Annotated in this window: 48 protein-coding genes, 2 tRNA genes and 1 pseudogene; 18 read left to right on the top strand and 33 right to left on the bottom strand. The window is 59.6% G+C overall.

Going from position 1 to position 51,611, the window contains the following annotated elements; all coding sequences use genetic code 11:
* Window positions 1-240: 240 nt before the first annotated feature.
* Window positions 241-315: transfer RNA gene (locus ACE1BR_RS06035), tRNA-Gly, on the bottom strand.
* A 38-nt stretch (window positions 316-353) separates the two neighbouring features.
* Window positions 354-438, bottom strand: a tRNA-Tyr gene (locus tag ACE1BR_RS06030).
* 263 nt (window positions 439-701) lie between these two features.
* Between ACE1BR_RS06030 and coaA the strand changes: the two genes are divergently transcribed.
* Window positions 702-1,640, top strand: a complete 939-nt coding sequence (coaA, locus tag ACE1BR_RS06025; RefSeq protein WP_374868501.1) for a type I pantothenate kinase — start codon at window positions 702-704, stop codon at window positions 1,638-1,640.
* Between the two features lie 81 nt (window positions 1,641-1,721).
* On the opposite strand, the gene birA is transcribed toward coaA, so the two are convergent.
* Together birA and murB are read right to left on the bottom strand one after the other, a co-directional pair.
* On the bottom strand, window positions 1,722-2,687 hold the full coding sequence (birA, locus tag ACE1BR_RS06020) for a bifunctional biotin--[acetyl-CoA-carboxylase] ligase/biotin operon repressor BirA (protein ID WP_374868499.1): 966 nt from the start codon (window positions 2,685-2,687) through the stop codon (window positions 1,722-1,724).
* Window positions 2,684-3,721, bottom strand: coding sequence for a UDP-N-acetylmuramate dehydrogenase (murB, locus tag ACE1BR_RS06015; RefSeq protein ID WP_374868497.1), 1,038 nt, complete (start codon window positions 3,719-3,721; stop codon window positions 2,684-2,686). The genes birA and murB overlap by 4 nt, the downstream gene beginning before the upstream one ends.
* 127 nt (window positions 3,722-3,848) lie before the next feature.
* On the opposite strand from murB, the gene ACE1BR_RS06010 reads away from it, so the two are divergent.
* Both ACE1BR_RS06010 and ACE1BR_RS06005 read left to right on the top strand, forming a co-directional pair.
* Window positions 3,849-4,502 carry a potassium channel family protein gene (locus tag ACE1BR_RS06010; protein ID WP_374868495.1) on the top strand — a complete coding sequence of 218 codons (654 nt, stop codon included), beginning with the start codon at window positions 3,849-3,851 and terminating at the stop codon, window positions 4,500-4,502.
* Window positions 4,499-5,854, top strand: a complete 1,356-nt coding sequence (locus ACE1BR_RS06005) for a TrkH family potassium uptake protein (RefSeq protein ID WP_374868493.1) — start codon at window positions 4,499-4,501, stop codon at window positions 5,852-5,854. Before ACE1BR_RS06010 ends, ACE1BR_RS06005 begins: the two co-directional genes overlap by 4 nt.
* A gap of 114 nt (window positions 5,855-5,968) precedes the next feature.
* Here the strand turns inward: ACE1BR_RS06005 and ACE1BR_RS06000 are convergent, their stop codons facing one another.
* The 3 genes from ACE1BR_RS06000 to ACE1BR_RS05990 form a co-directional block, all read right to left on the bottom strand.
* Window positions 5,969-7,945: a DNA topoisomerase III gene (locus ACE1BR_RS06000; protein ID WP_374868491.1), complete on the bottom strand. Its 1,977-nt coding sequence runs from the start codon at window positions 7,943-7,945 to the stop codon at window positions 5,969-5,971.
* A 67-nt stretch (window positions 7,946-8,012) separates the two neighbouring features.
* On the bottom strand, window positions 8,013-8,507 hold the full coding sequence (locus ACE1BR_RS05995) for a response regulator (protein ID WP_374868489.1): 495 nt from the start codon (window positions 8,505-8,507) through the stop codon (window positions 8,013-8,015).
* A 57-nt stretch (window positions 8,508-8,564) separates the two neighbouring features.
* Window positions 8,565-10,529, bottom strand: coding sequence for an ATP-binding protein (locus ACE1BR_RS05990; RefSeq protein ID WP_374868487.1), 1,965 nt, complete (start codon window positions 10,527-10,529; stop codon window positions 8,565-8,567).
* Between the two features lie 277 nt (window positions 10,530-10,806).
* Between ACE1BR_RS05990 and ACE1BR_RS05985 the strand changes: the two genes are divergently transcribed.
* A complete protein-coding gene (locus tag ACE1BR_RS05985; RefSeq protein ID WP_374868485.1) occupies window positions 10,807-11,937 on the top strand; it encodes a NapC/NirT family cytochrome c in 1,131 nt (376 codons plus the stop codon).
* Between the two features lie 23 nt (window positions 11,938-11,960).
* Entirely contained in the window at window positions 11,961-14,441 is a 2,481-nt protein-coding gene (torA, locus tag ACE1BR_RS05980; RefSeq protein ID WP_374868483.1) for a trimethylamine-N-oxide reductase TorA, read from the top strand.
* Window positions 14,442-14,823: 382 nt separating this feature from the next.
* Here torA and ACE1BR_RS05975 read toward each other — a convergent pair whose 3' ends face one another.
* From ACE1BR_RS05975 to ACE1BR_RS05960, 4 genes are read right to left on the bottom strand one after another with little or no spacing between them, the layout of a single operon-like run.
* The gene (locus tag ACE1BR_RS05975) at window positions 14,824-15,285 is read right to left on the bottom strand and encodes a hypothetical protein (RefSeq protein ID WP_335865258.1); all 462 of its coding nucleotides are present in this window, start codon (window positions 15,283-15,285) and stop codon (window positions 14,824-14,826) included.
* Window positions 15,286-15,326: 41 nt separating this feature from the next.
* Complete coding sequence (locus ACE1BR_RS05970) at window positions 15,327-16,676, bottom strand: sensor histidine kinase (RefSeq protein ID WP_374868481.1); 1,350 nt, start codon at window positions 16,674-16,676, stop codon at window positions 15,327-15,329.
* Window positions 16,673-17,329 carry a response regulator transcription factor gene (locus ACE1BR_RS05965; RefSeq protein WP_159158023.1) on the bottom strand — a complete coding sequence of 219 codons (657 nt, stop codon included), beginning with the start codon at window positions 17,327-17,329 and terminating at the stop codon, window positions 16,673-16,675. Before ACE1BR_RS05965 ends, ACE1BR_RS05970 begins: the two co-directional genes overlap by 4 nt.
* Before the next feature lie 21 nt (window positions 17,330-17,350).
* The gene (locus ACE1BR_RS05960; protein WP_323064007.1) at window positions 17,351-17,689 is read right to left on the bottom strand and encodes a hypothetical protein; all 339 of its coding nucleotides are present in this window, start codon (window positions 17,687-17,689) and stop codon (window positions 17,351-17,353) included.
* A 63-nt stretch (window positions 17,690-17,752) separates the two neighbouring features.
* Between ACE1BR_RS05960 and ACE1BR_RS05955 the strand changes: the two genes are divergently transcribed.
* Window positions 17,753-18,001 (top strand): PepSY domain-containing protein, encoded by a 249-nt coding sequence (locus ACE1BR_RS05955; protein ID WP_139412130.1) that lies wholly within the window; start codon window positions 17,753-17,755, stop codon window positions 17,999-18,001.
* On the opposite strand, the gene msrQ is transcribed toward ACE1BR_RS05955, so the two are convergent.
* Together msrQ and msrP are read right to left on the bottom strand one after the other, a co-directional pair.
* A complete protein-coding gene (msrQ, locus tag ACE1BR_RS05950) occupies window positions 17,998-18,624 on the bottom strand; it encodes a protein-methionine-sulfoxide reductase heme-binding subunit MsrQ (RefSeq protein ID WP_374868477.1) in 627 nt (208 codons plus the stop codon). The two genes, ACE1BR_RS05955 and msrQ, sit on opposite strands and share 4 nt — an antisense overlap.
* Window positions 18,615-19,619: a protein-methionine-sulfoxide reductase catalytic subunit MsrP gene (gene msrP / locus ACE1BR_RS05945; RefSeq protein WP_374868475.1), complete on the bottom strand. Its 1,005-nt coding sequence runs from the start codon at window positions 19,617-19,619 to the stop codon at window positions 18,615-18,617. The genes msrQ and msrP overlap by 10 nt, the downstream gene beginning before the upstream one ends.
* 371 nt (window positions 19,620-19,990) lie before the next feature.
* Here msrP and ACE1BR_RS05940 point away from each other — a divergent pair, with 371 nt between their 5' ends.
* Entirely contained in the window at window positions 19,991-20,473 is a 483-nt protein-coding gene (locus ACE1BR_RS05940) for a DUF1097 domain-containing protein (protein WP_374868473.1), read from the top strand.
* Between the two features lie 51 nt (window positions 20,474-20,524).
* Here ACE1BR_RS05940 and ACE1BR_RS05935 read toward each other — a convergent pair whose 3' ends face one another.
* The 4 genes from ACE1BR_RS05935 to ACE1BR_RS05920 all read right to left on the bottom strand — a co-directional run bounded on the left by ACE1BR_RS05935 (window position 20,525) and on the right by ACE1BR_RS05920 (window position 23,922).
* Window positions 20,525-21,805, bottom strand: a complete 1,281-nt coding sequence (locus ACE1BR_RS05935; protein ID WP_374868471.1) for a sigma 54-interacting transcriptional regulator — start codon at window positions 21,803-21,805, stop codon at window positions 20,525-20,527.
* The gene (locus ACE1BR_RS05930) at window positions 21,802-22,320 is read right to left on the bottom strand and encodes a hypothetical protein (protein WP_374868469.1); all 519 of its coding nucleotides are present in this window, start codon (window positions 22,318-22,320) and stop codon (window positions 21,802-21,804) included. Before ACE1BR_RS05930 ends, ACE1BR_RS05935 begins: the two co-directional genes overlap by 4 nt.
* A gap of 5 nt (window positions 22,321-22,325) precedes the next feature.
* Window positions 22,326-23,726 (bottom strand): sensor histidine kinase, encoded by a 1,401-nt coding sequence (locus ACE1BR_RS05925; RefSeq protein ID WP_374868467.1) that lies wholly within the window; start codon window positions 23,724-23,726, stop codon window positions 22,326-22,328.
* Window positions 23,727-23,829: 103 nt separating this feature from the next.
* Window positions 23,830-23,922 carry a YnhF family membrane protein gene (locus tag ACE1BR_RS05920; protein ID WP_111807323.1) on the bottom strand — a complete coding sequence of 31 codons (93 nt, stop codon included), beginning with the start codon at window positions 23,920-23,922 and terminating at the stop codon, window positions 23,830-23,832.
* Window positions 23,923-24,046: 124 nt separating this feature from the next.
* On the opposite strand from ACE1BR_RS05920, the gene ACE1BR_RS05915 reads away from it, so the two are divergent.
* A complete protein-coding gene (locus tag ACE1BR_RS05915; protein ID WP_374868465.1) occupies window positions 24,047-24,607 on the top strand; it encodes a 2-amino-4-hydroxy-6-hydroxymethyldihydropteridine diphosphokinase in 561 nt (186 codons plus the stop codon).
* Here ACE1BR_RS05915 and ACE1BR_RS05910 read toward each other — a convergent pair.
* The 3 genes from ACE1BR_RS05910 to asnC all read right to left on the bottom strand — a co-directional run bounded on the left by ACE1BR_RS05910 (window position 24,533) and on the right by asnC (window position 26,524).
* Window positions 24,533-25,237: an SDR family oxidoreductase gene (locus ACE1BR_RS05910; RefSeq protein ID WP_374868463.1), complete on the bottom strand. Its 705-nt coding sequence runs from the start codon at window positions 25,235-25,237 to the stop codon at window positions 24,533-24,535. The two genes, ACE1BR_RS05915 and ACE1BR_RS05910, sit on opposite strands and share 75 nt — an antisense overlap.
* A 115-nt stretch (window positions 25,238-25,352) precedes the next feature.
* Window positions 25,353-25,889 (bottom strand): DUF2301 domain-containing membrane protein, encoded by a 537-nt coding sequence (locus tag ACE1BR_RS05905; RefSeq protein ID WP_374868461.1) that lies wholly within the window; start codon window positions 25,887-25,889, stop codon window positions 25,353-25,355.
* Window positions 25,890-26,062: 173 nt separating this feature from the next.
* Window positions 26,063-26,524, bottom strand: a complete 462-nt coding sequence (gene asnC / locus ACE1BR_RS05900) for a transcriptional regulator AsnC (protein WP_005339783.1) — start codon at window positions 26,522-26,524, stop codon at window positions 26,063-26,065.
* A gap of 154 nt (window positions 26,525-26,678) precedes the next feature.
* Between asnC and asnA the strand changes: the two genes are divergently transcribed.
* Complete coding sequence (gene asnA / locus ACE1BR_RS05895) at window positions 26,679-27,671, top strand: aspartate--ammonia ligase (RefSeq protein WP_033135289.1); 993 nt, start codon at window positions 26,679-26,681, stop codon at window positions 27,669-27,671.
* A gap of 393 nt (window positions 27,672-28,064) precedes the next feature.
* On the opposite strand, the gene clpB is transcribed toward asnA, so the two are convergent.
* The 3 genes from clpB to rluD form a co-directional block, all read right to left on the bottom strand.
* Window positions 28,065-30,638 (bottom strand): ATP-dependent chaperone ClpB, encoded by a 2,574-nt coding sequence (clpB, locus tag ACE1BR_RS05890; RefSeq protein WP_374868459.1) that lies wholly within the window; start codon window positions 30,636-30,638, stop codon window positions 28,065-28,067.
* A gap of 202 nt (window positions 30,639-30,840) precedes the next feature.
* Window positions 30,841-31,578 (bottom strand): peptidoglycan editing factor PgeF, encoded by a 738-nt coding sequence (gene pgeF / locus ACE1BR_RS05885; protein WP_374868457.1) that lies wholly within the window; start codon window positions 31,576-31,578, stop codon window positions 30,841-30,843.
* Between the two features lie 119 nt (window positions 31,579-31,697).
* Complete coding sequence (gene rluD, locus ACE1BR_RS05880) at window positions 31,698-32,678, bottom strand: 23S rRNA pseudouridine(1911/1915/1917) synthase RluD (protein ID WP_374868455.1); 981 nt, start codon at window positions 32,676-32,678, stop codon at window positions 31,698-31,700.
* A gap of 117 nt (window positions 32,679-32,795) precedes the next feature.
* Here rluD and ACE1BR_RS05875 point away from each other — a divergent pair, with 117 nt between their 5' ends.
* Window positions 32,796-33,551: an outer membrane protein assembly factor BamD gene (locus tag ACE1BR_RS05875; RefSeq protein ID WP_374868453.1), complete on the top strand. Its 756-nt coding sequence runs from the start codon at window positions 32,796-32,798 to the stop codon at window positions 33,549-33,551.
* A 121-nt stretch (window positions 33,552-33,672) separates the two neighbouring features.
* On the opposite strand, the gene ACE1BR_RS05870 is transcribed toward ACE1BR_RS05875, so the two are convergent.
* The 8 genes from ACE1BR_RS05870 to yqhD form a co-directional block, all read right to left on the bottom strand.
* A complete protein-coding gene (locus tag ACE1BR_RS05870; protein ID WP_374868451.1) occupies window positions 33,673-35,001 on the bottom strand; it encodes a CoA-disulfide reductase in 1,329 nt (442 codons plus the stop codon).
* Between the two features lie 79 nt (window positions 35,002-35,080).
* A complete protein-coding gene (locus ACE1BR_RS05865) occupies window positions 35,081-36,481 on the bottom strand; it encodes an L-cystine transporter (protein WP_374868449.1) in 1,401 nt (466 codons plus the stop codon).
* A gap of 139 nt (window positions 36,482-36,620) precedes the next feature.
* The gene (locus ACE1BR_RS05860) at window positions 36,621-37,922 is read right to left on the bottom strand and encodes a serine dehydratase subunit alpha family protein (RefSeq protein ID WP_374868447.1); all 1,302 of its coding nucleotides are present in this window, start codon (window positions 37,920-37,922) and stop codon (window positions 36,621-36,623) included.
* Window positions 37,923-37,943: 21 nt separating this feature from the next.
* Entirely contained in the window at window positions 37,944-38,612 is a 669-nt protein-coding gene (locus ACE1BR_RS05855) for a transcriptional regulator (RefSeq protein WP_374868445.1), read from the bottom strand.
* Between the two features lie 149 nt (window positions 38,613-38,761).
* Entirely contained in the window at window positions 38,762-39,535 is a 774-nt protein-coding gene (locus ACE1BR_RS05850) for a substrate-binding periplasmic protein (RefSeq protein ID WP_374868443.1), read from the bottom strand.
* A gap of 98 nt (window positions 39,536-39,633) precedes the next feature.
* Window positions 39,634-41,118, bottom strand: a complete 1,485-nt coding sequence (pntB, locus tag ACE1BR_RS05845) for a Re/Si-specific NAD(P)(+) transhydrogenase subunit beta (RefSeq protein WP_374868441.1) — start codon at window positions 41,116-41,118, stop codon at window positions 39,634-39,636.
* Between the two features lie 11 nt (window positions 41,119-41,129).
* Window positions 41,130-42,656, bottom strand: a complete 1,527-nt coding sequence (gene pntA / locus ACE1BR_RS05840; RefSeq protein WP_374868439.1) for a Re/Si-specific NAD(P)(+) transhydrogenase subunit alpha — start codon at window positions 42,654-42,656, stop codon at window positions 41,130-41,132.
* Window positions 42,657-43,163: 507 nt separating this feature from the next.
* Window positions 43,164-44,327 carry an alcohol dehydrogenase gene (yqhD, locus tag ACE1BR_RS05835; RefSeq protein ID WP_374868437.1) on the bottom strand — a complete coding sequence of 388 codons (1,164 nt, stop codon included), beginning with the start codon at window positions 44,325-44,327 and terminating at the stop codon, window positions 43,164-43,166.
* 154 nt (window positions 44,328-44,481) lie between these two features.
* On the opposite strand from yqhD, the gene ACE1BR_RS05830 reads away from it, so the two are divergent.
* The 8 genes and pseudogenes from ACE1BR_RS05830 to ACE1BR_RS05795 form a co-directional block, all read left to right on the top strand.
* Entirely contained in the window at window positions 44,482-45,384 is a 903-nt protein-coding gene (locus ACE1BR_RS05830) for an AraC family transcriptional regulator N-terminal domain-containing protein (protein WP_374868435.1), read from the top strand.
* Between the two features lie 17 nt (window positions 45,385-45,401).
* Window positions 45,402-45,914, top strand: a complete 513-nt coding sequence (locus ACE1BR_RS05825) for a lipocalin family protein (protein ID WP_374868433.1) — start codon at window positions 45,402-45,404, stop codon at window positions 45,912-45,914.
* Between the two features lie 520 nt (window positions 45,915-46,434).
* On the top strand, window positions 46,435-47,115 hold the full coding sequence (locus ACE1BR_RS05820) for a DUF969 domain-containing protein (RefSeq protein ID WP_374868431.1): 681 nt from the start codon (window positions 46,435-46,437) through the stop codon (window positions 47,113-47,115).
* Entirely contained in the window at window positions 47,115-48,038 is a 924-nt protein-coding gene (locus ACE1BR_RS05815) for a DUF979 domain-containing protein (RefSeq protein WP_374868429.1), read from the top strand. The genes ACE1BR_RS05820 and ACE1BR_RS05815 overlap by 1 nt, the downstream gene beginning before the upstream one ends.
* A gap of 17 nt (window positions 48,039-48,055) precedes the next feature.
* On the top strand, window positions 48,056-48,700 hold the full coding sequence (gene pcp, locus ACE1BR_RS05810; protein WP_374868428.1) for a pyroglutamyl-peptidase I: 645 nt from the start codon (window positions 48,056-48,058) through the stop codon (window positions 48,698-48,700).
* A complete protein-coding gene (locus ACE1BR_RS05805) occupies window positions 48,697-49,161 on the top strand; it encodes a gamma-glutamylcyclotransferase (protein WP_374868426.1) in 465 nt (154 codons plus the stop codon). Before pcp ends, ACE1BR_RS05805 begins: the two co-directional genes overlap by 4 nt.
* A gap of 140 nt (window positions 49,162-49,301) precedes the next feature.
* The gene (locus ACE1BR_RS05800; protein WP_374868424.1) at window positions 49,302-49,553 is read left to right on the top strand and encodes a transposase DNA-binding-containing protein; all 252 of its coding nucleotides are present in this window, start codon (window positions 49,302-49,304) and stop codon (window positions 49,551-49,553) included.
* A pseudogene (locus tag ACE1BR_RS05795) lies at window positions 49,554-50,018 on the top strand (IS4 family transposase); the annotation flags it as partial.
* Between the two features lie 67 nt (window positions 50,019-50,085).
* Here ACE1BR_RS05795 and ACE1BR_RS05790 read toward each other — a convergent pair.
* Both ACE1BR_RS05790 and ACE1BR_RS05785 read right to left on the bottom strand, forming a co-directional pair.
* Window positions 50,086-50,232, bottom strand: a complete 147-nt coding sequence (locus tag ACE1BR_RS05790; RefSeq protein ID WP_374868505.1) for a hypothetical protein — start codon at window positions 50,230-50,232, stop codon at window positions 50,086-50,088.
* Between the two features lie 416 nt (window positions 50,233-50,648).
* The gene (locus ACE1BR_RS05785) at window positions 50,649-50,990 is read right to left on the bottom strand and encodes a hypothetical protein (protein ID WP_374868422.1); all 342 of its coding nucleotides are present in this window, start codon (window positions 50,988-50,990) and stop codon (window positions 50,649-50,651) included.
* Window positions 50,991-51,611: the final 621 nt, after the last annotated feature.

Raw genomic sequence — 51,611 nt, 5'->3', positions numbered from 1 at the left:
TGGTCAACGTGGCCGATGGTACCCACGTTAACGTGCGGTTTATTACGCTCAAATTTTTCTTTAGACATGATCGTCCCTCTAAACTAACGCTGAGTACGCGGTGGCAAGCTAACCACAGAACAGTTTATATGATGGATTTGAATCTGATGGGGAAGAGAGGCTGGTGCTGACAGGCAGATTCGACTGCCGACTTCACCCGAAGGTGCAGCTCTTGGTATCGCTTGAGCCATATCAGCATCTTGGAGCGGGCAGCGGGAATCGAACCCGCATCATCAGCTTGGAAGGCTGAGGTAATAGCCATTATACGATGCCCGCATTTCTCTAACCCAAAGAACTCAAACCGCAGAGAAATATGGTGGAGGGAGAAGGATTCGAACCTTCGAAGGCAGAGCCGTCAGATTTACAGTCTGATCCCTTTGGCCGCTCGGGAACCCCTCCAGATGCCAGATTGTCACAACGGTAATTCTGCTTGCACCCGTTGTTTTTATCGCTTTTGCACGGCAAAAAGACGACAGACATCCAAGCGTCGCGCATTTTATTGTAAGGATTTGGGGGATGCAACCATTGAACCGGGCTAAATACGCTTTATTGCAGGGAAGTTTGCAAAAAAGCGCGGGGAAATCAGCCAATCCTGCTACGTCCCTTGTCGCTCCCCCCCCCTTGGTGTATGGTCGCCGTGCCCAAGAAACAGTGATGACACCATGACGACAGAGCATAACCCTTATCTGCAATTCACCCGCGATCAATGGGCGTTATTGCGCGATTCGGTCCCCCTGACCCTGACCGAACACGATCTGCAGACCCTGCGCGGAATTAACGAGAAGGTGTCATTGCGGGAAGTGGAAGAGATCTATCTGCCCCTCTCCCGCCTGCTCAATCTCTATGTCAAAGCCAAGCAGCGCCGTAGTCGGGTACTGGAGCAGTTCCTCGGCCAGTCCCGCGGCAAGGGCACCTATATCATCAGCATTGCTGGCAGCGTGGCGGGGGGCAAAAGCACCACGGCTCGTATTCTGCAGGCCCTGCTGGAGCGCTGGCCGGAACATCCGCGGGTGGAGCTGGTCACCACCGACGGCTTCCTCTATCCCAACAAGGTGCTGGAAGAGCGTGGCCTGATGCGCCGCAAGGGGTTCCCGGAATCCTATGACATCCGCCATCTGGTAGAGTTCGTCGCCAACATTCGCGCCGGTCACGAGAAGGTCGAGGCACCGGTCTACTCCCACCTTATCTATGACATCATTCCCGATGAGAAGAAGGTGGTGGAGCAGCCGGACATTCTGATCCTGGAAGGGCTCAATGTGCTGCAAAGCGGCATGGACTACCCCCAGGAGCCCCATCGGGTCTTCGTGTCAGACTTCGTCGACTTCTCCATCTATGTAGATGCCGAGGCCGAACTGCTGCGCACCTGGTATATCGAACGCTTCCTCAAGTTCAGAAGTGGCGCCTTCTCGGATCCCGACTCCTACTTCCATAACTACGCCAAACTGGCTGAGAGTGAGGCGACCCGGATCGCCAGCAATATCTGGCAAGACATCAACTACCTGAATTTGCAGGAAAACATTCTGCCTACTCGTGAACGTGCCAACCTGATCATGACCAAAGGCAACGAGCACGCCATCGAGCAGATCAAGCTGCGCAAGTAAATGTAGCGGTTGGTCAGATAACGAAGAGGAGGCCCGCAGGCCCCCTCTTCTATTTGGCATCATGAGCAGCCTTGCTGGCCCTCAGTCACCCCGGCGCAGGGAGAGCTCCCCCCCCAGATAGAATTTTATCCCTTCGCCCGTCTCCAGCCGCAGGGCACCGCGATCGTCGATACCACGGGCGATACCGCGGATCTCCTGATCCCCCATCAACAGACGGACGGGGCGACCAGCGAAATGGTCGAGCCGATTCCACTGATCGACAAAGCTCGTCAGACCGTGTTGCTCGAAGGTCTGCAGCGCCTGCTGCAGATAGACGATCATCCGTGCGGCAAGCTCATTGCGGTCGACCAGCTCCGGATTGATGTGGCGCAGCTCGGCCCAGGCCTGATCGATCTTCTCCCCTTCGCGGGCGGGCATCGCCAGATTGAGCCCGACCCCGATCACCAGATGACAGCTGGCGCCAGCACTGCCGCTCATCTCCACCAGAATGCCCGCCAGCTTGCGTCCCTGATAGTAGAGATCGTTGGGCCATTTGAGCTCCACACCGGGATAGCCAAGGGATTCCAGCGCTTCCACCACGGCAACGCCGACCGCCAGACTCAACCCCATGGCTGCCGCCATGCCCTGCTCCAGCCGCCAGTACATGCTGAGGATCAGCTGGCACCCAAACGGGGAGACCCAGGGCTTGCCGCGCCGACCACGCCCGGCGGTCTGGCATTCGGCCAGACAGCTCTCGCCAGAACGCAGCTCATTAACCCGCTCCAGCAGATACTGATTGGTCGAGCCAATGACCGGGAAGCAGCGTACCGGCGCCATCGGGGCCAGCGCCTGCAACTGCTCTTTATCGTAAAGCGCCATCGGCACCGCCAGCCGATAGCCTTTGCCAGTCAGGCTGAACAGATCCAGCCCCAGCTCCTTGAGCGCCGCCATGTGTTTGCTCACCGCCGCCCGGCTGATGCCAAGCTGCTCGCCCAGCTGTTCACCGGAGTGAAACTGGCCGTCGCTGAGCAGGGTGATCAGGGTCTGTCGGATAGGGGTCAGAGTCATGAGAGCACCTCGTCAAGCCAGGTTTCACCTTGTGCCCCCATGAAACGCACCTCATGCTCCAGCACCACCCCGAATTTTTGTTCCACGCTGTCGCGCACATGGGCCGCCAGAGCGATCAGCTCCATGGCACTGGCGCCCCCCAGATTGACCAGCACCAGCGCCTGCTCCTGATGAACAGCGGCACGACCGATGGCGAAGCCTTTCAGACCACACTGATCGATGAGCCAACCCGCCGCCAGCTTGGCCAGCCCTTCACCCGCCGGATAGAGCGGCATCTGCGGATACTTCAGTTTGAGCGAATCGGCCAGCGCGGCAGGTACCACCGGATTTTTGAAGAAGCTGCCGGCGTTGCCGAGGACGGCGGGATCCGGCAGCTTGGCCATGCGGGTGGCACAGACGGTATCGAAGATGGCCTGCGCCGAGGGAGTATCACCGAGTGCCGCCAGCGGGCCATAGCCCAGCACCGGCTGCCACACCTTGGGCAGCTTGAGGCCGACCGCGGTGATCAGATGGGAGTCCTGATACTCGTGCTTGAAGATGCTGTCGCGATAGCCGAAGCGGCACTCTGCCGCCGCGATCCGCTCAATCTCACCGCTCTGCCAGTTGAATGCCTCGACATAAGCGCAGAATTTCGCCAGTTCGACCCCGTAGGCACCGATGTTCTGCACCGGCGCCGCACCGACCGTACCGGGGATCAGTGCCAGATTCTCCAGCCCGAACCAGCCCTGCTGCAAGGCATGGCGTACCAGCTGATGCCAATCTTCACCTGCCGCCACATGAAGCAGCCAGTGATCGCCACCATCTTCTGCGGTAATACCCTTGAGCCGGTTGAGCACCACCAGACCGAGAAAATCGGTGGTAAACAGCATGTTGCTGCCGCCGCCCAGATTGAGGCGCGGCAGCTGGTTGAGCTGCGGATCGGCACGCAAGGTGGCCAGATCGGCAACCTGCTCCACCTCGGCCAGCCAGAGGCAATAAGCATCGAGGGCAAGGGTGTTGAGCTTCAACAAGGAGGCGTTGGCATTCAGTTTCATCTGTCTATCCCGGCTTGGTGCAAGGGCGCAGTCTACCTCAAGTTACCCCATGACGAAAAACCCGAACCCTTTTCGGGGCAATAACAGTGGTTTACAGTAGACAGCTTCAACTGTTGAGGAATAACTCATGAACAACCAGTTTGCCGTCATCGGCCTGGGCCTGTTTGGCAGCGCACTGTGTGAAGAGCTGCAACGGCAAGATGCCGAAGTACTGGCCATCGATATCGACGAGAGCAAGACCCGGCAAATCGCCGCCCTCTGCAATCACGTTATCGTGGCGGATGCCACTGACGAAGCCACCGTCGCCGAGCTGGGACTGGCCAACTTCGATATCGTATTCGTCGCCATCGGTGACAACCTGGAGACCAGCATCCTCACCACCCTCGTTCTGAAAGAAGCGGGCGTGAAGAAGGTGTGGGTGAAGGCGCGCGACAAGTTCCACGCCAAGATCCTGCAAAAAGTGGGCGCCGACAAGGTGATCAACCCGGAGTGGGACATGGGCCGCCGCGTCGCCCAGAGCATGCTGGATAACCGCTTGTTCGACTATCTGGAGCTGGGGCACAACATGGTGCTGACCGAATTCGTCATCGGATTGCAGCAAAACGGCAAAGCCCTCAGCGACTTCCATCTGCTGCAGCAGAGCGACTTCCAGCTGCTTGCCATCAAGCGCGGCGAGGTACTGCATAACGTGCTGACCGGCAAGATGGAGCTGCAACTGGGTGACATCCTGATCCTGGCGGGCAACAAGCACGCCATCGACCACTGGCTCGAAACCCTATGATCAAATGGCGCAGCAGCTACGCCTTTGCGCTGCATCGGGAGCAGGACTCCCGCTGGAGCGAGGCCAAGCTGATCCTCGGCAGTTTTCTGATCATCCTGCTGATTGGCACCATTTTTCTGGTGCAACCCTCCAGCCACAATGGGGAAGTCACCTTTATCAACGCCCTGTTCACCGCCACCTCGGCCATCTGCGTGACCGGGCTGGGGGTGGTGGATACCGGCACCGCCTTCACCCTGCAAGGGCAAATCTTTCTGATCATTCTGATGGAGATCGGCGGGCTGGGACAGATGACCATGACCCTGCTGCTCATCGCCATCTTCAGCAAACGGGTCGGCCTGCGGCAGCAAGTACTCGCCAAAGAGGCGCTGGGACAGGAGGGCTCGGTCAATATCATTCAGCTGGTGAAGCGCATCGTGCTGTTCGCCTTCATCGCCCAGCTTATCGGCACCGGCCTGATGGCGATCCGCTGGGTGCCCGAAATGGGCTGGGTTCACGGCCTCTACGTCAGCTTCTTCCATGCGGTATCGGCCTTCAACAACGCAGGCTTCTCACTGTTTGCCAACAACCTGATGAGCTATCGGGACGATCCCCTCATCAGTCTGACCATCGCGGGCCTGCTGATCCTTGGCGGGATTGGCTTTACCGTTATCGTCGATCTGGTACGCAACCGCCGTTGGCGCAAGCTGAAGCTGCACAGCAAGCTGATGCTCCTGATGACCCCGGCACTGTTGCTGCTGGGGACCGTGGTCTTCTGGCTGCTGGAGCACAACAACCCGGGCACGCTGGGGCAAGCCGGGATTGGGAGCCAACTGCTGGCGGCCTTCTTCCAGTCTGCCAGTGCCCGTACTGCGGGCTTCAACTCCATCGACATCGGCCAGATGGTGCCCGCCTCCCTGCTCTTCATGATGATGCTGATGTTTATCGGGGCAGGCGCTACCTCCACCGGTGGTGGTATCAAGGTGACCACCTTTGCCGTGGTGCTGCTGGCGACCAAGGCGTTTCTGACCAAGCGCCCCCATGTCACCGCCTTCGGCCGCACCCTGTCACCCCAGATCGTCACCCGCTCGCTGGCCATCATCATCGTCAGTACCATGGTGCTGATGCTTTCCATGTTCCTGCTGATGATCACCGACGCCCTACCATTCGACAAAATCATGTTCGAAACCATCTCGGCGTTTGCCACCGTCGGCCTCTCTACCGGCATCACCCCCAGCCTGAGCGGCCCGGGCAAGTTCATTCTGGTGCTGGTGATGATCTGCGGCCGTCTTGGCCCGCTCACCCTCGCTTTTATGCTGGCCCGCCCGAGCGAGACCCGCATCAAGTATCCGGAAGAGAGCGTCTACACCGGCTAAGTGCCACAGCGCCAAGATACCGAGCGAGGGAACAACAGCAAGAGAGGGGCCCATGGCCCCTCTCTCTTTTCCGCTGGCGGCTTTTGCACATCAGCCAGCATCGCCCTCACACGGTCAGGCCGCCTTGCTTCTGGCTGGTCGCTTGCCCGCACTCTTGCGAGGGGTCGCACCAGCGCCGCTGGCCGCCGGACTCTTGCGCTTGGTAAAGCGCCGTTTGCTGGCACCCGGCGCCTCCTTCGGCAGGGCGCTGAAGCTGGCCCCTGAATCCTGCCGCGCCCCCTCAATCAGCCCGTGCAACTGCTCGGTGAGCGGCCCCATAAACTGCTGGTAACTACCGTGGCGCTCGGCGATCTGGCCGAGGCTCTGCTCCCACAGCGCCGTCATATCCGGCGTGGTGGCGGTGGCAGGCAGCGCCTGCACCAGCGCCCGCCCGGTCGGGGTCGCTTTGATGCTCTTGCCCTGACGCACCAGAAAGCGGCGTTTGAACAGCAGATCGATGATGCCTGCCCGGGTTGCCTCGGTGCCGAGACCATCGGTGTCGCGCAGGGTCTTGCGGATCTCGGGATCCTGCACATAGCGGGCAATGCCGGTCATGGCCGCCAGCAGGGTGGCATCGGTGAACGACTTGGGCGGCTGGGTCATCTTCTCCTGCAACTCGCCCCGCTCGCAGAGCAGTTGTTCTCCCTCTTTCAGGGCGGGCAGAGTGCCCGCTTTCTCTTCGTCGTCATCCTCCTCCACCCCGAGCAATGCCTTCCAACCCGCCTTGAGGATGCGCCGCGCCTTGGCCTGAAACAGGCCGCCAGCGATGCGTAGCAGTACCTTGCTGTCGTTGTATTCGAACGGGGGATAGAACTGCAGCAGGTACTGGCGAGCAATCAGGCCGTAAAGCTTAGCCTCATCGGCCCCCAGCGTGGCGGGGTTACCCTGCTTCTCGGTGGGGATGATGGCGTGGTGAGCATCCACCTTGCTGTCGTTCCACGCCTTGCTGCGGATCTTGCCATCAGCCTCGGCAACCGCCTTGGCCAGCGCAGGAGCCGTGGCAGCGATGGCGCCGCGCACCTGCTCGGCCCGCTTGAAGTGGTCGGTCGGCAGATAGCGGCTGTCGGAGCGCGGATAAGTGATGAGTTTGTGCCGCTCGTAGAGGCTCTGGCAGATATCGAGCACCCGCTTGGCATCCATGCCAAAGCGCTTGGCGGCATCGATCTGCAGGCTGGAGAGGTTATAAGGGAGCGGCGCCGCCTGCTTGCGGGCCTGCTCCTCCACCGATTCGACCTCTGCGGGTTGGCCGTTGATCCGGCTCACCACCTTGTCGGCCAGCGCCCGGTTGAGCACCCGCCCCTCTTCGTCTTGCCATGGCAGACAGGCTTCGGACGGCAGCCACTTGGCAGTGAAGCGCTCGTTGCCGTCGGTCAGCAGATGGGCCAGCACCTCATAGAAGGGTTTGGGCACGAAGGCCTCGATTTCGAGATCCCGCCGCACCACCAGCCCGAGCAGCGGGGTCTGCACCCGACCGACCGAGAGCAGCTCGCTGCAACCGGCCTTGCGCCCGAGCAGGGTATAGGCGCGGGTCATGTTGATGCCATAGAGCCAGTCGGCCCGGCTGCGGGCCAGCGCGGAGACCGCCAGCGGCACGAACTCCTTGTTGTCCCGCAGCTTGTCGAGGGCGCGGCGCACCGCGGGCGGGTTGAGATCGCTGATCAGGCAGCGCTGCACCGGCTTGGTTTTCGGGTAGCCGAGAAAATCGATCACCTCGTCCACCAGCAGTTGCCCCTCCCTGTCCGGGTCACCGGCATTGACCACGCAGTCGGCCTGCTTGATCAACCGCTTGATGACGGTGAGCTGGGTTTTGGTCTTGGGTTTGGCTACCAGCTGCCACTGAGCGGGGACGATGGGGAGGTGCTCCATCCGCCACTGTTTGAAGGCGGCGTCATAGGCATCGGGCTCGGCCTGCTCCAGCAGATGGCCGATGCACCAGGTGACCACATCCCCCTGGGCAGTTTCGATAAAGCCGTCGCCCTTCTTGTGGGGTTTGGGCAGGGCATCGGCAATGGCACGGCCCAGCGTGGGCTTCTCGGCGATAAAGAGTCGCATCGGTGGCTACCTGCAATACTGTATATGCAGACAGTATACAACTGCCACCGCGAAAGCCCAACTGCCCCTATTCGTCGAACGGGTGATCGTGGATAGCGGCAAACAGCCGCGCCTGATTGAGCAGCGGCGCATAGTGGAAGGCGTGGTCGCCATCTTCTGCCAGCAGGTAGTCGGTCAGTTGCTCGCGCACCGCCTCTTGCAAAGTCTCGAGCTTCCACGGTTTGGCCAGATAGTAGTGCAGCCCGCCGCGATTGACCGCCTCGACGGTCGCTTCCAGCCCCGCTTGCCCGGTCAGCAGCAGTTTGCGGCTGGCACGGGTGGTGGCACGCCGGTTCAACTCCACCAGAAAGTCGACCCCCAGCGCCCCCGGCATGATGTGATCGCAGAGGATCAGCGCCAGCTTGCCCCCCTCCTCTTCCCACTCGTGCACCACCTCCCGCGCTTCGTCGACGCTCTCGGCCGCCTCCAGTTCGAAGTGAGAGCGGAAAGGGGCCAAATCATGGATCACGGCATCGAGCACTTCGCGCTCATCATCCACACACAGGATCAAATAGTGCTTCATGGTTTCTCCTTCTTGGCGGCATGACTCGGCACGCCATCGCTTGGCAGATGCGTCCGTTCAGGCCGCATACTCGTTGGGGCGAGGTTCGCCCCCGTAACTGGCCTGACCCATGCCATCCAGCGGCAAGCAGACTCGCATCCGGGTATAACGACCCGGCTCAGACTCCACCTCGATCCGGCCATGGTGCTGCTGCACTATCTGCAGCGAAACGCTCAGGCCAATGCCAAGGCCGAAGTGCCCCTCCCGCTTGGTGGTAAAGTTGAGATCGAAGATCCGCTGCCACAGCTCGGGCTCGATGCCGCAACCGCTATCCTCCACCTCCACCATCACCCAACCGGGCTCTGACAGGGCGGTACGAATGGTGAGTCGTCCCGGGCTGCTCATGGCATCCAGACTGTTGGCAATCAGATTGGTCCACACCTGCTGCAAGGCGGCGGGATGACAGCGCACCAGCGGCAAGGGCTGATACTCCTTGCATAACTCGTGGTGCTTGAGGCGGTTCTCAAACATCATCAGGGTATCTTCCAGCCCTTCGTGCAAATCCACCAGCGAGGGGTCGGCCCGATCCTGACGGGCGTACTGTTTGAGGCTTTTAACCAGATCGCCGATGCGGCGGGCACACACCTCGATATTGCGCAAGAAGCTGCCGGTCTGCTGGAATAACTCCAGTTGAGCCAATATGGCGGCTCGCTCATTCGCGGTTCGACCGGCAAACCAGCGCTGCCAGTTCAGCTCGCCATCGAGATTCATCTGCACTGCCATCCGAGCCTGCTGGCGATCGCCAAAATGCGCCTCGGCCTGGCGGGTCTTGTCGCGGATCTCGCTGGTCGACACCGGCTGGGAGGCCAGCGCCTGACAGAGGGTCTGGTTGCCGAGCCCCTTGATGGCAGCTGGCAGGTCAAGATTGACCAGATCGGGGATAGCGGCACGCAGGGTCTCGCTACCACGGATGATGGCCGCCACCGGGTTGTTGAGCTCATGGGCGACACCGGCCACCAGCTGGCCCAGCATCGCCATCTTTTCGCTCTCCACCAGCTGGGCATGAGCAGCATCGAGGGAGTTGAGGGTCTGCTGCAGCCGCATCTCGGTGCGGATGCTGTTCTGCAGACGACGGTTGAAGTGGCGCAGCAGCAGGTTGGTGAAAGAGGGAAGCAGTTCGCTGCGCGCCTGCATCACCCGGGAAAATTGCATCTTGTCGAGCTTGATCACCTCGGCGCCAGTCAGAGTCACCCCGGTGGTAAAAGCGAGCTCGCCGGTCACAAAGGACATACCCCCCACCAGCGCACCGCTGCGGTAGTGAACCACCTCCTGATCGATCCCCTGCTCATCCCGCTTGCGCAGCACCACCTCCCCCTTGGCGATAAACCAGAGGAAGCTGTTGGGCTCCCCTTCCCGCGTCAACACATGGCCCGGGCTGTAATGGCGGCAGACTCGCGCCTCGTCGTTACCATCGAAAAACTGGTAAAGGCCATCGATCACCACCCGGGAGAGCTCTTCATCGCTGCAGTGGGTGTAATCCATAAAGCCCTGACGATATTCCGCCAGCTGGCGATCGACATGAGCCCGCAGCAACTTCTGGTTGTCGAGCACGGTCGCATAACTCAGCAGATCGGCCTCGGGATGATGCAGTACAAAATGGCCCGCCTGCTCGATAACGGCCCGGCGCAGGCTGCCATCGCGCCAGGGGCGCTGCAGGTAGTAGTCGAGACGGCCAAGGTTGACCGCCTCGATGATCGATTTCATCTCAAGCTGGCTGCCCAGCAGGATCTTGCGGCACGCCTCGTGGCGACTGCCGAGACGGATCAGAAAGTCGGCGCCGCGGCCATCCCCCAGATCACTGTCACATACCACCACGGCAGGAGGCTGTCTCTTGCGCTCCAGCTCATCGAGGGCCAGCTCGGCCGACTCCTGACCAACCACCACCACCAGCGCAAAATGGCCGAGCAGCGGGGCCAACTCCTGTTCAAATTCAGCCAGTAGTTGCACATCCGCAGCAACACACAACAGTGAGAAAGGGCTCATCAGCGACACTCCGTTGAGGCTCAATTCCGACTATATCAACGAATCCGGTGGTTTTTTGCGAGGGGGCTAACAGCTATCACGGAAAGCATAAAAACAGACCAATCGGCGATTAATTGCCGTTAATTCCAAAAATAAGTCAATATCAAAATAAAAAACAAAGTGTGACGGCAATCAAGAAATATAAACCATGATGGAGGTCAACGCCTTGCTCCTCCCATTACTACTACCATTGCACTACTACTATGTTGGTAAAAAATGACCGTAGGAAAACGCCGCCATGATTGGAAAACTGATAAGAAAAACCTGGTTCTGGCTCCTGCTGCTCGGGGCCCTGCTGGGTGTCGCTGCACTGGGTGTCACCGTGACCGTGCTGCACAAGACCAGCTCCACCGAATTCTGCGTCTCCTGCCACTCCATGCAGACTCCGCTGGCCGAATACCAGGGCAGCGTCCACTTCCAGAACGTAAAGGGCATCCGCGCCGAGTGTGCCGACTGCCACATTCCGGGTGACCCCACCTCCTACCTCTGGACCAAGGTGCGCGCCGTGAAGGATATCTATCACGAGGCGATCGGCACCCTCGATACCCCGGAAAAGTATGAAGCCCACAAGCTGCGGATGGCTCAATCCGTCTGGGACGAGCTGAAAGCCAACGACTCTGCCACCTGTCGCAGCTGCCACAGCTATGCAGCGATGGACATTCTGGCCCAGCGCCCCAATGCCCGCGCCGAGCACCCGGTCGCCATCAAGGAGGGCCAGACCTGTATCGACTGCCACCGCGGTGTCGCCCACATCATGCCTGACATGAGCGGCCTGGCTGCCGCCGGTGCCAGCGAGCTGGCGCAGGCTGCGGCCCAGACCCCGGCCAACGTCACCACCCGTTACGCCATCGCCACCACCCCGCTGTTCCTCGATGCCACCGCCAAGACAGACGAAGGCACCCTGATGCCCTCCACCAAGGTGGACGTGCTGGCCAACGAAAACGGCCGCGCCAAGGTGCAGATCGAAGGCTGGCAACAGGATGGCGTGAGCGAAGTGTTCTACGCCGCACCGGGCAAACGGATCCTCAGCGTACTGGTCGGCGATGCCGCCAAGAAAGCGCTGGTCACCGGCCAGAGCGAAACCGACAGCGCCACCAACCTCACCTGGCATCAGGTCAAGCTGACCGCCTGGGTAGACCAGACCCAGCTCATCGGCGATCAGGGCAAGCTGTGGCAATACGCCTCCAACCTGATGTCCAACAACTGTACCGGCTGCCACGGCCTCACCGCGCTGGATCACTTCAACGCCAACCAGTGGATCGGCGTCATCAAGGGGATGGAATCTCGTACCTCCCTGACCCCGGAACAGGCTCGCATGCTGACCCAGTATGTCCAGAAACATGCCAGTGACATGAGCGCGGCCCACTAAGGCTGGAACAGAGGAAAACCGTTATGACTTTTTTCAACGACAAGAAGACCAATCTGTCCCGCCGCAACCTGCTCAAGGGGCTCGGCGCCTGCGCAGCCCTGCCCCTGCTCAGCGGTATTTTTCCCAAGAGTGCACTGGCGCAAGCCATCAGCACCGCATTGAGCCAGTTCCCGACTCTGGTGCCCGCCCAGAAAGGCATTCTGACCGGCGCCCACTGGGGGGCCTTCGAGGCGGTCGTCGAGGATGGCCGCATGGTGCGCGTCCAGCCGGTGGCCGATGATCCGGCGCCGAACGATCTCATCGACATGGCACCGTTCCAGGTACACGCCAAGAACCGCATCAAGTACCCCATGGTACGCAAGAGCTGGCTGGAGCACGGCCCGGGCGCCAAACCCGAGTTGCGCGGTGCCGACGAGTGGGTGCGAGTGAGCTGGGACAAGGCGATCGAACTGGTGGCCGGTGAAATCCAGCGCGTGCAGAGTGACTTCGGCCCGCAGGCGATCCACGCCGGTTCCTACGGCTGGAAGAGTGTCGGCATGTTCCACAACAGCCGCACCCTGCTGCACCGCCTGATGAACCTCTCCGGCGGCTTCACCGGTTATGCCGGTGACTACTCCACCGGTGCGGCTCAGGTGATCATGTCCCATGTGATGGGCTCCATCGAGGTGTACGAGCAGCAGACCGCCTGGCCCAACGTGGTCGAAAACGCCGAACTGGTGGTGCTGTGGGGGGTCAACGCTCAGGTCACCCTGAAGAACAGCTGGAACATGCCGGATCACGAAGGTCAGGCTGGCTTCAAGGCGCTGAAAGAGAAAGGCACCCGCATCATCAGCATCGACCCGGTCTACAACGAGACCGCCAAGCTGGTCGGCGCCGAGTGGATTGCCCCGAACGCCTACACCGACGTGGCCATGATGCTGGGTGTGGCTCATACCCTCTATAGCGAGAAGAAGCATGATCAGGCCTTCCTCGATCGCTACACCGTCGGCTTCGACAAGTTCCTCGCCTACCTGCTCGGCAAGGATGACGGTCAGCCGAAGAGCGCCGAGTGGGCGAGCTCCGTCTGTGGCGTCGATGCCAAGGTAATTCGCCAACTGGCCCTCGACATGGCCGCCAAGCGCACCATGATCATGGCCGGTTGGGGCATGCAGCGTCAGCAGCACGGTGAACAGCCGAACTGGATGCTGGTGACCCTGGCCTCCATGCTGGGCCAGATCGGCCTGCCGGGCGGCGGCTACGGCTTCAGCTACCACTACTCCTCCGGTGGCAGCCCCACCGCCAAGGGCGGCATTCTGGCGGGCATCTCCGCCGGCAATGCGCCGAAGAACAGCCCGGCCCCGATCCCGGTGGCCCGCATCGCCGACTGTCTCGCCAACCCCGGCAAGACCATCGACTTCAACGGCCGCAAGGTAACCTATCCGGACATCAAGCTGGTCTACGTGGCAGGCGGCAACCCCTTCCACCACCATCAGGACACCAACAACCTGCTGCAGGCGTGGCGCAAACCGCAGACCGTGATCGTTCACGAGCCCTACTGGACCGCCACCGCCAAGCACGCCGACATCGTGCTGCCGGTCACCACCAGCTACGAGCGCAACGATCTGGAGATGGGCGGCGACTACTCCCAGCGCTATGTGTTCCCGATGCACCAGTGCGTGCCGCCCCAGCACGAGTCCCGCAGCGACTTCGATATCTTCAGCGCCATCGCCGCCAAGCTGGGTGTGCAGGAGCAGTACACCGAAGGCAAGGACGAGATGCTGTGGCTCAAGCAGATGTACGACGGCATGGCCGCCCAGGCCCGTGGTGCCCGGGTGGCGCTGCCGCCGTTCAACATGTTCTGGGAGTCCAACAACTACATCCGCTTCCCGATCCCCGAGGCCAACCGCCAGTGGATCCGTCACGCCGATTTTCGCGAGAACCCGCTGCTCAACCCGCTCGGTACCCCGTCCGGCAAGATCGAGATCTTCTCTAACACGGTGGCGGGGATGGGTTATGCCGACTGCGCCGGTCATCCCAAGTGGTATGAGCCCAAAGAGTGGGTGAAGAGCGAGGTGGCGGCGCACTATCCGCTGTCGCTCAACACCTCCCACCCGACCCAGCGGCTGCACTCCCAGCTCGACAACACCCCGCTGCGGGACAAGTTCGCCATCGCCGACCGCGAGGCGATCATGATCCATCCCGCCGATGCCAAGGCCCGTGGCATCGCTCAGGGGGATCTGGTGCGCGCCTTCAACGAGCGCGGTCAGATCCTGGTGGGCGCCCTGCTCTCCGAAGATGTGCGTCAGGGGGTGGTGCGGATCTGCGAAGGGGCCTGGTATGACCCGGCCAAGCCGGGCGAAGCGGGCAGCATCTGCAAGAACGGCAACGTCAACTGCCTCACCTTCGACGAAGGCTCGTCCAGCCTGGCGCAGGGCAACTGCGGCCACATGGCCCAGCTGCAGATCGAGAAGTACACAGGCCCGGTGCTGGCCAACACCGCCCACGCGGTACCGGCCAACGGCTAAGGCTGTTGCTCCCAGACAAAACGGCGCCATCATGGCGCCGTTTTTTTATCCCGGTTGTGACGGGGAGATCCCTTGTCGGAATAACCGCCACCGTCAGCACCAATCCCGAGGATCGGAAAATCCCCTCCCACAGCGCTGGCGGCGCTCGCAGGCACCGTGAGGAAGCCTGATTCTCCTGCATAAATTTAATTTATGACTTTTCCGATAATGACCCGATTTTTACTTATACCAATAACCAAGCGCCCCATGGCGGCCCTGCCCGGCTCTTGTACCGCCCCACAGGGCAGCGCCCGATCACCATAAGGACGCGCCATCCGCGCCAATAAAAACGGCGCCCGAAGGCGCCGATTGTTTATCGCTGCGATGAGAGGAGAGAGGGAAATCAGAACTCGCCCTCTTCCATATACTCCTGCGCGCACTCCACCAGTTGCGGCCAGAGCTCTTCCGGCACCCAGGCATCCGGGTCATCTTCATCCCCGTCGTACTGGCTCCAGAAGTAGCGGCGCAGACCGGAGGCAAAGTCGTCGCTGATCTCGGCCAGCTCCGAGAGCGGCCCCAACCAGGCGATGCGACGCAGGCCGGAGGCGAGATCGTTGATGGCATCCATCAGGGTGCGATCGTCGAAGCTCTGCTCCACCAACAGGGTGAAGCGCTCGCGCGCCTGTTCGGTCTGATCCTCTTCCAGCTCACCCACGTCGGCCAGCAGATCGACAAAATCTTCCAGAAGGAACGCGATCAGGCCATCCCTGTCTTCAAACCACTGGATCTGGGCGCCCTTGACCCCCAGCACAGAGGCGTCAAATGAATCGTCAAGGTGACACAGTGCCCACGGATCGTCGGTCATGGTTCTCTTCCTCAGGCTAAAACAAATGCCATATGTTATGCCTAGCTCTCCACTCTTGCCACCTTGGGCAACGAGAGAGAGGCGGCCAGCCCGCCGAGTTCGGCGCGGCCCATGATGAAACTGCCCCGATAGGCTTCCGCCAGATCGGAGACGATGTTGAGGCCAAGGCCGGAGCCCGGCACCTTCTCGTCGAGTCGTACTCCACGCAGCACCGCCTTGGCGATCTGATCTTCGCTCATGCCGGGGCCGTCATCCTCGATGCGCAGAGTGATCCAGCCCCCCAACTCGGCACTGGAGATGCGCAACTGGCTGGCCGACCACTTGAAGGCGTTCTCCAGCAAATTGCCCACCATCTCGTCGAAATCCTGTTCCTCCACCCCGACCGCCAGATTGGCGGGCACCTGCAAGTCCACCGTCTTGCCCGGATAGAGGCGAGAGAAGGCACGGCAGATGTACTCCACCCGCGCCCGCACCGGGGTCGATACCCCGAGGATCTTGGCGGCGCCGGTCACCCGCGCCTTGCCGAGGTGGTAATCGATATGGCGCTGGATCTGGTCGAGCTGCTCGCCGATGGCAGCCTGATCTTCCGGCGGCAACTGGGCCACCTGATTGCGCATGATGCTGAGCGGCGTCTTGAGGGCATGGGCCAGATTGCCGGTGTGGGATCGCGCCCGCTGCAGCAGCTCGCCGTAGTGGTGCAGCAGCCGGTTGATATCCTCCACCAGCGGCTGGATCTCCAGCGGATAGCGCAGCCGGAACCCCTCCTGATGGCCCTGATGGACCCGCCCCAATTCACGGCGCAGCAGATGGAGCGGCCGCAGACCGTAGACGATCTGGAACATGAAGCCGAGCACCAGACCGGTCGCGGCAAAGCCGAGGCCGAGGAACAGGCTGATGCGGGTCTTGTTGAGGGTCTGGGTCAGGGCGCTGCTGTCTTTGGCCATCACCAGGGTGAACACCCGATCCGAACCAGGCAGCAGCACGGTACGGGTCATGATCAGCAGCGGCTCCTTGTTGGGCCCCTTGCCGAAAAAGAGGTCAGGATCGCCAAAGGCGGACTTGAGGCCACGACTCATCAAATGGGTGTCCCACAGGGAGCGGGAGCGACCCACCACATCTTCCCCCAGCTCCAGCTGCCAGTAGTAGCCGGAGTAAGGTTGGGTGAAGCGGGGATCAGCCATCGGCTCAACCACCACCGGCAGGCCGGTCTTCGCCACCTCCAGCCGGGAGAGCAGATCATAGAGCTGCAGGCGCAGACTGTCGGCCTCTGCCTCCTGCCAGTAGTTGCGCATCATGGTCTGCAGACTGAAGCCGGTAGCGAACAGGAACAGGCCGCACCACACCAGCGCGATGGCGACCAGTCGCCCCCGCAGGGTTCTGACCAGCCTCATTCGTTGATCCGGTACCCGAGGCCGCGCACTGTCTCAATCAGATCGGGATTGGTCTTCTTGCGGATCCGGCCGATGAACACCTCGACGGTGTTGGAGTCGCGGTCGAAATCCTGAGCGTAGATGTGGTCGATCAGTTCGCTGCGCGACACCACCTTGCCCCTGTGTTGCATCAGATAACCGAGCACCCGGAACTCGTGGGCGGTCAGCTTGATGGGGGTCCCTTCGTACCACACCTGCGACGCGGCCATATCGAGGCGCACCCCGCCAATCTCCAGAATGGAACTGGCGTTGCCCGCCGCCCGACGCACCAGGGCATGAACTCGCGCCACCAGCTCGGCCACCTGGAACGGCTTGGTGAGGTAGTCGTCGGCACCGGCGTTGAGCCCCTCAATCTTCTCATGCAGCTGGCCACGGGCAGTCAGCACCAGCACCGGGGTATCGATCCCCTTGCTGCGCCACTCCTTCAGCACGCTCAGGCCATCGCGCCCCGGCAGACCGAGGTCGAGAATGATGGCGTCGTAGGGCTCGGTCTCGCCGAGAAAACCGGCCTCGTTGCCATCGTGGCAGAGGTCGGTGACAAAGCCGGAAAGGCGCAGCTGTTCAGCCAGCTGGCCAGCCAGTACTTTTTCATCTTCAACAATCAGAATTCGCATGAACAGGCTTCCAAACAGAGGTTACTCATCATCCTCGACCGGGGGCACGGGTGGCTCGAACAGCCGCTCCAGATGGTGGCCCTTGGCCCACACCATCTCCAGGTTGTCGGCCCGATAGGCCACCTTGAGCACGCTGTTCTCCCGGTCGATCACGCGCAGTTCATAGAGCCAGATACCATCCTCTTCTCCCAGATCGACCCGTAAAACCCGCACCGGCAATCTGGATGCCACCTCCATCATTTCGTGGAAGGGCCGAACCCGTCCCTCATGGACAGCTTGCTGCAACAGGGCTTCGTCAGGCGTCAGCGCCTGCGCCAGCACTGGCAACAACAACCCGATCAGAGGGAGCGCTCTATTCATGGATGATTCATCTCCAAAAACCTAACATAATGGCGTTTATAGTCTGCCAGCCATGAATCCGGAATGAATATGATCCCGCGCAGTTTCCTGCTGATCCTTTGCCTGCTGAGCGCCTCAAGCTGGGCGGCCCAAAGCCGCCTCGACATGGCCGGGCTGGTCAAACTGTTGCTGGCGCAAGGGTACCACGACATTCGCGAAGTGGAGCTGGAAGGGGACAAATTCGAGGTCAAAACCCTCAATCGCCAGGATCAGAAGGTACATCTCATCGTCGATGCCTACACTGGCGAGATCAAACAACAAGAGGCCGATTAGGCCTCTTTTGCTTTCCAGCGGATGCGCCACGGGCGCAGCAGCTTCTCCCTTCTCGGCCAGAGCAGAGCGCCAGCCAGCAGCAGGTAGATGAGCGGCTCCAGCCAACCACTCTTGAGCGACCACCAGTAGTGCACCGGCACCAGCAAGGCCACCGCATAAACCCAGTTGTGCAGCTTCTGCCACGCCGTCCCCATCCGCCGCTGCAACGCAGGGAGCGAGGTGATGCCCAACGCCAGCAACAGCAGCAGCGCCACCATTCCCACCACGATATAGCGGCGCTTGACCAGCTCGCTGCCAATCAGCCCCCAGTCGAACTGCAGATCCAACCCCAGCCACACCATGAAGTGGAGCAGCGCCCAGACCATGCACCAGAGCCCGAGCGGACGGCGCAGCTTGATGAGTTGCCCCTGCCGCCAGCGTTTGGCCAGCGGCGAGACCAGCAGGGTGAGCAGCAGCAGGTTGAGCGCCCCCTTGCCGAGGTAGTGGATCAGTTCGGGCACGGGGTCGCCCCCCAGCAGACCGGCTGGCAGGGCGTACCCCAGCCAGAGCAGAAAGCCGAAGGACCCCAGATGCACCAGCCCCCGCAAGCCACTGATATGTGAGGCTTTCAGTTTCAGTACCATTGGCGCAGATCCATCCCCTGATAGAGCGAGGCGACCTCGTCGCCATAGCCGTTGAACATCAGGGTCGGCTGGCGCTTGGCGCCGAACAGCCCGCCCTCGCCGATGAACCGCTCGCTGGCCTGACTCCAGCGCGGGTGATCCACCTGCGGATTGACGTTGGCGTAGAAGCCATATTCGTTGGGTGCGAGCAGATTCCAGGTGGTGGGTGGCATCTCCTCCACCAGCCGGATCGAGACGATGCTCTTGATGCTCTTGAAACCGTACTTCCATGGCACCACCAGCCGGATCGGCGCGCCGTTCTGGGCGGGCAGGGTCTTGCCGTAGAGCCCCATGGCGAGGAAGGAGAGCGGGTGCATCGCCTCGTCGATACGCAGCCCCTCGACGTAGGGATAGTCGATACCGCCGCCCAGCGAGTCTGAGGCCTGACCGGGCAGCTGTTTCGGATCAAACAGGGTCTCGAAGGCAACAAACTTGGCGCGGCTGGTCGGTTCGGCGCGGCGAATGATCTCCGCCAGCGAGATGCCGTTCCAGGGCAGCACCATCGACCAGGCTTCGACGCAGCGCAGCCGGTAGATCCGCTCCTCCAGCTCGGTTTTGTTGATGAGATCCCACACATCCAGAGTGAAGGGTTTGGCTACCGCCCCCTCCACCTTCAACGTCCAGGGTTCCGGTTTGAGGTAATGGGCGTTGCGGGCCGGGTCCGTCTTGTCGGTGCCGAGCTCGTAGAAGTTGTTGTAGCTGGTCGCCTTCTCTTCCGGTGTCAGCACCAGATTGGTCGGGCGATCCGCAGGCTTGCTGTTGAGCGGTTTGGTGGCGGACGGGGGAGCATCCTCTTTACCGCGCAGCAGATCGAGTACTCCCGCCTGAGCGGGAAACGCGAGGGTAGCGGCGCCCAGACCCAGCCCCTTGAGAATAAGGCGGCGATCCTGATAGACGGCTTCCGGGGTGACATCCTGTTCAGTGAGGTGATGGGTGGAACGACGCTTGATCAACATGAAAAACTCCCGGGGCAGTTAGAGGCGACAGAGATAAGACCCGCCCCGGCAGATTTTTATTTCACACCGGATTACATGAGGTGGTACAGGGGCAGCGCCTTGGCCATGGTTCCGACCAGAAACAGCACTACGAATACCAGCAGGGGAACGATCACATTGGGCACCATCAGACTCACTCCATGAGCAGGACAGGGCCTCTAACTATGGTCGAGGGTTTGACCGGTCACCAATGAATTTTTTTCGCGAGCGCAAGCGTATTCCTGAGTTGAAAAGGGTGATGAAGATCACACACAATTCGGACCCCGCTTGCCGCCCCGATTGCCGGGGGTAGGCTGCCCGTTTTTATTAAAAGCCAACTGAAGAGCCACGCCATGAGCCCACTGATCGCGATTGCCATTACCACAGGTATTCTCTCCGGCATTTGGGGCTGGATTGCCACTGTATTCGGCCTTATTTCCTGGATCGGCTTCCTCGGCTGCACCTGCTATTTTGCTTCCAGCGGGGGTTACAAGGCGCTGCTGCAAACTATCTTCTGCAACACCACAGGCATGCTGTGGGGGCTATTGCTGATCCATGGCGATGGTTGGTGGGGCGCTGGCGTTGCGGGCTATGTCATGACCGCCGTGGTGGCAACCCTGATGTGCGTGCAGGCCAAGCAGCAGTGGCTCAGCTACATTCCTGGCACATTTGCTGGCTGCTGCGGCACCATAGGTGCAGCAGGAGATTGGCGACTGATCCTGCCATCGCTGATTATCGGCGCCCTGTTCGGTTATCTGATGAAAGCGAGCGGACTCTGGCTCTCCCAAAAGACCCTGAAATCCCGCAACGCCGATGGTGCCACCGGCCCCGCCTGAGCGATATCAACGACGCAACGACCCTGTCATTCAGGGTCGTTTCGCGCCGGTTTACCCTTTCGATTTGAAGTTTGCCGCCTCTATGCCGTGCCGATTCAACAGCTTGTAGAAATCGGTACGGTTCCTCCCCGCCATGTTGGCCGCCAGGGTCACGTTGCCCTCGGTCGTGCGCAGCAGACGGATCAGATACTCCTTCTCGAACTCGGCGCGCGCCTCGTTGAACGAGGGGATGCCACCACCGCCGCCACTCAGGGCAGACTCCACCATGGCCACGCCGATCACCGGGCTGCAGCAGAGGCTGGCCAGCTGCTCCACCACGTTGCAGAGCTGGCGCACGTTGCCGGGCCAAGCAGCCGCAGCCAGCATGGCCAGCGCCTCGGGCGAGAAGCCCATGGCAGCGCAGTCGCTGTGGCGGCTGCGGTAGTCATCGAGAGCCTGACGGGCCAGCAGGGGAATATCCTCGCTGCGGGCGCTGAGGGATGGCAAAGTGATGTTGGCAACGTTGAGGCGATAGAAGAGATCTTCCCGAAAGCGCCCCTCCTCCATCGCCTTGACCAGATCCTGATGGCTGGAGCTGAGCACTCGTACCTCCGGGGTACCCTGGCCATACTCCTCCATCACCTGCAGCAACTTGGCCTGCAAGGATTCGGAAAGAGTGCCGATCTCGTCGAGAAACAGGGTCGCCCCCTTGGCCTGTTCAAACAGACCGGAGCAGTTATCTTCACCAAACAGTTGCAGATCGAGGGTCGCCCAGGGGATGGCAGCACAATTGATACTGTACAGTGGCTGGTCACGACGCTGGCTGGCCTGATGCAACGCCAGCGCCATCGCCCCCTTGCCGGAACCTGACGGCCCCATGATCAGCACAGGCACCTCCATGGTGGCGATGCTGTGTGCCTGAATAAGCAGCTGCTCCAGCTGGGGGTTGCGGGTCAGGATCAGCGACTGCCACTCCTGCTGCTGTTTCGGGCGGGTCAGGCTCAGCGCATGCTCGATGGTGGCCAGCAGCTCATCTTTGTTAATCGGCTTGGTCAGAAAGCTGAACACGCCGGAACGGGTTGCCTGAATGGCATCGGGAATGGTGCCGTGGGCGGTCATGATAATCACCGGCAAACCGAGCCACTGAGCCTGGATCCGCTCGAACAGCGCCAAGCCATCCATGCCAGCCATCCGCAGATCGCTCAGCACCAGATCGGCCCGCTGCTGGCGCAACCGATCGAGCGCCCCTTCCGCACTGTCGGCGGTATCCACTTCATAACCCTGGCTACGCAACCGCATGCTCATCAGTTTGAGCAGGCTGGCATCGTCATCCACAAGCAGGATCCGGCTCATGGTACTACCTCACGACGTTCGTTCAGTTTACGCTGGTTAAGCTGTTCATCGATGGCAGAGAGCTGATCGATCTGGTGGCGTAAGCGCTGGATCTCCTGACTCTGATCATCCCGCCGACTATCGCGCACCAGCAGCTGCTCGCCAAGGGCGATCCAGCTGCGCAAAAACGCCTGCGCGTCGAGGCCAAGCTCCGGCAGCATCTTCTTCAGGCGCGCCAGACCGGCGCGACGAGTAGCCACCGCCTCGGCAGGGTGAGAATCGACCATCGCCAGACTGACCCGGCTCTCCAGGTCATCTGCCCCCTTCAAACGCTGACGCTCCTGCACCCGCTGCTGGGGGTGGCTGGCCAACAGCCAGTCAGAATATTGCAGACGTACCTGCATCTCCTTGTTGGCAAACTCCATCCGCTTGGCAAAAGCAATCTCGGAGGACTCCTGCTGCGCATGTTGCGGCAGCAAAGAGCAGCCTGCGAGCAACCCTGCCATCAGAGCTGGAAATACCCGTTGTATCTTCATAATCCTCATTTCAACGTCAACCTGAAGCAGACATCCGCCTGTTCATCCTGTACCAGAACCAACTCCCCTCCCAGACTATGGGCCGACTCCCGTGCGATAGAGAGGCCCATACCAGAGCCTTTCAGGACACCTTGTCGCACTGTGCTGCCCTGCTCGAAGGGTTCAAAAATGCGCTGCTGATCAGCCTCGGGGATCTCTGGCCCCTCGTTGGCAACCTCCAACCAGCGCGCCTGCGCACCTGCCTCGGCACGGATCCAGATATTGCCTCCGTTGGCACCATAACTGACGGCATTGGAGAAGAGGTTATCGAGGATCAGCCGCAGCCGGTAGGGCTCTGCCCACAAGGTAACCGGCTCGGTCGGCAAGTGTACACGGATCTGCTTGGACTCCAATGCCAGCCGGTATTCTGCGGAAAGTTCTGCCAACATGGGCAACAGGGGAACCGGCTCCAGTTCGAACGTCTCCTGCTGGCTGAGACGATTGAAATCGAGCAATCGCTCGATCAGGGTCTGCAGGCGCCGACTGTTCTCATCCAGCATCTGGCAGATCTCCAGCTGATCCGGAGTCAGCGGGCCAACCAGCTGCTCGCAGAGCAGATCCGACCCCTCTCGCAACACCGCCAGCGGGGTCTTGAGCTCGTGGGAGACATGGCGCAGGAACTGATATTTCTGCTGCTCCAGCTCCTTGAGCTTTTCGTATAACCAGAGGATCCGCTCTCCCAGCAGCACCAGTTCTGCCGGACCATCGACCGGCCGCGGATCTGGCTCAACCCCCGCTCCCAGACTCAAGATGCGCGACTCAATCTGTCGTACCGGGTGGATGATCAGGTAGGTAAATAGAAAGACCAGCAACAGGCTAATGACGGCCACCAAGCCACTGACCCACCAGAGCTCTTTGGTCAACTCCGCGATCGTGAGTCGCACCCGATTCATGTGCTCGTCAACCCGACTACGCGTGACGGACTCGAGTTGCTGGTTGAAGCTGTTGAACTGCTCGAGCTGGTCACCCTTCACCGCAGCACGGGCCAGCGCAACATCCTGCAAGCCATAGAGCCATGTAAACACGCGATCCAGGCTCTCATACGCCTGGCTATCGGCGATGGAGTTGCGATGCTCCGACAACAGCGCCCGATAGCCATCCAGCTGCTGTTGATAACTGGTGAGGCTGCGCCGATCGCCCAGCACGGCAAAGCGGCGCAAGGTACGTTCGATATCGATGGCCTGCGCGGTGAGCAGGGTGGCACGGCGGGTATCCTTGACCGCCCGCTCCATCTCGTCGCTGGTGAGCTGGCTGAGGTGGGCAAGGGCGGTGCTGTTGTGCCAGATCATGCCGCCAAGCGGCATCAGCACCAGCACAAACCCCATCAATACCACCTGCAGCAGGGAGCGTGGGCGAACCTTGGTCATCGTCTATTCTCATGCATTCTCACCGGTGCGCCAGCATAGCCCTACTCCCCAAAAAACAAAACCGGCCAGCGGCCGGTTCAGATTATCTCGAACAAATTGTGTTTTATGCCAAGGCGACTGAGGCCAGACAGATAATCAGGATCATCGCCAACGCGCCCGAGGCGGTCAACAGCGCCCACTTCAGCTCCACACTCATGCAAACCTCCTTTCTGCCAATCAGTGCCGGATCACAATAGATAGAATAATGTTACGTCATAGTTAATCCGATAACCGTGAGCTGCGTATACATTTCAGATGAGCCCAACCCAAGGATGGTGAGCATGTTCTATCTGTGTAGCATTGGTTCCAATCTTGACCCAAACACGCATGTCACCCAGGTGCTGGAGGAGCTGGCCACCCGCTTTGGCCGTTTGCAGACCAGCTCGGTGATCAGCACCAAACCGGTGGGGATGCACTCCAGCCACGACTTTCTCAACTGCCTGCTGATCCTGGAGAGCGAACTGGACGCCACCACGCTGAAGCAGGCATTTGTGGCCCTTGAAGTGGCCCATGGCCGTGACCGCAGCGATCCCCTCTGCAAAGTGCACGACCGCCCGCTGGATATCGACATTCTAGCCAGCAACCCGCACGGCGATTTTGCCAATACACTGGTTGATTCATACCTGACAGAGCTTCTGGCGGAGCTTTACGGCAATGGCGACGTGCACGATCCCAAGGTGGAGCTGCAACTGCATCTGTCCGCAGAGTCGGGGAAAACCGTGCATGTTCAGTCGCTCGGTCTGGAGCCCACCACAGTCAGGGCCCCCTCACAACTCGGCCAAAGCACGCCCACCATCCACCTTGATGCTGGCCCCCGTCATATAACTGTTTCCCATCAATAACTGCACTGCCTGCCAGATAGGCTCAAGCCCCCCCTCCCGTGCCAGCGGTGTTTTCGCCAACACCTGCTGGCGCCACGCCTCGTCATGCTCATCGAGAAACAGGATGGGGCCAGGCTCTATGGTGTTGACCCGCACAGCGGGCGCCAGCTCGCGGGCAAAACTCATGGCCAGCGAATGAGCCCCCGCCTTGGTCGCCACATAACTGGCAAACCGGGGGGCTGGAGCGTGGATATAGATATCGGTGATATGGATGATGCTGGCGTTGGCATTGCTTGCCAATTGCGGAGCCAGCGCCCGATTGAGCTGGAAGGGGGCGGCCATGTGCACCCGGTAGAACTGCTCGAACTGGGCCAGTTGCGCTGCGGGATCATCCGCCTGTGGCTCGAATGCCGATGCGTTGTGGATCACCAGCGCCAGATCCTGATGGGTAGCCAGTACCTCGATCAGCTTGCCAACGTCCTCTTCCCGGCCAAAATCCGCCTGCACCAGTTCGACCCCCAGCGCCGCCAAGTTGGCGAGCTCGGGACGCTCGCTGCGATAGCTGCCCGTCACCTGCCAGCCAGCGGCCACCAGCTGCTCACAGAGATAGAACCCAAGCCGACGACCACAACCCGTTACCAGTGCACGCATATGATCTCCTTTTCTTTTCAATCTCTTCCATGAACGAACACCACGACCAGGCGGATCACCGGCGACCGCAATGCCAACCAGCATGAATACAGACCCCTACCGGGACATGACAGGCCTAGATCTGATAACGCCCCTTGTCACCGATGTCGAAGTGCAGGGGCATCCGCCATTTGGCCAGCGCCAGCAGCGTCAGCAAACCGCCACAGACCAATGCCACCAGCGCGACGGCCCACTCCACCCTGAGCCACTCCAGCAACCACAACAAGGGCAGCAACAGCGGCACCAGCTTGATCCCGGGAATCGCGAAACAAAACTGCTCCTTGAACGCCAACCCGGATAGGGTCGCCAGAGCCGCGCCCAGCACCAGTGCATCCGGCGCCCCTACCGCTGCCAGCGCCAGAGCCCCCCAGCCGAACCCCTGCAGAATCAGGCGAATCCGCTTGTCGTAGATATGGAGGGAAAAACCACAGAGAGCGCTTGCCACTGCCAGCAACATCAACCATTGTGCCGATGGCAGCAGCGTGAAACCGCTCAGCAACGCTGCCCCGCGGACAAGCAGCAACAAAGCCGCCACACTCAAACCAAGGCGGTAGAGCGAAACGGTTAGCTTGTCGATCCCGTCCAGTGGACTCTCGATTTCAGGATTTGCCATAAATTCTCACCTCTTGATCACCCGTAGCCCACCAATATACGGCAAGCCAAGCCGCGCATGACGGCAAACATACATGTGACACTACACCCCAGTGCCCACTGCCACCCATCGTGCTTCCTCTTGGGCCATCGATCCGGAGCCTGCGCCATCCAAATCTGCATTAGCAACACAGATCAGGGCTTCACATCCCGCAGGATCGGGTTTTGCAGCGAGATCAGGGTTTCAGTGGACTGGATCTCGTCGATGGTCTGGATCTTGTTGATCAGCACTATCTGCAGCTCGTCTATGGAGCGGGTCATCACCTTCATGAAGATGCTGTAGTGGCCGGTGGTGTAGTAGGCCTCCACCACTTCGTCCAGCGCCTGCAGCTTGGCCAGCGCCGAGGGGTAATCCTTGGCACTCTTCAGATTGATCCCGATAAAGCAGCAGACGTCGTAACCCAACTTCTTGGGGTTAACCTGCACCCGTGTCCCCTCGATGATCCCCGCCTGTTTCATCTTCTCCACCCGCACATGGATGGTGCCCGGGCTGACCGCCAGTTGTTTCGCAAGTTCGGCGTAAGGGATCCGCGCATTCTCCATCAGAGCGGTGAGGATGGCCTGATCGAGATTATCGATCCGGTAATTTTCCGGCATTTTTTTGCACTCCCGTTGACGATACCTCATTAAACAACAGCTTATTTTGAAGAAAAAAACACACAAAGCCTATTTCTATTATCGAATATTGAATTTGGTTGGCAATCTGTTGAAGAATCACCACATCCAACGGGGTTTGAAACAGGAATTCAGCATGAAACAGCACTACATTCGCAGCCAACAGCAGATCAGCTTCGTCAAAGAGATGTTCTCCCGCCAACTCGCCCAGCAACTGGGTCTGATGGAGGTGCAAGCCCCCATTCTGAGCCGGGTCGGTGATGGCACTCAGGACAACCTCTCTGGCCACGAGAATGCAGTGCAGGTCAAGGTGAAAACCCTGCCGGAGCACAGCTACGAAGTGGTACATTCACTGGCCAAATGGAAGCGCCAGACTCTGGGTCGCTTCGGCTTCGGTCCGGGTGAAGGGATCTACACCCACATGAAGGCGCTGCGCCCGGATGAAGACAAGCTCACCCCCATCCACTCGGTCTATGTGGATCAGTGGGACTGGGAGAAGGTAATGCCGAGCGAGCGCCGCGATCTGGCCTATCTACAGGAGACCGTGCGCGGCATCTGGGCTGCCATCAAGGCCACCGAGCGCGCGGTCTGTGCCGAGCATGAGCTGACCCCCTTCCTGCCGGCCGAGATCCAGTTCCTGCACAGCGAAGAGCTGCTGACCCGCTACCCGGACCTCGATGCCAAGGGGCGCGAGCGTGCCATCGCCAAAGAGCTGGGGGCCGTGTTCCTGATCGGTATCGGTGGCGCCCTCTCCCACGGCGAGCGCCACGATGTACGCGCCCCGGACTATGACGACTGGAGCAGCCACAGCGAGCTGGGTCTGGCGGGTCTGAACGGTGACATTCTGGTGTGGAACCCGGTGCTGCAAGACAGCTTCGAGATCTCCTCCATGGGGATCCGGGTCGACGCCGAGGCGCTGCGCCGCCAGCTCGCCATCACCGGTGACGAGGATCGCCTGCAGTATGACTGGCATCAGGATCTGCTGGCCGCACGGATGCCGCAGACCATCGGCGGCGGCATCGGCCAATCCCGTCTGGCCATGCTGCTGCTGCAAAAAGAGCATATTGGCCAGGTTCAAGTCGGCGTCTGGCCTTCTGAAATGAAGGCGGCCGTTCAGGGCATGCTGTAAGCCGGTTTTCTCGTAAAGGAGCATATCGACAAACAGGCACAGGTCGGCGTTTGGCCATCAGAGATGAAGGCTGCCGTACAGGGCATGCTGTAAACGAGTTGATTTCATCGGTCTGGCCCGCAAGCTGTGCCACGCGGGTCAGCCCTGAAGGTGTGTGGCGGTGCGGACTGAACGAGCGCAGTCCGGACATGCTGTAAGCCGTGTGGTCATCCCTGATGGCCCGCGGCGAAACCGGGGCTTGCCCCTGCGACCCGCTCAACCCACGCCAGGTCGCGTCACTACATTCCTCCCGGCAATCTTCGGATTGCCGTTTTTTTTGCGCCCGAATCCCCGCCGCCAGATATGACAACGCCAGCCCGAAGGCTGGCGTTGCAAACATCGACACGAGATCGGTTACTGGGTCATGGTCAAGCCGTTGCTGTCGGCCCCCAGCAGCAGTTTTTTGCCCGGCACGATGCGACCGGAGAGCAGCGCCTGCGCCAGCGGGTTCTCCACCTTGTGCTGGATCGCCCGTTTGAGAGGCCGCGCCCCGTAGACGGGGTCGAACCCGGCGTGCACCAGCTTCTCGAGCAGCGCCTCGCTCACCTCCACCTCGTAACCCTGGGCCTCCAGTCGGCCCATCAGGCTCTTGAGCTGGATGCGGGCGATGGACTTAATGTGATCCTCGCCGAGGGGGTGGAACACCACCGTCTCGTCGATTCGGTTGATAAACTCCGGTCGGAAGCTGCGGGTCAGCACCTCCATCAGCATGGCCTTCATCTCGTCGTAATCCTTCTCGGAGTGGTGCTCCTGAATCAGATCCGACCCGAGGTTGGAGGTCATGATCACCACCGAGTTGCGGAAATCGACGGTGCGGCCCTGACCATCGGTCAGGCGGCCATCATCGAGCACCTGCAACAGGATGTTGAACACATCCGGGTGCGCCTTCTCCACTTCGTCCAGCAGGATCACCGAGTAGGGGCGACGGCGTACCGCCTCGGTCAGATAACCGCCCTCCTCGTAACCCACATATCCGGGAGGCGCCCCCACCAGACGAGCCACGCTGTGTTTCTCCATGAACTCGGACATGTCGATCCGCACCATGGCATCCTGGGTATCGAACAGGAACTCCGCCAGCGCCTTGCACAGCTCGGTCTTGCCCACCCCGGTCGGTCCGAGGAACAGGAAGGAGCCGATGGGGCGGTTCGGATCGGAAAGCCCGGCACGGGAGCGGCGAATGGCGTTGGAGACCGCTTCGACCGCCTCCTCCTGGCCGATCACCCGGCTGTGCAGTTGCTCTTCCATCCGCAGCAGCTTGTCGCGCTCCCCTTCCAGCATGCGGGCCACCGGAATGCCGGTCCAGCGGGCCAGCACATCGGCGATCTCCACGTCGGTGACCCGGTTGCGCAGCAGGCTGGTCTCTTGCATCTCAGCCTGAGTGGCGAGATCCAGCTGTTTTTCCAGCTCGGGGATACGGCCATATTGCAGCTCGGACATCCGGCCCAGATCCCCGGCGCGGCGCGCCACATCGAGATCCTGACGGGCCTGCTCCAGCGCCGCCTTGATATGCTGGGTACCGGCGAGGGCAGCCTTCTCGGCCTTCCACACTTCATCCAGCTCGTTGTATTCCCGATCTTTTTCGCCAATCTCCTGATTGATCAGCTCCAGACGTTTGCGGCTGGCGTCATCGTCCTCCTTCATCAACGCCTGCTGCTCCAGCTTGAGCTGGATGATGCGCCGCTCGAGGCGATCGAGTGCCTCCGGCTTGGAGTCGATCTGCAGCCGGATGCTGGCCGCCGCCTCGTCAATGAGGTCGATCGCCTTGTCCGGCAGCTGGCGATCCGCGATATAGCGGTGCGACAGCTGAGCCGCCGCCACGATGGCGGGGTCGGTGATCTGCACATGGTGGTGCAGCTCGTAACGCTCTTTCAGGCCGCGCAGGATGGCGATGGTGTCCTCCACGCTCGGCTCTTCCACCAGCACCTTCTGGAAACGGCGCTCGAGGGCCGCATCCTTCTCGATGTACTGACGGTACTCATCCAGGGTGGTGGCACCGACGCAGTGCAGGTCGCCACGGGCCAATGCCGGTTTGAGCATGTTGCCCGCATCCATGGCCCCTTCGCCCTTGCCAGCGCCGACCATGGTGTGCAGCTCGTCGATAAAGAGGATGACGTTGCCCTCCTCCTTGGCGAGATCATTGAGCACGGCTTTCAGCCGCTCTTCGAACTCGCCGCGATATTTGGCACCGGCTACCAGCGCCCCCATATCCAGTGACAGCACCCGCTTGTTCTTCAGCCCTTCCGGCACTTCGCCGTTGATGATGCGCTGGGCCAGCCCCTCGACGATGGCGGTCTTGCCGACACCTGGGGCACCGATCAGTACCGGGTTGTTCTTGGTGCGGCGTTGCAGCACCTGGATGGTACGGCGGATCTCGTCATCACGGCCAATAACCGGGTCGAGCTTGCCGATCTCGGCCCGCTCGGTCAGATCGATGGTGTACTTCTCCAGCGCCTGACGATTCTCCTCGGCGTTGGCATCCTCCACCTTCTTGCCGCCACGCACCTTGTCGATGGCCGCTTCCAGTTTCTCTTTGGTCAACCCCTGAGCACGCAGCAGCTCGCCCAGCGTTCCCTTCTCGTCAAGGGCCGCCAGCACGAACAGCTCGGACGAAATGAACTGATCCTTGCGCTGCTGGGCCAGTTTGTCACAGACGTTAAGCAGGCGGCCGAGGCCGTTGGAGAGCTGAACATCCCCCTCAACCCCGCTCACCTTGGGCAGGCGATCCAGCTCCTCGCCGAGGCGGGAGCGCAGAGAATTGATATCCAGCCCGGTCAGGGTAAGCAGTGGACGAATAGAGCCGCCATCCTGATTGACCAGCGCGGTCATCAAGTGGACGGGTTCGATAAATTGGTGGTCACGACCCAGTGCCAAAGACTGGGCATCAGAAATAGCGATTTGGAATTTACTGGTCAGGCGATCGAGGCGCATTGCACTCCCCCTTCAAACAGGCAGACGCCGCTTGCGCGGCAAACAACATAACTTTCTGAGATGAAAGATGAGGCCCGTGCGGGCTATTTCAAGGGCAATGGCTGGTTATTTTTTCTGCAAAGCGGGGAGAAGGCAGGATCCCCGCCTCTCTCATACGGATTTGCTCTTGAGAGAGACGGGGTATTACTTGGCGGGTGATTGCTTAGCGGGCCAGCCAGATGAGGGAGGCCATCCGGCCGGTCTGGCCATCGCGGCGATAAGAGTAAAACTGCTCGCTATCGCTGAAGGTACAGTGCTCGCCGCCATAGACAGCATTCACCCCGGCGCGGGCCAGCCGCAGCCGCGCCAACCGGTAGATATCCGCCAGCCATTTACCCTCGTTGGACGAAGGCACGAAGGCCGCTTCTGCTTCGGCCTGCTCCGCCATAAAGGCCTCGCGCACCTCACCACCCACTTCAAACGCGGTAGGGCCGATGGCCGGGCCAAGCCAGGCCAGGATCTCGCCCGGCTCGCAGCCCATGGCGGCGATACTGGCCTCTAGCACGCCCTCCTTCAGTCCACGCCAGCCAGCATGGGCCGCAGCCACCACAGTACCGGCCCGATCACAAAACAGCACCGGCAAACAGTCGGCGGTCATCACGATGCAGGCCAGCTCCGCCTCATGGGCGCAAGCTGCATCGGCATCCGGCGCCAGCTCATAATGGCTGCTGACCGGATGCACAACGGTACCGTGTACCTGATTGAGCCAGTTGAGAGTGCCGGGGATCCGGGCGGCCTGCTGCAAGCGGGCGCGATTGGCCTCAACCCGCGCCGGTTCATCCCCCACATGGGCACCCAGATTAAGACCAGCAAAGACCCCCTCACTGACGCCGCCATCACGTATGGTCGACAGGGCTCTGACGTTGGCAGGTGCAGGCCAATCGGGTTCGATCCATTTCATCTATGGCTCCTTTCGTTCATATGAAAGCGGGGCCCCTTGGCTGCAACCAGTCAAGGGGCCCCGTCTCAGGTCATGGAGGTCTGGTTACGGCAAAAATTGTCGCAAAGTGGCCCTGGGAATCAGTTCCAGACCAGATCGTCCGGATTGGCCAAGGTGTCAGCGCGCAGCACTTCCATCAGATCTACCATGTCTTGTGGCGTCTCGGAGTGCCACTGCATCACTTCACCCGTGATGGGGTGCGCCAGCTGCAACATGGTGGCGTGCAGAGCCTGACGATTGAAGCTGCGCAGCATCTGGGTCAGCTCCGGTGTCGCATTGCGCAGCAGGCGCAGACGACCACCGTATGCCGGATCGCCTACCAGCGGGTGCTTGATGTGGGCCATGTGGACACGGATCTGGTGGGTACGACCGGTTTCCAGACGCAGACGCAGACGGGTGTGGCCACGGAACTTCTCGTGCACCCGGTAGTGAGTCACAGAAGGACGGCCGTTAGGCACCACAGCCATATGGGTACGCTGGGTCGGGTGACGGCCGATGGGCGCATCAACTGTGCCACCTGCGGTCATGTGACCGATGGCTATCGCTTCGTACTCACGGGTAATCTGGCGCGCCTGCAGCGCTTCCACCAGATGGGTCTGGGCGGGTACGGTTTTGGCAACCACCATCAGGCCGGTGGTGTCTTTATCCAGACGGTGCACGATCCCGGCACGAGGCACCTCGGCGATATCGGGATAGCGATGCAGCAGGGCGTTGAGGATGGTGCCATCGGGCGTACCGGCCCCCGGGTGGACCACCAGACCGGCTGGCTTGTCGATCACCAGGATGTGTTCATCTTCATAAACGATGTTGAGCTCGATATCCTGCGCATCGAAGCGGGTGTCATCTTCCAGCTCGACATTCACATGCACCTGCTGCCCGGCCAGAATTTTCTCGCGCGGGGTGTTGGCAACCTGACCGTCCAGGGTCACTCTGTCCTGTAAAATCCACTCCTTGATGCGGGTGCGGGAGTAGTCTGGAAACAATTCGGCCAGGGCCTGGTCGAGTCGCTGCCCGAATTGGTGATCCTGGAATTCGCCTGTCAGTTCAATATGCTGGCTCATGTATGGTCTCTTGAGCGGGGGGTATCAATTCGAAATAATCCGGGTATTCTAGCTTTTCTTTTAGCCAAGCATAACGGATACTTTGCCAATTTCGTGGAAATGGACCGGATGTTGTTGATGGGAAAGAAGTCTCACCTGCTGATGTCGCTCGCCTTGGTCGCTACCTTGATCACAGGCTGTTCCAGCACCAAACCCAAGGTACCCGACGAACCGCCGGAGACCCTGTACCAGAAAGCACGCCTCAAACTGGACGTGGGCAACTACGTGCAAGCCACTGAATTGCTGGAGGCTTTGGACTCTCGTTATCCGTTCGGAGCCTACTCAAACCAGGTGCAGCTTGACCTCATCTATGCCTACTACAAGCAGGATGACACCGCTCAGGCGATCGCCAATATCGACCGTTTTATCCGCCTCAATCCGGCGCATAAAAATATCGATTACGTCTTCTATATGCGCGGTCTGACCAACATGGCTGCGGATTACAACTTCTTCCAGAACATGTTCGGTATCGATCGGGACGACAAGGACCCGGCTTATGCCCGTCAGGCATTCCAGGACTTCAAGACCCTGCTGCAGAACTACCCCAACAGTGTCTATGCCGCCGATGCTCGTGCCCGCATGATTGGCCTGAAAAATCGTCTGGCCAGATATGACCTGAGCGTGGCCGAGTATTACGTGAAGCGTGATGCGCTGGTCGCTGCCGCCAACCGAGCCAAGCTGCTTGTCGAAACCTACCCCGACACAGCCGAGACCGAGAAGGCACTGGAGATCATGGTCCAGTCCTACGACACGTTGAAGATGCCGGAACTGGCCAAGCATGCCCGCGAAGTGCTTGCCAAGAACTACCCGGAGAACCGCCTCGGCCGTGGCTGAGTGATACGGATCAACCGGTAACAAAAAACCGATGCCAAGGCATCGGTTTTTTTATCTCTAGAATTTATCCGCAGAGCTGGCCCGGCATGACGGCGCCCTCCCTGCGCCGTCATCGCAGCTCTTACTTCGCTACATTACCTGCCACGTTCAGGGCATCCCAGGTGCGGGAGAAGGGCGGCGCGTAGGCAAAATCGAGCATGCCGAGCTGCTCGGTGGTTACCCCCATGGTGATGGCCACCGCCAGCGCGTCGATGCGGTGGACCGCCCCCTTGCGACCGAGGATCTGGCCACCCAGCAGCCGCTTGCTGCCCGCCTCGTAAACCAGCTTGACGTGAATGTCGGACTGACCCGGGCAGTAGTTGGTATGGCACTTGTCCTTGATCACCACGGTGCGATAGTCGATGCCCATCGCCTTGGCTTCCTGCTCGGAGAGGCCGGTGCGGCCCGCCTCCAGCCCCAGCACCTTGAGTGCGGCGGAGCCGAGGGTGCCCGGAAACTCCTGCTCGGCCCCCGCCAGGTTCTCGCCCACCATGCGCCCCAGCTTGTTGGCGATGGTGGCGAGCGGCACATAGACCTGCTGCTGATTCACGGCGTGCCAAACACTGGCACAGTCACCGGCCGACCAGACGTTGGCCAGCGAGCTGCGCCCCTGACGATCCACCTTGATGGCGCCGTTGCCGAGCCGCTCGATGCCGGTATCAGCCAGAAACTCGGTGTTGGGCTTGACCCCGGTGCAGACCACCACGATATCGGCCACGTACTCGCCCTGGCTGGTACGCACGCCGGTCACCCGGCCCTCCCCCAGCAGCGCTTCAACTCGCTCACCCAGATGGAGAGAGACCCCCTGCTCGCGCAGTTCGGTTTCAATGTGTTGGGTGATCTCGCCATCAAACGCATCAGGGATGACCCGCTCCGCCAGCTCGATCAGACGCACCTCCTTGCCCTGATGAACCAGCGCCTCGACCACTTCCAGCCCGATAAAGCCGGAGCCGATCACCACGGCGCGGCGATTGTTCTTGTCTTGTACTGCCGCCTTCAGCGCCAGTCCGTCGGCCATCCGGCGCAGACCAAATACCCCCTCCTGCTGCAGGCCGGGGATAGGTGGCATCACTTCGCGGGCGCCGGTGGCGATCATCAGCCGATCGTAGCGATCGGTGAAGGTGTCACCGTTGTGCTCCACTTGCAGCGTCTGCGCAGCAGCATCCAGACTCAGCACCCGGTGGCCAATCTTGACCTCAATCCCCTTGGCAGCGAACTGCTCCGGGGTGAACTCGGCCATGTAGCCAGGCTCCTGAAACTCGTCGCCGACAAAGTAGGGCAGACCACATGCGCCGAAGGAGATCACCTCGGACGCTTCATACACCACGATGTCAGCCTCTTTGGCCAGTCGGCGCGCCTTGGCGGCCGCACTCATACCGGCGGCTTCGCCACCGATGATCAGAATTCTCATTGTTTTTCCTCTCAATGGCGCAGGGAGGGCATGCCCTCCCTGCGGTTGATGGTGGGAAGGTTACCCCTCCCGCTGCGGATCAGATGGTGGACTCTTCGCCGTCCAGACTCACTTCGTGATCGCTGTTGAATACGTTCATGTCGGTCTCCCTCAGCAGGCGGCTGGTAACCGTGCCCGCAGTGATGGAGCCGGAGACGTTGAGCGCGGTACGGCCCATGTCGATCAGCGGCTCGATGGAGATGAGCAGACCGGCCAGTGCCACCGGGAAGTCCAGCGCGGAGAGCACGATCAGCGCGGCAAAAGTGGCACCGCCGCCGATCCCGGCCACCCCGAAGGAGCTGACGGTGATAATGGCGATCAGGGTCATGATGAAGCCCGGGTCCATCGGATTGACCCCGACAGTCGGCGCAATCATCACAGCCAGCATGGCCGGATAGATACCGGCACAGCCGTTCTGGCCGATGGTGGAACCGAAGGAGGCGGCGAAGTTGGCGATCCCCTCCGGAATACCCAGTGACTTGGTCTGGGTCTGCACGTTCATCGGGATGGAGCCCGCACTGGTACGGGAGGTGAAGGCAAAGGCCAACACCGGAGTGATCTTCTTCAGGAAGCGAGCCGGGTTGATGCCGACCATGCCGACCAGCAGCAGGTGCACGGCGAACATGATGGCGATGGCGCCGTAAGAGGCCATCACAAAGCTGAGCAGATTGATGATGTCAGCGTAGTTGGAACCGGAGACCACCTTGGTCATCAGCGCCAGCACGCCAAACGGGGTCAGGCGCAGCACCAGGGTCACCATCCGCATCACGATGGCGTGGGCCACGGCAATGAAGTGGCTGAAGCTGGCGAAGATCTCCGGCTTCTTGCGGGCAATGCCGGTAGCCGACAGACCGATGAAGATGGAGAAGATCACCACGGCGATGGTGGAAGTCTTGCGACCGCCGGTCATGTCAAGGAAGGGGTTGGCTGGAATGAACTCCAACATCATCTTGGCAAAGGACATGCTCTCGACGCTGCCGAGGGTAGTCTGCAGCGCCGCGCCACGGGCGCTCTCGGCGGCACCGGCAGTGAGACCTTCCGCAGTCAGACCAAACAGGTTGGACATCAGGATGCCCGCCCCCGCAGCGATGGCGGTGGTGAAGATCAGCACGCCAATGGTCATGGCGCTGATCTTGCCAAGGGCAGTACCACCGTTGAGCTTGAGGATGGCGCTGATGATGGAGACCATGATGAGCGGGATGATGATCATCTGCAGCAGCTTCACATAGCCGCCACCGACGATATCGAGATAGTCGATGGTCTGGGCGATCACCGCAGAGCCTGCTCCATAGAGCAGTTGCAGAGCAGCACCGAACAGGATACCGAGCCCCAGGCCGGCAAACACCCGACGGGTGAAGCTCACATGTTTTTCCTGTAACCGGTAGAGAAAGAACAGCAAGATAGCCGCGATGGCCAGATTGCCTATTACGCTAAGTGTCATGAAATGACTCCCCAAAAAGCGGGCTCAAGCCCGAGAAAAAAGAGCAAGCGCCATGCTTGCCCTGGCAACCGCAGTGCCCGACGGCCTGACCCGTCATGGCACAAATGTAGAGGGGGTCTATTGCCCCCTTGTCGCGAGCTTACTGCTTCTGCTGTTTCGCTCGCATGATGTTGATGATCTCGATATCGGTATCCAGCATCCCCTCTTTGGAGAGACGACCCAGGTTGGCGATAGTCTGGTCCACGTCATCGGAGACGATCCCCTCGCTCTGAGGGACATGCAGGTTGTTGATGGCCATCAGCGAGGACTTCACCGCCGCCGAGGTGGAGGTAGAGACCTTCATCGAACAGGCACTACCTGCGCCGTCGCAGATGATGCCGGAGACATCGCCAATCATGTTGTTGATGCAGTGACTGATCTGCTGGTACTGACCGCCCAGCAACCAGGTGATGGCGGCGCCAGCGCCCATGGCAGCGGTACTGGCGGCACAGAGAGCCGACAGCTTGTTCTGGTAAGTCTTGATGTAGATAGCCACCAGATGGCTCATCACCAGCGCCCGGGTCAGCTGCTCGTCGCTCGCCTTGAGGAAGCGGGCTGCCGCGACTACCGGCATGGTGGCGGCGATGCCCTGATTGCCGGAGCCAGAGTTGGACATGGCGGGCAGCATGGCACCATCCATCCGCGCATCTGAAGCGGCGGAGGAGAGGCGCATTGCCAGGGTCATCAGGTCGTCGGAGAGCAGCTTGCGCTCTACCTGCTCGGTGAGGATCTTGCCGATCTGCAGGCCATAGCCATGTAATCCCTCATCTGCCAGCGCCTGATTCATGGTCGCGGCGGCACGGATGAAGTCGATCTCGGCCAGCGGCACTTCCAATGCAAAATCGACGATCTCACGCAGGGTCATGGTGGGCTTGCTGGACGGGGCAGCCTGGATCTGTACACCGGAGGCACTGTTCTGCGCCATCAGCACCTCACCATCCTTCTCCATCAGGATGATGCGGGTATGGTCGGTACAGATCACCACCCGGGCACTGTGACCCTCCACCTCAGCCAGCACCTCGGCGTAGAGCACGTCCGGCACATCCTTCACATCCACCTTGATGACGGGCAGCAACGCCTTGGCCGCCTCGACCTGGGCCGGGGTGAGGGTCTTGAGCACCTCCAGCCCCGCATCCGGGTTGCCCCCGGTGATGCCTACCGCCGCAGCGACTGGCAAACCAATCATGCCGGTTCCAGGCACCCCGACCCCCATGCCGTTCTTGAACAGGTTGCCACTGACCCAGACGCTGATGCGGGTCGGATCCTGCCCCAGCAGCTTGCGGCAGTTGGCCGCGGCCAGCGCCACCGACATCGGCTCGGTACAGCCCAGGGCGGGCACCACTTCACGCTTGAGCAGGGTAATAAAGTCGGTCCATTGTGCTTTCATTGCTGTGGTTCTCATGTTCATGGCGCCCGCAGGCAGTTATTGCTTGTTCAGATCCGCTTTGTGATTGCGAATATGCAAGTAGACGGTATGACGGGAGATATCGAGCATCCGGGCGACCAGTTGAGCCGCCTCCTTGATCTCGAAAATCCCCATATCGTAGAGCCGGGTCACTATCTCCTTGTTGCGCACCGTGCTGGAGAGCGAATCGTCCCGATCCACCTTCTCAATGACCTGGGTCACCAGATCGTCCACCGAACTGGCAAAGGTCTCGTTGTTGAGCGGTGCCGGAGTGGCTGGCTGCACAAAGGTATCGAGCAAACTGCCGAGGGAGATATCCAGACTGAAGTTCACGCAGAGCATGCCGATAGGCTTGCCCTGCCGATTGCTGATGGTGATGGAAGAGGACTTCATCAATGACCCTTCACGGGTGCGGGTAAAGTAGCTGCTCCACTGACTGCCAGCCTCCCCCTGCAAACGGTTGAGGGCAAAATCGGTGACCGGTGCGCCTTCCATACGGCCGGTAACATGACCATTGGCAATCTTGATGACCGACGCATCCAGCGAGTCAAATGCATGCAGCACGACCTCGCAACCAGACCCAAACAGGGCGGCCAGCGCCTCGACAGCAGGCTCGAAACTGGCGATCAGATGACGTTCTTCATCCGTTAACGAATTGATAGTGTTAGTGATTGCGACTGTAGGCATATAGTAAGTGAGATTGGGTAAACTGCAGTTGATTCTACTATCAACAGTATCAACTAATGTTGAGCAGCATCCCTTTTTTGCACACTATTATGCCCGCCTTTTAACAAAGAGCGACAAATTGTGAAGCGGCGCACAGACGGCGCCACACATCAGAGGTGATAGCGGGCCAACAACTGCTTATAGGCGGGTGTCTGCTTGAACTGCTGCAAGGCAGCAGAAAAGCGAATAGCTAACTGATCGTGGCCGGGTTTGTGGGTAAATCCGAGAAAGTTGCGATTCTCTTCCGTCAGCTGGAACGAGCCATTACGCACTTGCTCCTGCAACCCTTGGCTACGCAACAGGTAACGACCCACTCGTTCGTTGAGCACCACCCCGTCCAGTCGTCCTGCCATCATCATATGCAGTTGTTTGATTGGGTTGCCCTCACCGGTCATCGCCACTCTGATCACCCCGGGCTCGGCCAAAAATGCCTTGCTATAGGCATAATCAACCTGCACCCCGATCCGCAATCCCTTGAGGTCCGAGGTCCGTTCAAGGTGAACGGGGCGATCGACTGGATAGAACAGAACTTCCCCACTGATAGACAAAGGCTCGTCAGGGTAATGAAGCCAGCTATTACGCTCTGCAGCATAAAAGACATCCAGTATGGCATCCCCCTTCTGGAGCTTGGCCTCCTGCAATACGCGCCGCCACGGCAATACACGCACGTCGATTTTGTAGCCAAGTTGCCCCAACACGGTACGCGCTAAATCCAGATCGGCTCCGACCAGCTTGCCGCCATCATCCCGCATCACATACGGGGGCCACAGCTCGGTCAGTATGGTCAGCGTCGGTTGCTCACCCGCTGTTGCCGTAGCACCAAACAAGGAGGCCAGCAGCCAGCCATACACCCCAATCTTTCGCCAACCCTGACACCACATCATGAAGATCCCTCACGGTCCGTATGGATTGAGAATATACAAGGGAGTAACAATAAAAAAGGAGGCCGAAGCCTCCTTGATATCCAGTCTCTGAATGACACTTACAGTGCTTTCAGGATTGCCTCGACGCTGGCCTTGGCATCGCCAAACAGCATCTGGGTATTCTCTTTGAAGAACAACGGGTTCTGGACACCGGCATAGCCAGTGTTCATGGAGCGCTTGAAGCCGATGACGTTCTGCGCTTTCCACACTTCCAGTACCGGCATACCGGCGATCGGGCTGCCCGGATCTTCCATTGCGGCCGGGTTGACGGTGTCGTTGGCACCGATCACCAGCACGGTATCGGTATCGGCGAAGTCGTCGTTGATCTCGTCCATTTCCAGCACGATGTCATACGGCACTTTCGCTTCCGCCAGCAGCACGTTCATGTGGCCTGGCAGACGACCGGCAACCGGGTGGATACCGAAACGCACCTTGACGCCGCGGTCACGCAGCTTCTGGGTAATCTCGGCGACCGGGTATTGAGCCTGCGCCACCGCCATGCCGTAGCCCGGGGTGATGATGACGGAGCTGGAGTTCTTCAGCAGGTCAGCCACTTCCTCGGCGCTGGTTTCGCGGTATTCGCCCATCTCCTGGTCACCGGTAGAGGCAACACCGTCGGAGCCGAAGCCACCGGCGATCACGGAGATGAAGGAGCGGTTCATCGCTTTACACATGATGTAAGAGAGGATCGCACCGGAGGAACCTACCAGCGCACCCACCACGATCAGCAGGTCGTTGGAAAGCATGAAGCCCGCCGCCGCTGCCGCCCAACCGGAGTAGGAGTTCAGCATGGAGACCACCACCGGCATGTCGGCACCACCGATGGAGGCAACCAGATGCCAGCCGAAGGCGAAGGCGATCAGGGTCATCACCAGCAGGGCGAAGGTAGAACCACCCGCGTTGACGAAGTAGACCATCAGCGCCAGAGCGGCCAGCACAGCCAGCAGGTTCAGCTTGTGGCGATGCGGCAACATCAGCGGCTTGGAGGAGATCAGACCACGCAGTTTGCCGAAGGCAACCACGGAACCGGTGAAGGTCACGGCACCGATGAAGACGCCGAGGAAGATCTCGACCAGGTGGATGTTCAGCATGGCGCCGGTCAGGTGCTCGACCTGGGCAACGCTGGCTGCCTGCTCGAACGCCGCACGGGCGGCTGCCAGAGTGGCATCCAGGTTGGAGCCGACGGAAACCACCACTTCAGCGGGCGCAGACGGATGCAGATCGATGAAGCTGTTGAAGCCCACCAGCACCGCTGCCATACCGACGAAGCTGTGCAGCACGGCCACCAGCTCGGGCATCTCGGTCATCTCGACCTTGAGCGCCAGACGCACGCCGATGGCACCGCCGATCACCATGGCCAGGATGATCCAGTGCACGCCACTGGTTTCCGGGTTGAATACGGTGGCGAGCAGGGCGATAGCCATACCCGCGATACCGAACAGGTTGCCATGCTTGGCCGTTTCTTGCTTCGACAGTCCCGCGAGACTGAGGATGAAGAGCACGGCGGCAACGATATAGGATGCTGTTACCAGTCCTTGAGACACGTTAAACCCCCTTAATCCTTACGGAACATCTTCAGCATGCGCTGAGTGACGGTGAAACCGCCGAAGATGTTGATACTGGCAATCAGCACGGCAACGAATGCCAGTGCGGTGACCAAGGTCGACCCTTGCCCGATCTGCAGCAGCGCACCGACCACGATAATGCCGGAGATGGCATTGGTGACCGACATCAGCGGCGTATGCAGGGCGTGCGAGACGTTCCACACCACGTAGTAACCGACCACACAGGCCAGGATGAATACAGTGAAGTGGGAGAGGAAGGCTGCCGGGGCAACGGAAGCGATCCAGCCGAAGGCGGCAATGCCAAGGGCACCGAACACGAACTTCTTGTTGGAGGGCTTGGCCTCTTCTTTCTTGGCAGCCGGTTTGGCGGCGGCCGGTTTCTGCGGAGCGGCAGAGACGGCGATGGCGGGCGGCGGGAAGGTTACTTCACCGGCCTGGATCACCGTCATGTTGCGCTGCACCACGTCTTCGAAGTCGATAGCGACGTTGCCGTCCTTCTCCTTGCACATCAGCTTCATCAGGTTGACCAGGTTGGTACCGTAAAGCTGGGAGGATTGGGCAGGCAGACGACCCGGCAGATCGGTGTAACCAATCACCTTGACGCCGTTGGGGGTGACGAACAGCTCGGTCGGCTTGGTGTATTCACAGTTGCCGCCGGTTGCTGCGGCCAAGTCCACGATGACGGAACCCGGCTTCATGCTGTCGACCATCTCCTTGGTGATCAGCTTGGGAGCCGGACGACCAGGGATCAGGGCGGTAGTGATGATGATGTCCACCTCTTTGGCCTGCTGGGCAAACAGCTCCATCTCGGCCTTGATGAACTCATCGGACATGACCTTGGCATAACCATCGCTGGATGCGCCATCTTCGCCACCGAAGTCCAGCTTGAGGAATTCCCCACCCATGGATTCGATCTGCTCGGCCACTTCCAGACGGGTATCAAACGCACGCACGATAGCGCCGAGGGACCCGGCAGTACCGATGGCGGCCAGACCGGCCACACCGGCACCGATCACCAGTACCTTGGCGGGCGGTACTTTACCGGCTGCGGTGATTTGGCCGGTGAAGAAGCGACCGAACTGGTGCGCAGCTTCAACCACGGCACGATAGCCACCGATGTTGGCCATGGAGGAGAGGGCATCGAGGGACTGGGCACGGGAGATCCGCGGCACCATATCCATCGCCATCACATTGATGTTGCGCTCGGACAGCTTCTTGACCAGCTCAGGGTTCTGGGCAGGCCAAATGAAGCTCACCAGAGTGGCACCATCTTTAATTTGTGCGATCTCGGCATCGGTCGGCGCATTGACCTTGAAGATAAGGTCGGCTTGCCAGACATTCGGCACCACGCTGGCACCGGCAGCCTCGAAGGCGGCATCATCGAAGCTGGCCAACTGGCCTGCGCCGGACTCGATGGCGACCTCGAAGCCGAGCTTTTTCAGCTGCTCGACGGTAGCCGGGGTCGCTGCGACCCGGGTCTCACCGGCGAGACTCTCTCTCGGTATTCCAATCTGCATGACTATTCCCTGATGGTTAATAAACAATCGCTGCCCAGTGTCTCACTTCTGGCGAAACAAGACATGACCAAAGTGCAGGTCCAGGGCTCTTTGTTATGAAAATCAGTAGGCTTTACCTCAACCTCCTGTCATGGTCGGGCCCCCGCTTTTCAGGCGCGAAGGTGATTAGTATCAAATTTTGGAGTTTTATTACAACCGCACGCCCAACAGCACTCGTACAGAATTCAGCCCATCCCTGGCGGCGATTGAAAAAAACAAACCAAATTAGAGGCTTATACCAGTAAAAACAGCTGAAAAAAGTGATCCAACCAGTCAAAAAAAATGTTTTACCGGCCCTCTATCTTAGCGTTTTTTGTTCTTACGAAATCCGCCTTCGTCTCACTTCTCGCATCGAAATGCTGGAAAGTAACATTTTCCCAACAAAAACGGGGCCATTCAGCCGCCGGATGGCGGGAGATAGCCCCGACAATTCAATCGTTTCGCTGATATGACCGCGCTGGGCAGCGCTTACCAGGCAGCCTCATAAATATGCTGGCTCTGCACCAGATCGATATCGCTGTGCTCGCCCAGACGGCTCATGCCGTGCTCACCCAGCTTGCCGATCAGGGTATCGATACCCAGATCCTTGAGGCCGTAGTCGCGCAGGCGGGTCTTGACCCCCATCCGTTCGAAGAAGTCGCGGGTGGCAGCGATGGCATCGTCGATGCGCTCCGCTTCGCTGCCGCTGTTCAGACCCCACACCCGCTCTGCGTATTGCAGCAGCTTGGCATGCTTCTGTTTGCGCTTGGCCTGCAACAGGGCGGGCAGTACCGCCGCCAGGGTTTGGGCATGGTCGAGGCCGTGCAGGGCGGTCAGCTCGTGACCCAGCATGTGGGTGGCCCAGTCCTGCGGCACACCGGCACCGATCAGACCGTTCAGCGCCATGGTGGCACTCCACATGATGTTGGCGCGCACCTCGTAGTTGTGCGGCTCGGCCAGCGCCTTGGGGCCCTCTTCGATCAGGGTCAGCAACAAACCTTCGGCGAAGCGATCCTGCACCTTGGCGTTAACCGGATAGGTGAGGTACTGCTCCACGGTATGAACAAAAGCATCCACCACCCCGTTCGCCACCTGACGCTCGGGCAGGGTGTAGGTGAGTACCGGATCCAGCACAGCGAAACGCGGCATCACGAACGGCGAGAAGAAGTGCACCTTGTCGCCACTGCTGCGACGGGTGATGACGGCACCCATGTTCATTTCGGAACCGGTCGCTGGCAAGGTCAGCACGGAACCCAGCGCAATGGCGGAGCGCACTTCGCTGCCGACGGTTTCGAGGATGTGCCAGGGATCCTTGGCCAGATCGTAGTGCGCGGCAGCGGCGATAAACTTGGTGCCATCGAGCACGGAACCGCCACCGACGGCGAGCAGGAAATCGACCCGTTCGGCTCGGGCCAGCTCCACGGCCCCCATCAGGGTCTCGTAGGCTGGATTGGGCTCGATACCGCCAAATTCAAACAGGGTGAAGCCAGCCAGTTCACTGCGGATCTGCTCCAGCAGGCCGCTGCGCAGCACGCTGCCACCGCCATAGGTGATCATGACGCGAGCATCGCTCGGGAGCTGCTCACGCAGCTGGGCGATCTGCCCCTGGCCGAACAGGATTTTGGTCGGGGTATGGAGAGTAAAGTTGTTCATCGATATTGCCTTCTGCTGGTCGGTGCGGCCAGGCCGCGAAATCATGATTGCATTTTTCTCCAGAAAAACCCTACCATCAAGGCAATATCCTGCTTGATTCTTGCCTATTTCTACAAAGCAGCGAAAACCGGAACTATTGAATCAAAGAGCGCCCATGCCAAACCGTTATAGCGACCTCGCCGCCAGAGTGACCCGCCACGTCACCACCCCCGGCATCACCCCCTCCCCGGTGGAGCAGGTCAATCTCATCTATACCACCGAGTACCACGGTCGTACCCCGGTGCTCTACCAACCGCGGATGATAGTGATCCTGCAGGGGCATAAGGTGGGCTATCTGGCAGATCAGGTATTTCGCTACGACCCCAACCACTACCTGCTGATGACCTTGCCGCTACCCTGCGAGTGCGAGTGTTTCGCCTCCCCCGAGCAGCCCCTCATCGGCTTCTCCATCGAGATCAATATGGTCACCCTGCAAGCGCTGCTGCTGGAGCTGGGCGATGCCCTGCCCGCCCCCACCCCGCAGACGAGCGGCGTGCACTCGGTCCCCCTGTCGGAGGCGATGTTCTGCGCCGCCGAGCGGCTGATCGATCTGATGGACAATCCGCTACACGCCAGGGTGCTGGGGCCGCAGACGGTGCGGGAGATGCTGTTTCACGCCCTCACCGAGGGAGGCGGCCCGGCGTTGCAGGCCCTCGCCAACCGCCACAATCATGTGGGCCAAATTGCCCGGGTGCTGCGTATGATAGAGCAGCACTATGCCGACAACCTCACCATGGAGGAGCTGGCGCGGGAGGTGAACATGAGCGTCTCCGCCTTTCATCACCACTTCAAGGCGGTCACCGCCACCTCGCCGCTGCAGTACATCAAATCATTTCGCCTGCACAAGGCACGGATGATGATGCTGCACGACGGCATCAAGGCGGGGGCGGCCGCCGCCAGAGTCGGCTACGAGAGCAACTCCCAGTTCAGCCGGGAGTACAAACGGTTCTTCGGCAGCACGCCGACGGATCAGGCCTCCCGCTTTCGGGATGGCCAGCTGCGCATCATCGAGGGATAACAAGAGAGGGATTACCTATGCGTTCACTGTTTTGCCTGTTTACCGCCCTGCTGCTGACGGCCTGTACCGGGGTTGCTGACGGCATTCGCCCCGTCACCGGCTTCCAGCTCGATCGCTATCTCGGCACCTGGTACGAGATTGCCCGCCTCGACCACAGCTTCGAGCGCGGGCTGGAGCAGGTGAGTGCCACCTACAGCCTGCGGGACGATGGCGGCGTCAAGGTGCTCAACCGCGGCAAGCAGAGCGATGGCAGCTGGCGCGAAGCCGAGGGCAAAGCCTACTTCGTCGGCAACCCGGACGAGGCGCGGCTCAAGGTGAGCTTCTTCGGCCCCTTCTATGGCGGCTACAACGTCATCGACCTCGATCCCGATTACCAGCTCTCGCTGGTGACCAGCTACAACCACGACTACCTCTGGATCCTCGCCCGCTCACCCAATCCGCCCAAAGCGAAGGTGGATGCGCTGGTCGCCAAGGCTAAATCGCTGGGCTTTGCCACCGACCAGCTGATCTGGGTCAAACAGACTCCTTGATGCCAAGCGGGGGAGCGGTTGACTCCCCCTCTCTTTTATTTCTTCCCATCCCGACCGTTTCAACCCAACTGCTATCTTGCTGATATTCACCGCTGATTTTTGACCGAACCGCTCCCTCTATAGCAGCCTCCGTTCCATCGCGAATACATTTATTCACTCACGACATATATATGGCAACAACAGGCAATATCACCAACTTATTAACAGATGTGCGAATGGGGAAATAGCAACCACGTAAGTAACGTCACCAGTGGTGAATTTAGTTCACGATGATATCCAATATATCGCCAGCGCCATCAAAACATATCTAAATCTGGGACCGAATTGAATCGCCGATATTGAGTCAATCATTGAGTAGCGAACAATAAATCAACAAACAGACCAAATATAAAGCCAAACGGGTCTAATTTCAGTGATTAATTCTTGTCATCACTTTCGTTCGATGGTAAACAGCTAACAATTTAAAATTTATGTATAAATATTCAAATATTACGAGGTAATGAAATTGGAATGGATTAAATTGAGTGGAATACTCATCATCTTGCTGGGTTTCTATTTTAAACTCGATACTCTGGCGGTGGTATTAGTGGCAGCAATCACCACCGCACTGGTCTCCGGTCTATCTTTGGCAGACTGTCTCTCCCTGCTGGGTGAAGCTTTCGTCTCCAACCGCATGGTAACGCTGTTTCTGCTAACCCTGCCGATGATCGGTATCTGTGAGCGCTACGGCCTCAAGCAACAAGCGGTCACCCTGATTGAGCGAATAAAGAAGCTCACCCCGGGCAAGTTCATGACCCTCTATATGTTTATTCGCGAACTCTCCGGGCTCTTCTCGGTTCGGGTGCAAGGTCACACCCAGTTTATTCGTCCGCTGGTCAACCCCATGACCCAAGCTGCCGCTATTAAAGTACACGGCAAATTAAGTGAGGCTGATGAAGAAGAGATAAAAGCACGGGTTTCAGCCACCGATAACTATGGCAACTTCTTTGCGCAAAATACCTTTGTCGCCTCTGCCGGGGTATTACTGATCGTCGGTACCCTGGAATCCCTTGGCTATAACGTGTCGGCTATAGATATTGCCAAGGCCTCCATGCCGATTGCCATTATCACCCTGTTGATGGTGGCCGCTTCCAATATGTGGTTTGACCGTCAAATGGCCAAAAAATATGCCACCAGCAGCAACACCGGAGGCAAAAAATAATGACCTCGTTCATTCCCCAGATGCTCGAATTCTTCTATGTGCTGATCGGTGTCATCCTCTTCAGCACGGCCTGGCGCGTACTGCGTGACCCCAACCATCCGGCCCGGGTTGGCACAGCCCTGTTCTGGATCATCCTCGGGGTGCTATTCGCCTTCGGCAGCTATATTCCGCACCTTATCAATGGTGTGCTGATCATTGTTATGGGGATCATCACCCTGCTCAAGCAGGTGAAGATCGGCAAGCTGGAACAGGCGAGCGAAGAGGAGTCCCAGACCCACGCCAACCGCGTCGGCAACCGGATCTTCCTGCCCTGCATCCTGCTGGCGCTGCTGGCGGTGCTACTCGCCCAGTTCACCCCTCTTGGCGGTCAGGTCAGTATCGGTCTGGCTTCGGCGATCGCTTTTGCTATTGCCGTGCTGCTGACTCGTGCCTCCCCCTCTACCGTGGTGGGTGACTCCGATCGGATGATCCAGCAGGTCGGTATCACCGGCATTCTGCCGCAACTGCTGGCCGCACTCGGGGTGATCTTCAACAAGTCGGGCGTGGGCGATGTCATCTCCCAAGGCCTTTCCACTGTCGTACCGATGGGCAGCCCCTTCGTCGGCGTGGTGGCCTACTGCCTCGGCATGATGATCTTTACCATGATCATGGGTAATGCCTTTGCCGCTTTCACTGTCATCACCGCTGGCATCGGCATCCCCTTCGTGATCGCCCAGGGCGGTGACCCGGTGGTGGCCGGTGCGCTGGCAATGACTGCCGGCTTCTGCGGTACCCTGATCACCCCCATGGCCGCCAACTTCAACGCCCTGCCCGCCGCCCTGCTGGAGATGAAGGATCTCAACAAGGTGATCAAGGTGCAGGTGCCGATGGCGCTGACACTGGTGCTGATCCACATCGCACTCATGTATTTCTGGGCATTCTGACCATTCGGGAGAAGATGATGAAAGTACTTATTACCGGTTTTGACCCCTTCGGCGGTGAGCCCATCAACCCGGCATGGGAGGCAGTGAAACGCCTGCCAGACACCATTCTGGACGCCACCGTGATCAAGGCGCAGATCCCCACCGTCTTTGGCAAGTCGGCGACCCTGCTGGCCGAGCTGATGCGCCAGCACCAGCCTGACGTGGTGATCAACGTCGGTCAGGCGGGCGGCCGCTTCGCCATTACTCCGGAGCGGGTCGCCATCAACATCGACGACGCCCGCATCCCCGACAACGAGCAGCAGCAACCCATCGATGAAGCGATTCAGGCCGATGGCGCACCTGCCTACTTCTCCCGTCTGCCCCTCAAGGGAATGGTGCAGCGCATCAAGGAGAATGGCATTCCGGCGGCGCTCTCCAACACTGCGGGCACCTTCGTCTGCAACCATGTCATGTACCAGCTGCACTACCTGATTGAGAAAGAGTTCCCGGCGGTGCGCGGTGGCTTTATCCACGTTCCCTACATCACCGAACAGGTGGCGGACAAGGTGAACCAGCCCTGCCTCGCCATGAGCGACATCACCCGCGCGCTGGCACTGGCCATCGAGGCAGTGGTACTGCAGCAGGATGGTGACATCAAGGTCGTGGGCGGCGAGATCTCATGACTCTTTGCCAGCCACGCCCGCTGTTCGTTTACGGCAGCCTGATGGAGGGACTCTTCAACTACCGCCGCTATCTGGCTCACCACGTGAGCCAGTCACCGCGGCGCGCCCGGGTACGCGGCACCCTCTATCACTTGCAGCACAAGGGCTACCCCGCTCTGCTGCAGGGTGAGGAGTGGGTCTATGGCGAGCTGTTCCAGCTCGACGACTTTCCCAGCGCCATCGCGGCGCTCGATGAGATGGAGAACTTCCACGGCGAGAATGATCCGCACAGCGAGTATTTGCGCCAGCTCATCGAGGTCGAGATCTTCGACCCGGCGCAGGGGCGTTATGTCGGCCAGCAGCAAGCCTACCACTACCGCTACGTGGTGCAGCACGACCCGCAGTGGCAGCAGGGCAAGCACCACCTGCCCGACGGCAACTGGCGCGCCTTCCATCTGGCGCAGCTGGAGAGCGCCGCCTGACGGTCAGCGACAATAACAAAGGGCAGCCTGCAGGCCTGTCTCTTATACAAAAATCCCCAAGCATCGCTTGGGGATTTTTTTTGAACTTCTCCCCCATTCTGTGATCTGAACCTTTCATTGCTCTCTTCCCTGGTTCTAACATGCTCTTCACTCAACCGGCGCACTGGGCGCAGGCACAGTTTGGTCACGCCAACCTTAACGACCCAAGACGCACCAGAAGGCTGGTTGCCCTCGCCACTGCCCTTGCTCACCAACCAGGAGATTGCGTGTCACACCTTCCCCTCTCACCTGCTGATATGGAAGGCGCATACCGCTTCATTCGCAGCTCACATTTCAGTACCGAGGCCATTGCCAACGCTGGCTTTGCCGTCACCGCCGACCGGCTGGAGTAGCACCTGCTGACCAGTGAAGCGGTGACCTGCGCCGAGCAGGCCAGCGAGATTATCGGCTACTACGAGCGGCGCTGGCTCATCGAGGATTATCACAAGGTCTGGAAGAGTGCAGGCACCCGGGTCGAAGCGCTGAGGATGCAGAGCCGGGAGAACCTGACGCGTATGAGCGTCATCCTGGCCTTTCTCGCGGTGCGGTTGCTGCAGCTGCGATTTATCAAAGAGGAGCCTGCCGCGCAGGGAGAAAGCTGCAAAGGGCTGCTGGGTACGAAGAGCTGGAAGCTGCTGTGGTTGAAGCTAGAGAAGAAGTCCCTGCCGAATGAAGCCCCCAATATAGCCTGGGCGTACAAGAGCCTGGCGATACTGGGGGGCTGGAAGGATACCAAGCGAACGGGGCGAGCCTCGATAGCGGTGCTATGGGAGGGCTGGTTTAGGTTACAGACCCTCCTTGAAGGCTATGAACTGTGAGCATCAACACTTGTGATCAAGAGACAGGCCTGCAGGCTGCCCTTTTTCATGGAAGATGGCCTGAGGATCAGAGCCGGAAACGGCCGATCTCCTGCTCCAGCCGCTCGGTCAGCGCCTTCAGCTCGGCCGCCTGCGCCGCCTCGTTGCCCGCCTGCTCGGCCAGCTCTTGCCTACCTAGATAGTAGAAATCCCAGCATTGAGAGAGTTGCAGCACAGTGGCAACGTATCCAGCGCACTAAACGCGCCATGCCATACCTCATTTACCAGCTTGACCCGCGTCGTGAGACTTGCGAGCTGCATTTGAAATGGAGTGCTTCTTCCTATAGATCATCCTTGGTGGATCAGCCATATGCCACCAAACAATTGGGGCTGCACTTATGGGGTGCGACAGGTTTCAAAGTATGAGTATCAGAAGATACTGGCATCCGGCAAGGCCATAGCCAGTCCAACCGATGACGGAATCGAGCCACGTTGGAACTTCAACCCTGGCTTGGGCCGCCCTGATGTTTAAATCCGGTTTAAAGGCAGATTTTAAAAAGCACCAGTGATCGAGTTAACTGCGTAAAAATGGAAGAAATACCGAAAACGACAAAAAGTGATCAGCAGCAAACAGCCATAAAAAAGGGGCGCTCAGTGCGCCCCTTTGTCATCGCTTCCCGCTATCTCTATCCGGAGCCTGTCAATGATCTGCTCACTCTCATAATCCAGCTCACCAAGGCGGCGATACAGAGCGTTTACCCCCTCCATATTCGCCACCTCATTGGCGCTATTCACATCCCTGCCACAGGCTGCATCAGATACCTTAACGCCTGTGCATGCCGCACTACGTCTTGCTTTGATGCCTTTCACACCGCGCTCTAGCAACCATCCAATCAGGTGCTCACTCTGGCCATACCCAACGCGCCTGATTTCATCCTCGAACGCCATTAGCGTCGCCACGTGCATTTTGTGAATACTGCCTTTTAGCGCCATAATGTGGGCCTCTCCATCTGATGTCCTCCCACATCTTTCTACGCCATCAACGATTTGTCGATCCCACTTACTCCCTATAAATTCAACTTATTCCCGGGGTATATGGATTGATCACATCAATAGCGTGATAACACCGCGCAAAGAGAGGGTCATAACTACGAATCCTTGTTGGTGTGTCAGGCGTGATTTTTTAGGGTTAGATAGTATCTGCCAGTTAAGCCCTATGAGCTGGATACATAGTTCATTGCCAAACCCAGATGACCTCCCCAAGGCAGAGAGGGGCTGCGAGCAGGCCAGAACATCACTACAACCAACTAGCCAAGTTACGCCACAGCTTATGTCTACTACACCAGATGACCCTTTTTTGCTGCCGAGATCCCGATGCTGATTAGAGCATCACAGTCGCCCCCACCCCCTTACTGAGCAAAAAAACTCTCACGAGTCCGTGCAAATCCACTTGAGTCTTCGTTGTGGTTTGTTGTAGGTTACTTTTTCTGTAACGTAAAAGATTCATTTTTTTACATTGATGGCGGTAATATTAAACACCATTAATTTGTTCAAGGAGCTATTCATGGAAGAAGGGAAAGTTATGAACCCACGTTTGCAAGCCGCAGCACCTAT

The organism is Aeromonas sp. MdU4, assembly GCF_041929505.1.
GTDB lineage: Bacteria > Pseudomonadota > Gammaproteobacteria > Enterobacterales > Aeromonadaceae > Aeromonas.
Note: the sequence above shows the minus strand (reverse complement) of the source record. Positions and strands in the feature narration are given on the sequence as shown.

Coding starts and splice junctions, on each gene's coding strand:
- msrQ (WP_374868477.1), bottom strand. CDS start 18,624: ATGGTACTGAAACTGAAAGCCTCACATATCAGTGGCTTGCGGGGGCTG.
- birA (WP_374868499.1), bottom strand. CDS start 2,687: ATGACTCTGACCCCTATCCGACAGACCCTGATCACCCTGCTCAGCGAC.
- coaA (WP_374868501.1), top strand. CDS start 702: ATGACGACAGAGCATAACCCTTATCTGCAATTCACCCGCGATCAATGG.
- ACE1BR_RS05830 (WP_374868435.1), top strand. CDS start 44,482: ATGCCAAACCGTTATAGCGACCTCGCCGCCAGAGTGACCCGCCACGTC.
- ACE1BR_RS05860 (WP_374868447.1), bottom strand. CDS start 37,922: ATGAGAACCACAGCAATGAAAGCACAATGGACCGACTTTATTACCCTG.
- pgeF (WP_374868457.1), bottom strand. CDS start 31,578: ATGAAATGGATCGAACCCGATTGGCCTGCACCTGCCAACGTCAGAGCC.
- ACE1BR_RS05905 (WP_374868461.1), bottom strand. CDS start 25,889: ATGGCAAATCCTGAAATCGAGAGTCCACTGGACGGGATCGACAAGCTA.
- ACE1BR_RS05800 (WP_374868424.1), top strand. CDS start 49,302: ATGCTCTTCACTCAACCGGCGCACTGGGCGCAGGCACAGTTTGGTCAC.
- rluD (WP_374868455.1), bottom strand. CDS start 32,678: ATGAGCCAGCATATTGAACTGACAGGCGAATTCCAGGATCACCAATTC.
- ACE1BR_RS05920 (WP_111807323.1), bottom strand. CDS start 23,922: ATGAGTGTGGAGCTGAAGTGGGCGCTGTTGACCGCCTCGGGCGCGTTG.
- ACE1BR_RS05910 (WP_374868463.1), bottom strand. CDS start 25,237: ATGCGTGCACTGGTAACGGGTTGTGGTCGTCGGCTTGGGTTCTATCTC.
- ACE1BR_RS05930 (WP_374868469.1), bottom strand. CDS start 22,320: ATGAAGATACAACGGGTATTTCCAGCTCTGATGGCAGGGTTGCTCGCA.
- ACE1BR_RS05955 (WP_139412130.1), top strand. CDS start 17,753: ATGAATATGATCCCGCGCAGTTTCCTGCTGATCCTTTGCCTGCTGAGC.
- asnA (WP_033135289.1), top strand. CDS start 26,679: ATGAAACAGCACTACATTCGCAGCCAACAGCAGATCAGCTTCGTCAAA.
- ACE1BR_RS06010 (WP_374868495.1), top strand. CDS start 3,849: ATGAACAACCAGTTTGCCGTCATCGGCCTGGGCCTGTTTGGCAGCGCA.
- yqhD (WP_374868437.1), bottom strand. CDS start 44,327: ATGAACAACTTTACTCTCCATACCCCGACCAAAATCCTGTTCGGCCAG.
- ACE1BR_RS05960 (WP_323064007.1), bottom strand. CDS start 17,689: ATGAATAGAGCGCTCCCTCTGATCGGGTTGTTGTTGCCAGTGCTGGCG.
- ACE1BR_RS06000 (WP_374868491.1), bottom strand. CDS start 7,945: ATGCGACTCTTTATCGCCGAGAAGCCCACGCTGGGCCGTGCCATTGCC.
- ACE1BR_RS05975 (WP_335865258.1), bottom strand. CDS start 15,285: ATGACCGACGATCCGTGGGCACTGTGTCACCTTGACGATTCATTTGAC.
- ACE1BR_RS05825 (WP_374868433.1), top strand. CDS start 45,402: ATGCGTTCACTGTTTTGCCTGTTTACCGCCCTGCTGCTGACGGCCTGT.
- ACE1BR_RS05970 (WP_374868481.1), bottom strand. CDS start 16,676: ATGAGGCTGGTCAGAACCCTGCGGGGGCGACTGGTCGCCATCGCGCTG.
- ACE1BR_RS05870 (WP_374868451.1), bottom strand. CDS start 35,001: ATGAGAATTCTGATCATCGGTGGCGAAGCCGCCGGTATGAGTGCGGCC.
- ACE1BR_RS05785 (WP_374868422.1), bottom strand. CDS start 50,990: ATGGCGCTAAAAGGCAGTATTCACAAAATGCACGTGGCGACGCTAATG.
- ACE1BR_RS05805 (WP_374868426.1), top strand. CDS start 48,697: ATGACTCTTTGCCAGCCACGCCCGCTGTTCGTTTACGGCAGCCTGATG.
- pcp (WP_374868428.1), top strand. CDS start 48,056: ATGAAAGTACTTATTACCGGTTTTGACCCCTTCGGCGGTGAGCCCATC.
- ACE1BR_RS05850 (WP_374868443.1), bottom strand. CDS start 39,535: ATGATGTGGTGTCAGGGTTGGCGAAAGATTGGGGTGTATGGCTGGCTG.
- msrP (WP_374868475.1), bottom strand. CDS start 19,619: ATGTTGATCAAGCGTCGTTCCACCCATCACCTCACTGAACAGGATGTC.
- ACE1BR_RS05925 (WP_374868467.1), bottom strand. CDS start 23,726: ATGACCAAGGTTCGCCCACGCTCCCTGCTGCAGGTGGTATTGATGGGG.
- ACE1BR_RS05855 (WP_374868445.1), bottom strand. CDS start 38,612: ATGCCTACAGTCGCAATCACTAACACTATCAATTCGTTAACGGATGAA.
- ACE1BR_RS05915 (WP_374868465.1), top strand. CDS start 24,047: ATGTTCTATCTGTGTAGCATTGGTTCCAATCTTGACCCAAACACGCAT.
- murB (WP_374868497.1), bottom strand. CDS start 3,721: ATGAAACTGAATGCCAACGCCTCCTTGTTGAAGCTCAACACCCTTGCC.
- ACE1BR_RS05985 (WP_374868485.1), top strand. CDS start 10,807: ATGATTGGAAAACTGATAAGAAAAACCTGGTTCTGGCTCCTGCTGCTC.
- ACE1BR_RS05940 (WP_374868473.1), top strand. CDS start 19,991: ATGAGCCCACTGATCGCGATTGCCATTACCACAGGTATTCTCTCCGGC.
- ACE1BR_RS05990 (WP_374868487.1), bottom strand. CDS start 10,529: ATGAGCCCTTTCTCACTGTTGTGTGTTGCTGCGGATGTGCAACTACTG.
- ACE1BR_RS05965 (WP_159158023.1), bottom strand. CDS start 17,329: ATGCGAATTCTGATTGTTGAAGATGAAAAAGTACTGGCTGGCCAGCTG.
- clpB (WP_374868459.1), bottom strand. CDS start 30,638: ATGCGCCTCGATCGCCTGACCAGTAAATTCCAAATCGCTATTTCTGAT.
- ACE1BR_RS05995 (WP_374868489.1), bottom strand. CDS start 8,507: ATGAAGCACTATTTGATCCTGTGTGTGGATGATGAGCGCGAAGTGCTC.
- ACE1BR_RS05865 (WP_374868449.1), bottom strand. CDS start 36,481: ATGACACTTAGCGTAATAGGCAATCTGGCCATCGCGGCTATCTTGCTG.
- ACE1BR_RS06005 (WP_374868493.1), top strand. CDS start 4,499: ATGATCAAATGGCGCAGCAGCTACGCCTTTGCGCTGCATCGGGAGCAG.
- pntA (WP_374868439.1), bottom strand. CDS start 42,656: ATGCAGATTGGAATACCGAGAGAGAGTCTCGCCGGTGAGACCCGGGTC.
- ACE1BR_RS05935 (WP_374868471.1), bottom strand. CDS start 21,805: ATGAGCCGGATCCTGCTTGTGGATGACGATGCCAGCCTGCTCAAACTG.
- ACE1BR_RS05815 (WP_374868429.1), top strand. CDS start 47,115: ATGACCTCGTTCATTCCCCAGATGCTCGAATTCTTCTATGTGCTGATC.
- torA (WP_374868483.1), top strand. CDS start 11,961: ATGACTTTTTTCAACGACAAGAAGACCAATCTGTCCCGCCGCAACCTG.
- asnC (WP_005339783.1), bottom strand. CDS start 26,524: ATGCCGGAAAATTACCGGATCGATAATCTCGATCAGGCCATCCTCACC.
- ACE1BR_RS05875 (WP_374868453.1), top strand. CDS start 32,796: ATGGGAAAGAAGTCTCACCTGCTGATGTCGCTCGCCTTGGTCGCTACC.